The organism is Novosphingobium silvae, assembly GCF_009856825.1.
GTDB classification, from domain to species: Bacteria; Pseudomonadota; Alphaproteobacteria; order Sphingomonadales; family Sphingomonadaceae; genus Novosphingobium; species Novosphingobium silvae.
The window spans coordinates 281,618-326,049 of sequence record NZ_WVTD01000004.1; the positions used below are offsets into that span (position 1 = coordinate 281,618).

Here is a 44,432-nt window from a genome sequence, read left to right on the forward strand (position 1 = left end):
CCCAGGCTCCCGTTTCGCCGCGCCCCAAGCCTGCCGCGGGTGGCAGCACGTTGTTCGAGCGCATGACCAGCCTGTCGCGCCCCCGTCCGGGTGCGGCCGAGCCGACCGGCGAGGACGACGACGGCGATGCGGGATCGATCAGCATCCCGCGCTTCCTGGGTCGCCAGAACAACCAGTAAGCGGTTCCGGAAGGGGCGGCAGCAGCCCGCCACTTCGCGGAGGAATGCGGCGGGCTGCGCTTCGATGGCGCAGGCCCGCCGTTTTTGCACGTTCGCGCAGGGTTCATCGGCGCTGAGGCATGGACGCGGGGTGCAGGTAGCCAGGATTGACGAAGGACGTTGGGTGATGGATCGGGTTTCGCGGCTGTTGGCTGGTGCGGCGTTGGGCTGCGGGCTAGCATGGGCACCGGCGGCGGCTGCGCAGGGAGCGCCTGTGGTGTCGCGCCCGGTGGTCCAGCAGCTGCCAGGCGCGGACAGCAAGCGGCTGGCCTCCGCCCTTGCGACGCTGGGCCGCAATCCGCGCGACGTCGCTGCGCTCATCGAGGCGGGAGATGCCGCGCGTGGCATGCAGGACTTCGAGGCTGCGGCGGGCTTCTACCGGCGGGCAGACGAGATCAGCCCGGGCAATGCACGCGTCAAGGCAGGGCTCGGAAGTTCCTTTGCGCTCAGCGGCGATCCGGTCAGCGCCATTCCCCTGTTCGATGCGGCGGAGAAAGCCGGCGCCACGCCAGCCCTGATCTCGGCTGACCGGGGGCTTGCCTACGACCTGGTTGGCGACAATGCGGCGGCGCAGCGCCACTACGCGCTGGCTCTTGCAACGTCGACCGGCGCGGCAGGAGACGAGCTGCGTACCCGCCTTGCGGTCAGCCAGGCGATCAGCGGGCAGGGCGATGCGGCTTATGCCACGTTGCTGCCGCTGCTCAACAAGCAGGACAAGCCGGGATGGCGCACCCGGGCGTTCACCCTGGCGATTGCCGGCGATACCGGCGAGGCCGTGGACGTCGCCCAGAAGATCCTTCCCGCGCCGCTTGCCGAAAATATCGCACCGTACCTGCGCTACATGCCTCGGCTCACAAAGGCGCAGCAAGCCGCCGCTGCTAACCTGGGTCGTTTTCCGCGCGCATCCGAGGTCGGGCGCGACGATGCCCGGATCGCGGCCTACGCTCCCCCGCGCTCGAGTGCGGCTGGAAGCGGGCTCATCCCGAAGGGCGAGCCGCTTGGTGGCGGAACGAAGTTGGCCAATGCGCCGCCCAAGAAGCCGGCTCGCGCTGCAAGGGGAGCCGCGAGCCGCACCCGCGCGGGTAGTGCGCAGCCGTCGTCGACCGTCGCCGCACCGGCACGCGATCCATCTCTGGCAGTGGTCGATCCGGACCGGGTCGCCCCGCCTGAAGTGCGACCGGCTATCGAGCGGGACGGAGGAGAACTGCCTGCGGTCGGCCGGCGGATCGAGCTTCCTTCCGTGGCGCAGCCCGCCCATGTCGCAACGGCATCGCCTACTACAGCCGTGGCTGCTGCATCATCGGCAAGCGCTGCGCCTGCGGCTCCTGCTCCTGCATCGACGTCTGTGTCTGCGCGGTCGCCGGCTGCGGTGCAAGCGCCCACGCCCGGGTTCGACCTTGCACGGGTGACGGCCGGGCCGCCTTCCGCCGCTCCGGCGACAGGGGGAGCAGTAGCCGCGCAGCCGCCGGCCGGAGCTGCTGCTCCCGCCGTTGCCTCGCCGCCTTCGCAGCCGGTAGCAGCTCCCGCGCAGCGTTCGCTTGCCGACATCTTTGCCGATCTTGGCAGGCCGGCAGTCGAGGCGGCGCCGGTGTCGGGCGCCGTGGACATCCGCATGATAACTCCCGCGCCGCCTCCGCCCGTCGCACCCGTTGCGACGAAGGCCGAACCGCTCAAGGCCGCCGATGCGGAGCCGAGGAAGTCGACGGCCGTGGCAGAGACGAAGGCCAAAGACGCAAAGACGAAGGCTGCGGACGCCAAGGCTGCGGCAGAAGGCAAGGCCAAGGCCAAGGCAAAGAAGCCCACGCCTCCTGCGCATCCCAGTCGCATATGGGTGCAGATCGGCGTCGGCCGGGACAAGGATGCCATCGCGTTCGACTGGCGGCGCTACAACCGGGAGGCGCCTGCATTGTTCAAGGGACGTCAGCCTTTCGTCAGCGAGATGGGGCGCACCAACCGCGTTCTCGTGGGCCCCTTCGCGACGCAAAAGGCCGCGACCGCGTTCTTGGCCGATGCGAAGAAGCAGGGCTTTGGAGACGCGCTGCCATGGACGAGCCCTGCTGGTCAGGTGGTGGATGCGCTTTCCGGAAAGTAGCGAGGCGGCGGGCTGGGTGAAGGTGTGAGCCCCCCTCCAGGCGCCTTGTGTTAACGCGTGCTCGTTCTTATCCACACGCTGTAAACAGCCTTGTGCAGTTATGCGCAGGCGATCACAGTGCACCGGATTGTGCTATCCCGCCCGCAGGCAGCATCCATGCGAGGTATTCGCGGAGGGTTGATGTCACAGATTATGAGGACAGTGCAGGACGATATCGACCGCGACGATGACGAGGCCGCACCCGTCGAGATGCTCGCCTCGCTTTTCGAAGCGCGCGACTGGCCGTTCGAGTATTCCGGCGAGGACGAGATCTCGGCGGAAGTGAAGGGCGCCTGGGCAAGCTATCAGTTGCAGGCGATCTGGCGACCCGAGGATCGGGTGCTGCAGCTCCTCTGCCTGCCCGACATCCGCATCAACGATGCGAAACGCTCCGCCGTGCACGAGGCCCTGGCGCTGATCAACGAGCAGCTGTGGCTCGGCCATTTCGACGTCTGGTCGAACGGCGGTGTCGTGCTCTATCGGCACGGGCTTATGCTTGGTCCCGATGGCCTGCTGGGGCCGGGCCAGGCGCAGATGGTGGTGGAAGCCGCGATCGAGGAATGCGATCGTTTCTATCCGGTGTTCCAGTTCATCCTGTGGGGCGACAAGACGCCCGCCGAGGCGCTGACCGCCGCGATGGTCGATGCGGCCGGAGAGGCCTAAGGGACTTCGGCAGGACAAAAGGGTTCGAGCGCGGCAACGCCAAGCCCAACTTGGCCGACTTCCCGGTGGCGAGGTGCGGGTCGGTGGCTTCACGGGCGGGTCTTGGCAGGTCCGTGCCGGTCGCCTAAGTCGCGCGCGGCAAGCGCAAGGATCATGACATGGACCGGTTTCAGAGCATACTTCTCGTCGGCTGCGGCAATATGGCGGGAGCAATGCTCTCGGGTTGGCTTGCCGGTGGCATTCCCGCCTCGCGCTTCACCGTAGTCGACCCGCGCATCGAGACTGTGCCTGCGGGCGTGAAGCTGCTTCGCGAACTTCCAGCAGATGGCAGCTTCGATGCGGTCCTGCTCGGCGTGAAGCCGCAGGGGCTGGACGAAGTCGCGGCTGTCCTCGCGCCGCTCGTTGGTCCGCGCTCGGTCCTGTTTTCGATCCTTGCAGGCGTGGAGTTTTCCTCTCTTTCGGCCCGATTCCCCTCGGCGGGCGCGCTGGTGCGGGTCATGCCGAACCTTGCCGTGGCCATCGGCAAGTCGCCGGTTGCGCTGGACGCGCGCGGCCTTGACGAGATCGGCCGGGCTGCCGTCACGGCCTTGATGGAGCCGCTCGGCACGCCCGAGTGGCTGGCGGATGAGGGCCTGTTCGATGCCGTCACCGCGCTGACGGGCTGCGGTCCGGCTTTTGTCTACCGATTCATCGACTCCCTCGCCGCAGGCGCAGTGGATCTGGGGCTGGACGAGGGTCAGGCGCGGCGTCTCGCAGTGGCAATGGTCGAAGGTGCGGCGCAGCTCGCGGCCGCATCGGAGTTTTCTCCGGGCGAACTGGCTGACAAGGTGGCCAGTCCCGGCGGCTCCACCCGGGCGGGCATGAACGTTCTCGACGATGGGCATGCCCTTGGCGGCGTGGTTGCCCGGGCAATGGCCGCATCGCGAGACCGCAACGCTGAAATGGCAGTCGCAGCCCGCAAGGCCTGAGGCGCTGCCGAACGCATACACATTTTGTCACAAATCGGCGGTCCCGGTTTTCCTTGAAAGTTGGCCGGCGTAGGGCGATATTCGATGGGTGCGGAGGCCGCATTGTGCAGGCGCCCGCGAAAGGGAGTTAGAAATGGCGAATTGGAACGACCCCCAGCCCCGTACGGGCTTCGGTGCGTCTCCGAGCCTAGACGGACGCACCGCCGGCCGGACCACCTATGATGCGGGTCTGCGGCGGCACATGCTGTCGATCTACAACTACATGGCATCCGGCGTGCTGCTTTCGGGCATCGTCGCGTTCGTCTTCGCGAACTACGGCCTTGCGGCCGCCATGATCAACAGCCCCGTGAAGTGGCTGGTGATGCTGGCTCCGCTGGGCTTCGTCTTCGCGATCAGCGGCGGTGCGGCCCGGTTCAGCGAGACTACGCTGAAGGCGCTTTACTGGGCGTTTGCGGCTGTCATGGGCATGTCGCTCTCGACGATTTTCCTGATCTACACCAGCTCGTCGATCGCAACCACGTTCTTCGCGACCGCTGCTGCGTTCGCGGGTCTCAGCCTCTACGGCTACACCACGAAGAAGGACCTGTCGGGCTTCGGCACGTTCCTCATCATGGGTGTTGTCGGCATCCTCATCGCCTCGCTGGTGAACATCTTCGTCGGTTCGACGATGCTGCAGCTGGCGATCTCGATCCTTGGCGTGCTGATCTTCGCGGGCCTCACCGCCTATGACACGCAGATGCTCAAGAACCAGTACGCCCAGCTTCGCGGCACCGATTTCGTCGGCAAGGCCGTGGTGCTTGGTGCGCTCAGCCTCTACCTGGACTTCATCAACATGTTCCAGTTCCTGCTGAGCTTCCTGGGTCAGCGCGACTGACGGGTGCAGCGGATGATCGCTCGCGAACCCAGGTAAAGTTCGGTGCGCGTGAATTAATCCACAGTGCAGATTCGTGTGGCCATTATGCCCGGTGCGTTTCGTCGCACCGGGCATTTTCTTTATGGATGCGCGGCGTTAGAGGTTCTCGCGTTTCTATGGAGAAGACTGGGGTGAACTACGGGATGGAGACCAAGGCAAGCGAGCATGGCCTGCGCCGCCGCCTGCCCCGCGTGGCGGGTTCCCTTGTCGCTGTGACGCTGGCGGCCCTTGCGGGATGCGCCAAGCCGCCACCACCGCCGCCGCCGCCCCCGCCGCCCGTTGTAGTGATCCCGCCCATGCCTTCGCCTCCGATGGGAGCGCCGGCACAAATGACCATCCCGCCGGTCGCGGCAGATGGCACGCGGCATACCGTCAATTACGGTATCTCCACCTCGCAGGCGGTGTGGAATCTTCGGTCGGGCTACAACGTGGCCGCGCTCAACTGCATCGAGCCGGAGTACGCCCCGATCCTTGAAGGCTACAAGCGCTTCCTGGTGACCTATGACAAGTCGCTGGACGCGGCGTCGAAGGAAATCGATCGCAGCTTCCAGAGCCAGCACAGCGGCCGCGCCGCGATCGTGGCGCGCGAGACGTATCAGACGCAGGTCTACAACTTCTTTTCGCTTCCCCCCGTCGACGCCGGTTTCTGCCGCGCGGCTCTGGAGGTTAGCGCAGACCTTCTGACGGTGGAGCCGAGCCAGTTCGAGGCATGGTCCTACCAGGGTCTGGCAAAGCTTGAAGCGCCCTTCAAGGAGTTCTTCACCGCCTACGAACAGTATCGCGCCGATCTGGCTGCGTGGCAGGCACGCTATGGATCGGGCGGGTTGATCACCGTGCGGCCAAACGCGGAGCAGGTCATGGCGCAGCCTCCCGCTGCACCAGCGCTTCCGCAGGTCTCCAGCCAGTAGCCCGGGAAGGGGCGGATTCGTCCGTCCCCTGCATTTTTGCCCTTTCCGGCGAAGGCGCACTTCGCTAAGGGGGCGCACCCGAGCCCGCTTTGCGCGGCACGGGAATGATACTGGAACGGGGCCGTAGCTCAGCTGGGAGAGCGCGTCGTTCGCAATGACGAGGTCAGGGGTTCGATCCCCCTCGGCTCCACCAGTATCCCACAACCAAGGCATGTCCGGAATGCTCCGGGCATCACCCGGCCCGAGACACGGCCGGGTTTTTTGTTTATCTGCGACAGGTGGCGCGAAGGCGGCCAAGACCGGTCGTAACAGAAGCGCTGGAGCAGCGCCGGAAGCGATCAGGACCCATGCATTTTCTCGACCAAGCCAAGATTTATGTCCGCGGTGGCGCCGGTGGTCCCGGAGCGGTCAGCTTCCGGCGCGAAAAGTACGTGGAGTATGGCGGTCCCGACGGGGGGAACGGCGGCAAGGGCGGCGATGTCATCTTCGAAGCGGTGGCCGGTCTCAACACCCTGATCGACTTTCGCTACACCCAGCATTTCAAGGCTCCGCGCGGCGGGCACGGCATGGGCAAGAACCGCAATGGCGCTGCCGGCAAGGACCTTGTCATCAAGGTTCCGGTGGGCACGCAGATCATCGACGACGAGGACCGCGAGACCGTCCTGGCCGACCTCACCGAAGCAGGGCAGCGCGTCACCCTGATCGAGGGGGGCATGGGTGGCCGCGGAAATGCCAGCTACAAGACGAGCACCAATCGCGCCCCCCGACAGCACCAGCCGGGCCTGCCGGCGATCGAGCAATGGGTGTGGCTGCGGCTGAAGCTTCTTGCCGACGTGGGCCTCGTGGGCATGCCCAACGCGGGCAAGTCGACCTTCATCAACAAGCTGTCGAACACGAAGGCGAAGGTGGGCGACTATGCCTTCACCACGCTGCGCCCACAGCTGGGCGTGGTCACGCACAAGCATCGCGAGTTCGTGCTCGCCGACATTCCGGGCCTGATCGCGGGTGCGGCGGACGGCGCAGGGATCGGCGATCGTTTCCTGGGGCACATCGAACGCTGCCGCGTGCTGGTGCACCTCATCGATATTTCCAGCACCGATCCCGTCGAGGCGATGCAGGTAGTCGAGGAGGAACTCGAAGCCTATGGCGGCGGGCTCGAGGACAAGCCCCGCCTCGTGGCGCTCAACAAGATCGACCTCGTCGACGATGCGCTGGCTGCCGACTATGCCAGGCTGCTGCTGAAGGCTGGCGCGGACGAGGTATTCCCGATCTCCGGTGCGACCGGCAAGGGCATGTCGAAGCTTCTTGACGCGATCATCGACTACCTCCCTGCCGCGACCGTGACCGAGCGGCCCGAGGGTGAGCGCGAGGAAGCCGACGACAAGCCGTGGTCGCCGCTCTGAACCGATCGACAAAGCGTTTACCCCGGCGGGTGTAAGCAACGTCCCACACGTTCTCCAGCCGCGCCCGTTCGCGCAAGCTGGCGCTTTCTTCCCCCAGTCGATTACCCTAGAGGCTGGCGCTCCGATGCCCATTTCCCGACTCTCCGATCTCGCCGACGCCACGCTGTCGCCTCGCCTCGTCATCAAGGTGGGCTCCGCCCTCCTGGTGGGAGCCGGGGGCGTGCGGGGCGCGTGGGTGGCAGGGCTCGTTGCGGAAATTGCCGAGGCGAGAGCGCGCGGCCAGGACGTTATCGTGGTGTCCTCCGGAGCCATTGCGCTGGGCGCGGCAACCCTCGGGCTGGAGAAGGGTGGGCGCGGCAGCCTTGCAGACGCGCAGGCGAGCGCAGCGGTCGGGCAGATCGCGCTTTCGGGGCTCTGGGCGACACTGCTGGGCGACCATGGCCTCACTGCCGCGCAGATGCTGCTGACCCTGGAGGACTTGGAGGACCGCCGACGCTACCTCAACGTCACGGCCACCCTTACTCGCCTCCTGGATGCAGGAGCCGTCCCCGTCATCAACGAGAACGACTCGGTAGCCACCGAAGAGATCCGTTTCGGTGACAACGACAGGCTGGCAGCGCGGGTGGCACAGGCCGCGCAGGCAAGCGCCGTCGTGCTCCTGTCCGACATCGACGGCCTCTACGATCGCCATCCCAAGCTTGAAGGAGCGCGGATGATAGCGGTGGTGGAGGGCGTGACGCCTGCCGTCCAGGCGATGGCGAGCACCGAATCGAGTTCGGGGATGGGCTCGGGCGGCATGGTCTCGAAGCTGCAGGCGGCGGAGATCGCCGAGCTGGCGGGGATATGCCTCGTCATCGGCAATGGCCAGCACAACCGCCCGATTGAACGCATCATTGCGAACGGCGTGGGAACGCTCTTCAGGCCTCGCCGCAAGGCAGGTGCGCGCAAAGCCTGGCTCGGCGGTCGTCTCAGGCTCAAGGGTGAGATCATTGTCGATGAAGGCGCGGCTCAGGCGCTGCGTCGTGGCTCAAGCCTGCTGGCGAAAGGCGTTACCGCGGTGGGCGGCGTTTTCGGGCGCGGCGATCCCGTCGCCATTGTCGAAGCCGGAGGCAGCGTACTGGCGCATGGCCTCTCCGAGTACGATGCCGCCGAGTGCGCCGCAATCCTTGGCCTTCATTCGAGCGAGCAGGAGCAGGTACTGGGCTATGCTCCGCGCTCTGCCGTGATCCACCGCGACCAGATGGTGCTGAAGTGAACCGCGCGACGATGATGAGCGTCGAGCGCCCGATCATCGCGCTGACCGGCGCGACGGGCTTCGTCGGAGGCACCGTTCTCGACACGGCCCTGGCCACCGGATACGCCGTGCGGGCGCTGACCCGCCGCGCACAGCCGGAGCGTCCGGGCGTGGACTGGGTGGGCGGCGACCTTGCCGACAAGGCTGCGCTCTCCGAGCTTACGCGCGGAGCGGAAGCGGTAATCCATGTCGCCGGTGTGGTCAGTGCGCCCGATCCCTCGGGCTTCGAGGAAGGGAACGTCACCGGCACGCTCAACCTGATCGAGGCCATGGTGGCGGGCGGCGTGCAGCGGCTGGTCAACGTTTCTTCGCTCTCAGCGCGCGAACCGGAGCTTTCCGCTTACGGCGCTTCGAAAGCCAAGGCGGAAAAGTTCGTCATGGCAAGCCCGCTCGACTGGACGATCGTGCGGCCACCCGCGATCTACGGTCCCCGCGACAAGGAGATGCTGGAACTGTTCCGCGCCGCGCGCTGGGGCGTGATGCCGATGCCGCGCGAGGGCCGCGCCTCGATGATCCATGTCGAGGACCTGGCGCGGCTGCTGGTGGCGCTCGTGCCCGGGGATGGAAGAGTGGCGGGTGGCATCACCGGCCGGATCTTCGAGCCCGATGACGGCAAGCCGCAGGGCTGGGAACATTTCGAGACGGCGCTTGCCATTGGTTGGGCCATGGGGAAGCGCCCGCGCGTGATCGGCCTGTCCCGCGCGATGCTGGAGCGCATCGCGCGCGTCGACAAGTTTTTGCGCGGTCCTCGTGCAAAAATGACGCTCGACCGTGCCGCCTATTTCAGCCACCCGGACTGGGTGGTGTCGCCGGAGGCTGCAGTGCCGGCCCCCTTGTGGCGCCCGCGCATCGAAACGCGCCAGGGCCTCAAGGCGACGGCGCAGTGGTATCGCGAGCACAAGTGGCTCTGACGACGAGGACGTTACACGCATGAGGGGTCTGCTCGCGCGCCTGAACATCGATCCATACCTGCTGTTGCTGGTTGGAACGGTAGGGCTGGCATCGGTGCTTCCGGCGCGTGGGATATGGGCGGACATCGCAGGAGGGGTGGCCGATGCGGGCATTGCCCTGCTGTTCTTCCTTCACGGTGCCAAACTCTCCCGCGAGGCGATCCTCGATGGCGCACGGGCCTGGAAACTGCACCTGACCGTCGCGGCCACGACCTTCGTGCTGTTCCCGATCCTGGGTCTCGCCATCCGGGCGATCCCCGGTCTGGAACCTTCGCTGGCGACGGGAGTGCTGTTTCTGACGCTGCTGCCCTCCACCGTGCAGTCGTCCATCGCGTTCACGGCAATCGCGGGGGGCAACGTGGCGGCGGCGGTCTGCAGCGCCTCCTTCTCGAACCTCGCCGGGATTTTCATCACCCCGGTCCTGACCGCGCTGCTCATTACCGGTGACAGCGGCGGGTTCTCGGCTGATCCGATCATCGCCATCTCGGTGCAACTTCTGCTCCCGTTCGTGGCCGGCCACCTCCTGCGGCCATGGATCGGCGGGTTCGTGACGCGTAACAAGCAGGTGCTGAACTACGTGGATCGCGGCTCGATCCTGCTGGTTGTCTACACTGCTTTTGGGGCGGCGGTCATCGAAGGGCTGTGGCAGAAGGTGACTCTGGCCGAGTTGGGGCTGATCGCCGTGATCTCGCTGGTGCTGCTGGCGGTAGTGATGACGATCTCGACTGCCGTCGGCAAGGGGCTGGGCTTTTCGCGCCAGGACAGGATCGTGCTGCTTTTCTGCGGCTCGAAGAAGAGTTTGGCGACCGGGGTTCCGCTCGCGGGCGTGCTGTTTCCGGCCGCACAGGTCGGAGCGATCATCCTTCCCCTGATGTTCTTCCACCAGATCCAGTTGATGGTCTGCGCCGTCCTGGCGCGCCGCTTCGGCGCGGAAAACGAGAAAGCGGACGCACTGCCGGCCGCGTGATCCCACTTTGGGCTGGTCAAGCGGCGCAGGCTGGCCGGACAGGTCCTCGGGCATCGGCGCCCCTCGCAGCATGAGCAGGAGCAGCGAGCCAGGCACGACACTCGTGCCCGTTGTCACGAGGAACATGTCGAAGCTTCCGGTCCGCGCCAGCGTCACGCTGAGGAGAGCGGCGCCCGACGTGGCCGCAAGCGAGCAGACTTCGGTGAGCAGCCCCAGTACCGTCGAGTAGATCACCGGGCGCAAGTGCCGCGCCATCCTCCGCGCCCTAGGCGAAGCCGAGGCTGAAGATCGCGGTGGTCAGGATGCCTTGCTGAACACGATCCTGCCGCTCACCCCGGAGATTACCGGAGAGGAGCTTGGAGGGCTGGGCAACCACCTCTTGGTAAACGAAGGGGCATGAGCAAACTCCATCAGGTCCGCAGGGCTTCCGCCTGCATTCGCCCGCTTGCTGCAGGGTTCGCCCTCGCGGCAGGTCTCGTCCTCGCCTCGCAGTCGGCCTCGGCGGCTACGGTGACCGACACGATGGCCGTGACGGTTACCGTGCAGTCGGCGTGCGTCGTCTCTGCCAGCCCGCTCGCGTTCGGCACCTATAGCCCTGTTTCAGGCACGAACCTGGATGCGACGACGACGCTCAACGTCACCTGCACGCAGGGCACTGCGTACAACGTGGGCCTGAGCGCAGGGGGCGGCACGGGCGCGACGACGACCGTGCGCAAGCTGACCAGCAGCGGACGGACGCTGAACTACGCGCTGTATTCGGACTCGGGTCGCACCACGAACTGGGGCAATACCGTATCGACCGACACGGTTTCGGGTACGGCTGGACTGACTGCCACGGCGTACACGGTCTATGGGCGCATCCCTGCCAACCAGAACACGGCTGCCGGTGCCTACACCGACTCGGTTACGGTCACCGTCACCTACTGACATGATGGGGCGACGCGCGATCCGGATCGGGGCACTCCTGCTGCCGTTGGCGGCATTGGTGGGCCTCGTCGGTGCCGGGCCTGCCTGGGCGGGATCGCTCAGCGTCATGCCGGTACGCGTCGATGTCGCTCCGACCAGCCGGTTCTGCTCGCTCACTCTGGGGAACGACTCGGAGCGTCCGGTGACGGTGCAAGTCCGGGCCTTTGCATGGCAGAAGGACGATGCCGGTGCCGACCTGCTGGAGCCGGACGGCCGCTTTATCGTCAACCCCACGATCGCGACGATCGCGCCGGGTGCCACGCGGCTGGTCCGCTGCAGCCTGCCGGCGCGGACAGCGGTCGACGAGGCGGAGGAACAATGGCGCCTCATCATCGACCAACTGCCTGATTCCTCCCCCGTGGCACCGGGCACCGTGCAGACGCTGCTGCGTATCTCGCTCCCCGTCTTTCGCGCTGGAGAGAAGGCCGCGCCGCGGCTTTTTGTCACGCTCGACAAGGCCTCGCTGCGGCTCGCCAATTCCGGCACGCGACACGTCAAGGTTCTTGCCGTGACGCTGCACGGGGCAGATGGAGACGCTGTCGTCACCGACCGTTCGTTCTACCTTCTGGCAGGAGGCGCGCAGTCCGTGACGTTCGAGCGGCTGCCGCGCGGAGGCGCCACGGGCGTGCACGTGCGGGCGGAAGAGGGCGAGTTCGACGTTCCTCTCGCCTCCGTGCGGTGATGGGCACGCTCCATGCCGCTAGCTCACGCCCGCGTGGCGGCCGTGCTTGCGGCCGTGCTCGCCGTCCCTTCCGTCCTTGCGCCCGGGCTGGGACCGGCAAGGGCGCAGGAAGCGGCAGCGGTGGATGAAATGCCGGTCGGGGTCTCCGTCAACGGACGGATGTTGCCCGATCCGGGACTGCTGGTGCTGCGCCAGGGCCGCATGTTCGTGCGGCGAAGCGACTTCGAGGCATGGGGCCTGATGCTACAGGCAGCGCCCGGCGAACAGGTCCTGAACGGAGAGAGCTATGTTCCGCTCGATGACGTGAAGGGGCTTTCCGCCCGTCTCGATGATGATGGCGCCACCTTGCACGTCACCGCGGATGCGTCGCTGTTTCCGCGCCTGACGATGGAACCTGACCACCGGCGTGTTCCGGTCGCTGCTGCAATCCCGGCGCAGTTCCTTGCCTACGATCTGACGCTTTCACGCTGGAGCGGCGACACGCAGTTGAGCGGGTTGGTGGATACCGGCTTTTCCGGAGAGTGGGGCGTGGCGACTTCCAGCTTCCTTGTCGGTGGAAGCGGTTCCTCGCGCTTGAGCGCATCACGCCTGGAAACCAGTGTGCGCCGCGACTTTCCGGAGCGCCGGATGCGGTTGGTCGTCGGCGACGCGGTCGGTCGCGGGGCTCCCTGGAGCCGGCCGGTCCGGTACGGCGGGCTCTTTCTCGGAACGGACTTCTCGCTTGATCCCCAAGCCGTCAATTATCCACTGCCGATGATCTCCGGCAGCGCGATCACGCCTTCTACGATCGAGCTTCTGTCCGAATCCTCCCGCCGCTCGCTGGACGTCGGTCCGGGCGCCTTCGACCTTGCGTTGCAGCCGCGCCTGAACGGCGCCGGTCAGGTTACGATGAGCGTGCGCGACCTTGCAGGCAACGTGCGGCAGGTGACGCGCAGCTTCTATGCCAGCCCCAACCTGCTGCGCCCGGGTCTTTCAGAGTTCGCGTTCGAGGCGGGAGCGCTGCGGCGCGGCTTCGGGTACGACAGTTTCGACTATGGACCGGTCTTTGCCGCAGCGGGCCTGCGCCGGGGCATCTCCGGTTCGCTGACGCTGGAGGGTCGGGTGGAGATCAGCGGCGCCACCCGCATGGCGGGCCTCGGCGGGTCCGTCGTGCTCGCCTCGCTCGGCGAAGTGTCGGTGTCGGGCGCTGTCTCGCAAGGCCGCGCGGGCACCGGCACGCTGGTGCGGGCATCCGCGCAGAGGATCACTCCCGCCTACACGATCAGCGCCAGCTACGAGCGTGCCGACGCAGGGTTCCGGCAAGTGGGCGAGAGCCGCTTCAACGGCGGTGGACGCAGCGAGATGGTGGTCGCCGGCGGGCTTTCGCTGGGCGCCTGGGGCAGCATCAACGCGAGCTATGCACGATTGCGCCAGGGTGTGGGCGGAGACGCGCCGACGCGTTTCGATCTGGCCTCGGCCTATTATTCGACCAATCTTGCGGGCGCATACCTTTCGGCAGGCGTCCAGTACACGCGCCGCCTGCACGACCGCAGGGCCGGCGAATTCGACGGGGGCAACAGCCGCAGCCTCGGCCTTTTCGGATCGCTGACGATCCCGCTTGGTCCGCGACGCCATGTGAGTGCAATCGCCGAGCAGCGCCGCGCGGCAGTGACTTTCGACCAGAACCTGCCCGAGGGTACCGGGGTTGGGCTGCGTGCGCTGGCAGGCATCGACCACGGCGCCCCGTGGCTCGAAGGCGGAGTGGCGTATCGCAGCGGGATCGGCGACCTTCGGGTCGATGCGGCAAGTCGCCGTGGCCGGCAGGGCATACAGTTCAACGCGCGCGGCGGCGCGCTGCGGATCGATGGCGAACTCATGGCAACCCAGCACATCGACGAAGGCTTTGCGCTGGTCGATGTAGCGAGCGAAACGCCGGTCACGGTCATGGTCGAGAACCGTCCCCGTCCGCGCAAGGCCGGCGTGGGCAAGCCGGTCATCGTCACCGGCCTGCAGCCTTACGCCGAGAACCACATCGCCATCGACCCGTCCGAGGTATCGATCGAGGCGGGGCTCGACACGCAGGCCCAAGTCGTGGCGCCCGGCTGGCGGCAGGCGGTGCGCGTCGGCTTCGGCAGTGCGGAGCGGCTGGGCGCGCGCCTGCGGCTGGTCGATCCCCGCGGCAACCCCGTCCAGACCGGATCGACCTTCGCGTGGAACGGCGGGTCGGGGATCGTAGGCTACGACGGCGAAGTCTGGATCGAGGACTATGCGGGCGGCGGCATGGTCTTGCGGGTCACGGGTGCGAACGGCGCATGCCGCGTGGCCGTGCCGCAGCTTTCCGGCGAGGCGCGGTTGATGGCATCGGCCCCCGTCGTCTGCATTCCGGAAAGCGAATGGGCTCTCGCCCATGCCGGAGCGCGGCATCAGCCGCAGCTGGCCGATGCCGTAATCCCGCGTAAGGAGCCTCGTCCATGATCCGCGCCGCAACGATCCGCAGCGCGGCCGCGCTTCTCGCGCTTTCGGGAGGACTGCTTCCGCCGAGCCCTTCCGCAGCCGCCGGCTGCACCGTCTGTATCTGCTCGGTCTCCACCACTCCGCTCAGCTTCGGGACCTACAATCCTGGCAGCTCCAGCGCGAAGACGGCCACGGCCACGGTGACCGCGAACTGCATTTCGGTCACGCTGGCGATGAACACCACGGTCGATCTTAGCCTGAGTGCGGGGACGTCGGGGAATGCCGCCGCCCGGCAACTGGCCAGCGGCGGGTCCCGGCTCGATTACAACATCTACCAGGACAGCAGCCATACGACGGTATGGGGCAACGGCAGCAATGGTGGCCAGCTGATGACCATGGCGATCACAGACCTGCTGAGCTTTACCGCCAACAAGACGGCCTATGGCCGCATTCCCGCGCGCCGCTTCCCCAGGGCGGGCGCGTACAGCGATTCCATCGTAGTGACGTTCGCATTCTGAAACGCAGGCTATCGCGTCTCGGCCGGGCAAGCATGTTCAGAAGATCGGCCACGCCTTGTAGACGCTGAACAGGCTGGTCGAGATCAGGACGATCGACACCGCCACAAGCAGGGTGCGCGGCTTGATGCGCTTGGCGAAGAGCGCACCAAAAGGTGCCGCCACCACGCCGCCGATAATGAGGCCGACAGTCGCCAGCGTGAACGCGGAAAGGCCGATGGTCGCGATGAAAGCGGTCGAAATGGATGCGGTGAGGAGAAACTCGGCCGTGTTGACGGTGCCGATGGTCTTGGCCGGCTCGCCGCCCTGTACCAGCAGGTTCGACGTCACGACAGGTCCCCAGCCGCCGCCGCCCGCCGCGTCGAGGAAGCCGCCCGCGAGGGCCAGCGGGGCCGTGTACCGCGGATCCTGGAAGCTCGGCTTGCCCATCCGGGCCGCGCGAACGAGCAGATAGATGCCGATGCCGGTCAGATAGAGCATGACGAACGGCTTGGCGACCGAGGCGTCGATGCTCGAAAGGACATAGGCGCCGGTGACGCCGCCGATGATCCCGGCCGGCACCAGCCGCCAGAACAGGCCCCAGGTCACGTTGCGATGCCAGATGTGGCTGAGGCCGGAGGTACCGGTGGTGAACAGCTCGACCAGATGGACGCTTGCCGATGCGGCTGCAGGAGCCACGCCCACGACGCTTACCAGCAGGGTCTGCGTGATGACGCCGAACGCCATGCCGAGTGCGCCGTCGACGATCTGTGCGGCGAAGCCGATCGCGATGAAAGGCACGATGTCGGCCATGTGGGCCGGCAACGAATCGAGCATTCAATATCCTCCCGGGGCGGGGTTGGAACGGATCAGGACGGGGATCGTGCCAGATCCCGGCGCACGTACGAGCGCATGGCGGGTATCGGCTTGGCTCGCAAGGAAATTGAAAAGGAGAGAAGGCCCAAGCGATGCCCCACTCAGTTGCCGAAGCGACGCCTTTCAGTGACATCAACCTGCATCAGCTTGCCGTCGTGCACCGTCAACTGGATCACACCGAATCGTAGCCGCTGCAGCACTTCGATGACGTGCTGCACGCCATCGTTCAGCAGCGGATGCTCGGAGGTGGGTACATCGGCTGGTCGGGAAATCTTCATGCGCTGCTCCTATCGCATGGTCGGGCGCGTGCCCGGCAGGAATAACCCGCACCTTCTATTCTCAAGAGAATAGGTTGACAATGCCCTGGCTGTGTAGCTTTGCTTTCACCCTCGAAAGCCGGTGCTCAGGCCTGCACGTCGTCCGGCGCTTCGAGCCCTTCGGCAGCGGGCACCAGTTCGATCGGGTCTGACAGGCGCACGCCGTCAAGCAGGCCGGCGGTCACGTCCCGTACCTGTAGCATCAGTGCCCTTGTGCGGCAGTCCTTTTCCTCGACGCAGTTCTTGCAGGTCTCGTGCGCGAAGCGGCTCGCGCAGGGGACCAGCGCGAGCGAACCGCGCATGACCCGGATGAGATCACCGTAGGTGATGTCGATCGGGGGCACGCCAAGCCAATACCCGCCGTCTTTCCCGCGCTGAGAGGCGACGATGCCGAAGCGGGAGAGTTCCGAGAGTATGACGGTCAGGAACTTCGCCGGAATATTCTGCGTCTCGGCGATGTCCGTCAGGGGGATCGGACCCTGGCCGTACTTGTCTGCGAGGTGCTGCATGGCCCGAATCGCATATCGTGTTTTCTGCGAAAGCATTCGCGGCAATTCTCGCAAGGACAGATCAGGAGCCACTTGCTCCGGTTGGCGGCCTTGCGTCAACCCGTCGTCGCAGCATCACCCCCGCTTTACGAGCGACACAAGGGCATGTGCTACCCGGGCCCCTACTCGGCCTCATCGGGAGGCCAGTACCATCCATGCGTCTCGACCATGATCGAAGGCACCGGACTACCTCGCGCATCCTTCGATGGCCGGAAGCGGAACCGTTCGGTGATTAGGCGACAGGTCGTTGTGTCGAGGGTCGACCGTCCGCTCGAGACGAGAATGCGACAGTCGCTCACCCGGCCATCGACGCCGATGCGGTACTGCAGCTTGAGCTCGCCGCCTGCCTTTTGTTCGCGCAGATCCGGGGGCAGGTCCGAGAAGCGCAGGCGGCCCTTGATCTGGCGCGGGCGCGTGACAGCATCGCCATAGCCGTCCCCGTCGCCATCTCCACCGCCGCCATCGCCGTCACCAAAGCCGCCAGCGCCATTGCCGGTCCCGGGACGGTCTGACGCGCCGCTCTGGCTGGCGGAGCCGGTGCCGGCGCGAGGTGCGGTGAGGACCGGAGGGGGAACGATAAGCGGCGGCAAACGCGATGGCGGCGCGACGATTTGCGTAGCCTTGTTACGCAGGTTGGCAGGAGAGGGGCGCCCTTTTGCAGCGGTGGAATCCGCTTTTGCCGGTATCTCCCGCTGCGGAAGCTGCTCGGGGGGATCGCGAAGCGGCACGATCGCCGCGAGGGCTTCCCTGCGTTCCTGCGGGCTCATTCTTGCTGCCAGCCCCGCTACCAGCGCAGCGATCCCGCCTGCCACGATCAGCAGGGACGCAAGCGCCGAGAGCGCACGGGTTCGGGCAGGGGTGTGCACCTCTTATCGTCTCCTCGATCATGGAGAACTCCCGATGCGATACCCGGTTTCGTGCTCGGGGCCCGCGCACCGGTTCGCCCGGCAGTCACGCGGCGTGTCCGGGTGGGATAAGGCGCATTCCTCATCGAACATTTCCGTGAGTTGCGAGGGGCTGGAGGCGCCGTCGTCCGCCCGCGCGAAAGGAGAATTGGATGATGCGGAACCTTGCCGAACAATGTCCGTTTAATCGTACAACACGCACATCACGGAGACGGTACAATGACGCTTCTTCTCATCTTGCTGGTCGGCGGCATCCTGGGCTGGCTCGCATCCATCCTCATGCGTACCGACGCACAGCAGGGCATCTTCCTGAACATCGTCGTCGGCATCGTCGGCGCTCTCATCGCAGGCTTCATCATCACCCCGCTGATCGGCGGGGCGCCCATCACGAGCGGTTCGTTCGACATCCTGTCGCTCTTCGCTTCGTTCCTCGGCGCGGTCGTCCTTCTGGCGATCGTCAACCTCTTCCGACGCGGCTCGGTTCGCTAAGCTGCCCGGCCGGGGTCCGGTAACGGGCCCCGCGAGGCGGCTTACGCGTCCGCCTGACCTTCACGCGTGAACATTCGACAACAGGGAAAAGGACTTCTCGCCATGAAAGCCATCACGATGCCTCGCCTTGCCATGGTCGCCGTTGCCGCGGCTTCGCTGGGTCTTGCGGCATGTAACGACCCCGCCGATGACGCGACCGAACAGGCTGCGGATACGGTGGAAGCACAGTCGGACGCTGCAGCGGATGCGCTCGAAGAGCGTGCCGACATGACCAGCGGTACTCCGTCGGAAGCGCTGGAGAACCAGGCTGATGCCGTCGAAAAGGCTGGCGAGGCCAAGGCCGATTCCCTGGAGAACAAGGCCGACGAGGTTGAAGACCAGCACTGACGCCGCGCCCTCGGGTCGCGTCTGACTGGTCTGACTGACCGGCGCCCGCTCCCCTTGCAGGGTGTCCGGCGGTCGAGGGAGAGGATGGCGGCACCCCCGCCATCCTTTTTCGTTTGTGCGCAAGTCGTGCACGCGGGTGCACAAGGCACGAAATTTTGGCGAAAAGCGAAATGGGGCGCATGTACGCTTGAATTGTTTCGCCGTTCGACAGACATAGGCCCCCAAGTCTCAAGGGTGGCGGGACCTGCGCCGGCTTGCCCGCAAACAGCTTCGATCATTCAGCCTTCGATAACCTGAAACAGGAACCATGCCATGACCATTGCCCTGATGCCGCTGCCCTACGCGCACGACGCGCTTGAACCGCATGTCTCCGCCAAGACGCTGGAGATCCATCACGGCGCTCACCACAAGACCTACGTCGACAAGCTGAACGCCGCGATCGCTGGCACTGAAAACGAAGGCAAGTCCGTCGAGGAAATCGCCAAGTCCTCCTCCGGCCCGTTGTTCAACAACTCGGCACAGACCTGGAACCACGGCTTCTACTGGCACTCGCTGTCGCCGGAGAAGACCTCGCCCAGCGAGAGCCTGGCGACCGCCATCACCAACGATTTCGGTTCGATGGATGCGCTTCTCGAAGCGCTCTCGAACGAGGCTATCAACCACTTCTCGAACGGCTGGGCGTGGCTCGTCGTCGAAGCCGGCAAGCTCAAGGTGATCTCGACCCACGACGCTGACAGCGCGCTTGTGCGCGATGTCGTGCCTCTGCTGACCGTGGACGTCTGGGAGCACGCCTACTACATCGACCAGATGAACAAGCGCCCGGCGTACGTGAAGGCGGTTCTCGAGAACATCCTGAACTGGAAGTTTGCTTCGGACAACTTCGATCGCGGCACGGCCTGGGTCTACCCGGGCTGAGCCTGAGCGCTGCCAAGGCAAACAAGAAAGCCCCCGTCTCTCCTACAGGGGAGGCGGGGGCTTTCTGCATTTTTGCGTGATATCGAGCGCTAATTTGAAGCGGTTACCTTTGTCTTGGCAAAGTAAGACAGAAGCGCTCAGCCGGCCTTGCGGGCCTTTACCTCGACCGAGCCTTCGCCATCGAGGATGCGGGCAAGATCGGCGCGGGCACGCGCTACCCGGCTCTTCATGGTTCCGATGGGACAGCCTGCGATCTCCGCCGCTTCCTCGTAGCTGAAGCCCGAGGCTCCCACCAGCAGCACCGCTTCACGGCGTTCGGGTGCCAGTTTCTGCAGCGCGGATTCCATGTCGTCGAGGTGAAGCGGCCCTTCCTGGTCCGCTTCCATGACGAGCATGCGTTCTGCGGCGCCTTCGTCGAGGTCGGTCTGGCGACGCGATCGACGCAGTTCCGACAGGTAATGGTTGCGCAGGATCGCGAATGTCCACGCCCGCATGTTGGTTCCCGCCTGGTAACGTTCGCGCGCGGTCCAGGCCTTGATCGCGGCTTCCTGCACGAGATCGTCCGCAAAATCGGAGCGACCGGAAAGGCCGCGGGCGAACGCTCGGAGATGAGGAAGGACCGAGAGCAGTTCCTTGCGAAATCCCTCGTCGGCCGGGGAGGGCCTGACGCGATCAGGCATCGTCGCTGTCATCCAGCTTCTTCAGGAGATCCTTGAAGCTGTCCGGCAGCGGTTCTTCCACTACGGAGTTGTAGAGCTTCCTCAACCCCCCGGCCCAGCCGGGCTCACCATCCTTGCGGACTTCCGGCGGAAGGCCCGGCATCCGGCCGGGTTCACCACGTCCATTGGGCTGACTCAACACGAACTCCCTTTCACCCTGCACACTTGCTTCGAGACCGGATTACGGTCAAGCCCGGTGCGCTTTCTCGTCCGCGACATGGCTTGCTGCGGGCAGGCGCTTCTCGGGTTCCGTCCTGTCTGCAAGCCGAGCGGGACGTCGTTTGCTCATGGAACAATCGAGCCCGACCATGGTTCCCCTCAGCAGGATCTGTGGCATAGCATGCATCGGTGCCGTCGCACTTGATCGCACCAAATTGGGTCTGGAGTACAGGAAGTTGCTGGGTGATTGACCAGGCTCTGCTCGACAGGGTGCAGAAGCAGGCGTGGTTCCACAAGTACCCGCGCGGCTGGCCCTTCCTGCTGTTCCTCATCGCAAGCGTCACGACGGCGGTGTCCGTCATGGCGATCGAGCGGGCGGGCAAGCAGACGCGCGCCGTTGAACTCGACCGCAACCTCACCGAAATATCATCCGCCCTCCAGCGCCGGGTCACCGAGAACATCGCGCTCCTGCGTGCCGGAAGCGCGTTGTTTTCGACGCAGGGCGAAGTCACGTCCGAGCAGTTCACCGAGTTTGCGCAGGACCTTCAGGGCGACGGCACGCTCTACGGCTCGATGGGCATGGGATGGGCTCCGCTGCTGCCGGTGGCGCGGCTCGACCAGTTCGAGTTCGCCAAGCAGTCGGCGGGTGACTACTATTTCTATGTCATGCCCCGGCCCGGCCCCGGGCAGAAGCAGGTGGCGCCTGTCGTCTTCCTGCAACCCCAGTCGCTCCCCAATCAACGCGCGATAGGTTTCGACATGTTCTCCGACCCGGCACGCCGCAAGGCAATGATCCGGGCAGCGAAGAGGCGCGGCCCCGCAGCGACGGGAATGGTGCATCTCGTTCAGGACGACGACGCGCCAACCGCCGCCGGATTCCTGATCTACATGCCGGTGTTCGGGGATCGTGGTCGCGGGCGGGGCGTGAAGGGGTTCGTCTATAGCCCATTCCGCGCCCAGACATTCCTGTCCTCGGCAAGCGAACTCTACAGCAACGACAGCATCGACGTAGCGATCTATGACGAACGCGTCGGCCCGGACACCCTGCTGGCGGAGCAGCGCGGTGACAGCCTGACAGGACCTGCGCTTACCCGGAAGATCGACGTAGCGGGGCAGGTTTGGGTGGTCGAAGTCAGCGACCGGAAAGTCGGCATGCTTTCCCCGCTTTCGCGGATCACCCTGTTCTTCGGGGCTCTTGCCTCGCTCATGGTGATGGCCATCGGCCGTCTCATCACCAAGCGGGCGGCTGAAGACCGCATCGTGCTCGAATGGCTCACCAGCCAGGCGTCGATCCGCAATTCACTGACGCGCGAGCTCAATCACCGTGTGAAGAATACCTTGGCGAATGTCCTGTCGATCGCCGCGCTCACCCGTCGCCGCTCGACGAGCATCGATGACTTCACCGACAGCCTGACCGCGCGCATCCGTGCCCTTTCGGCAACCCACGACCTTCTTTCGCAATCGAACTGGGGGAATGCAGCGCTCGGAGACATCGTGCAGTCCGAACTGGCGCCCTACATGGAAGGGCACGAAAGCCACGTCACCATGTCGGGCCCCTCGATCAAGCTTGCGCCGAACGACGCGATGTCGTTGGGCCTGGCCATCCACGAACTGGCGACGAACGCGGCGAAGTATGGCGCGCTCAGCACGATCGAGGGGCGCATCTACGTCGAATGGACGTTGCTGTCCCCCGAGCTGGCGGAGATCCACTGGCGCGAGGAGGGTGGCCCGCCAGTGATCCCGCCCACCAAGCGCGGCTTCGGACGTGACCTGATCGAGAAAATCGTGGCGCACGAACTCAAGTCGGAAGTCGACCTCAGGTTCAACCCGGGCGGCGTCGAATGCCGTCTCAAGGTGCCGGTGCGCGCCTCTCGGGAATTTGTTCTGCGGAACGAAAGCCGGTAGCGTTCACGAAGACGAAGGCGGCGTCTCGAGAGGATTTTACGGTCCATCGTGGTGGAAAGGGCGTGACCGCACCCGGCCCCTGTATCCCCCACCAGCACTACGAAGCTCTCAGCGGTGTGAGAGCCGCACAAGCGAACGGCGCCGCCACGAACCTGCGTGGCGGCGCCGTTCTTTAGGCTCGTATCCAGCCTCAGCCGAGCGGCTTGCTCGAGTTGAAGAAGAGGGCCTGGCTGATCGCGGCGCGAACAGTGGCTTCCTGGAAGGGCTTGGTGACGAGGTAGGTCGGCTCCGGGCGCTCGCCGGTCAGCAGGCGTTCCGGATAGGCGGTGATGAAGATCACCGGTACGCTCCCGAACTTCTGCAGGTCCTCCACCGCGTCGATGCCCGAGCTCCCGTCGGCGAGCTGGATGTCGGCGAGCACAAGCCCTGCGGGATTTTTCTCGAAGATATCCAGAGCCTGCGCGTGAGTGGCGGCGGTACCGACCACGGTGTGGCCAAGGTCGCTCACGAGCCCTTCAAGCTGCATCGAGATCAGCGGCTCATCCTCGATGATGAGGACCTGGGTTGCGCTTTCGCCTTCGATCTCCGCAATAGCCTGCGCAACCAGCCCATCGACTTCCTCGACAGTGTAGCCAAGAATCTGCGCGGTCTCCTCGCGTGAGAACTCCTCGACGGTGGTCAGAAGCAAGGCCTGCCGGTGCGTCGGTGCGATCGTGGCGAGGCGTTCCTGCGCAGCCTGTTCGTGGCCGCCTGTGGAAGGGGCGCTGGCCTCCTCCACATGGCCGGTGGCCCAGATGCGGGTGAAGGCACCGTAGAGTGCCGCGCGGCTGCGTGCGATCGCCTCGCGCAGCGAACGGTCGGCGAGCGCGGCTTCCAGGGTGGCGCGGACATAGGCGTCACCCGAATGCTGCGAACCCGTGAGGGCGCGCGCATAGCGGCGCAGGTAGGGCAGCTGGATGGCGATCTGGTCAGAGACGGACATTCATGTTCCTCAGGCCTTTTTGGGATATCATTCCCGATTGCAAGACGATGGGCGCCCTTGCGCCAGCGGGCCGATGTCGTTTGTCTGACTCCGCATGGCAGATAGGGCAACCGGAAAATTTTTTGCGGTGGATCGCAATCCGGGGAACCAACGAAGGGCCGTCACGTTCCCACATTGTCACCACTGGCTCCCCCACCCCCCCCGCAAACCGGTGGTGACCCGATCCCGAGGCCTCTGTTCACAACTTGTGAGCGGAGGCCTCAAAGTTTTGGCATCGGGAATGTTCCCGAACGGTGCGTGCATCGGCATTCTGGTGCGATGTTCCGGATCGTAGCCGGGACGAAATGTCGCGGTGCGGGAACTTTCTTCGGCGCATTGACGTTTGGGTTCTTGACAGGTTTCAATGGAGGGTAACGCCATGTCGACGACGCTCGAAGCTAGCATCGACGCGAAAACAGAGGTCCTGGACCAGCCCAAGGTCGCGCTGAGTGACCGGGACTTCAAGCGCGCTCTCTCAGAGGTCGCGCCGCATCTGCGTGCCTTCGCTCGCGGCCTTTGCGGCTGCCGTGACCGCGCCGACGATCTTGCCCAGGAAGCCATGCTGCGCGCATGGGCCGCTCGCGAGCGCTACGCCGCCGGCACCAACTTCAAGGCATGGACGTTCACGATCCTTCGCAACCACTTCTATTCCGAAGCCCGCCGCGCTCGCTTTCATGGCGAGTATGACGAGCTTGCGGCCGAGCGGATCCTGCGTGCCGAAGCAAGCCAGGAAAGCGCGGTTGAACTCGCCGACGTCCTTCGCGCGCTCACGGCCATCCCGGAAAGCTATCGCGAAGCGCTGGTGCTGGTTGCTGCCGGCAATCTCTCCTATGAAGAGATCGCCGACATCTGCGGGATCGCGCTGGGAACGGTGAAGAGCCGCATCTGCCGGGCCCGTGCGATGCTTTCGAAGATCATCGAATCCGGCCAGCTTCCGGACTTCCGGCACAACTTCGTTCTCGGTGGCGAGGCTATCGATGCTTTCTTCGCCGAACTGGTGAAGGTTGCCAATGCCGACCAGGGTCGCCTGCTCGCCGCCGCCTGATCGCATCTACGTCCAGTACAAAGGAATTTCGTGCTTTGGGTGCGACGCTGCCGAGCGCCGGGAAGATCCTCATCGTCGAGGATGAATTTCTGGTGGCGCTACAACTCGAAGACATCCTCGCAGATGGCGGGCACGAGGTTGTCGGCATCGTACCTGATGCGCAAAGCCTCGGCAGCCTTGTGCAGGTGCCGGACGTTGCCCTTGTCGATCTGAACCTCCGCGACGGGTTGACCGGTCCCGCAATCGCGCGTGATCTTTCCGAGCGTTACGGGGCCCGCATCATCTACGTGACGGCGAACCCCGGGCAGATCGACGAGCCTGCGGCCACGGCCTTGGGCATCGTCCAGAAGCCGTTCACGCGGCAGACGATCCTTTCCGCGATTGCCTATGCACTCTGCGATGGTGCTTCCGGCGAGCGGCCGGCGGAACTGGAAGCGGTGCGCCAGCAGGTCGCCTCCCGCGTCGACGACTAGGCGCACGAAGCAGAGCGCTTCCCTGAAAAGAACCAGGCGCTCTTCGGACTGCCTGGCAAGGAACGGACGCTAGATGAACGAAACGCTCCTGCAATCCCTTCAATACTATGGCGCCGCTGCGGGAACCGTGGCGGCGCTTATCGTTTCACTGGACCTTGGTCGGCGCTGGACCGGCTTCGGCTTCGTGATTTTCGTCACGAGCTCCATCGCGCTGATGGCGTGGGGCTTCCTTGATGAGAAGGCGCAGGGGATCGGCCTGCAGAACGTCGCGCTTTTCGTGATCAATTGCGTTGGCGTGTGGCGATACCTTCTCTCCAAGCACCGGAAGCAAGTCACCTCATAGCGAAGGGGCGCGCCGGTGGAAGCCGGCGCGCCCTCTTCACGGCTGCTACCAACCGGCTGGATTATACAGGGCCGAGAGCATGTTCGCCTGACTCGTCGGCGCCGATCGGCGTTCCGGTCAGCAGCTTGAACGCTCCCTTGAGCCCAAGATCGGACGTCCAGACCTCGCCATCTTCGATATCGAAGCGCAGCATCAGCACGGACGGGTCGTCCTTGCCGCCGGGGAACCAGGCTTCCACGGCATTGTTCCACTGCTTCTCGCGGATGGACCTGTCGGTTTCCTCCACCAGCGTGCCCGAGATGCAGGCAAATACGTCATGTCCCTTGGTCATGACCTGACCCATGGCCTTGCCGCCTGGCGCGATGCGATTGTCGCGCTTGGCGAAGAACCAGATCGCATGATGGGCCTCCTTGTCGAGCTGGGCCGTCATCGGCTCGGCGTGGCCAGGGGCGCCGTCCAGCTTGATCATGATGAAGGGACTGGTCTGGAAAGCTTTCCAGAAAGTCTCGCGGATGTCCTTGTCCATGGCTCTTCTCCTGGGTTTAGGTTCGGGGGATCAACGCGCCTTGCTGCGCGACCGTTCCATGCAACGGCCAGCCCGTCGCTTTGGACGAGCCGGGCCGTTGCGCCGGATCATTCTCGCGCGTCGCCCGGTAGCTGCTTCTCGGCGATCTCCAGTTCCCTGGGCTTGCGCCTCTCGAACACTTCCGCGAGGCGCGCTTCCGCATCGTCCGAAAGGGTTTCGGCGGCAGAGGGGAACATCTCTTCCTCCTCCTCGTCGATATGGTGGAGGTAGCGGTGACGCATTTCCTTGAACTTCGCGAGCCACTCCGACGAGGTGATGTCCAGTTCGACGAGTTCGCCGAGATAGTCGTCGACTTCCTTGTGCTCGGAGACCGAGTGGCGCGCTTCGTCGCGCAGGTCGGGGCAGGCGAGCATGGTCGCGTAGAGTGATTCCTCTTCCGCTGCGGCATGGGCCTGCAGCTCCTTGCGCAGCTTGTCGAAAAGCGCGCTGCGCTGTTCGCCTTCGCCCGAAGTTTCGCCGATCTCTTCGAGCATCACCCGCTGCCTGTCGTGGTCGGCCTTGAGGTCCTGGAATATCCGTGCTTCTGCCATGGTGAACTCCTGCGCTGTCGTTTCTTTGCAGCAGGAACTGTCCGCGAAGCATCGGGTTTCCGCAGCGATCCGACAACTTCCCGCCACCTTGCGCGTTCAGGATAAGCAAGGGTCTGACGGGAAAGCCCAAACTGATGTCGCAACTCAAATTCGCCGACGATACCGTTCCGGGCATCACCCGGAAGCTCGTGCGCGGCAACAAGTGGGCCTACTTCGATGTCGGTGGCGAGCGGATCACCGAGCGTGACGAGATCGACCGGTTGAACCGGATCGCGCTCCCGCCTGCCTACGAGAAATGCTGGTACTCGCCCGATCCGGACGTCCACCTCCTCGCAACGGGATACGATGCGAGAGGGCGCAAGCAGTACCGCTATCACCCGAACTGGCGCGAAAGCCGCGAGGCCATGAAGTTCGATCTGTGCGCCCGCTTCGGGGAAGCGCTGCCCGCGCTGCGCAAGCGGGTGGCCAGCGACATAGCCGGGCGCAAGCTGGTGCGCGATCGTGCGATCGCCTCGGTCGTCGCCCTGCTCGATACCGGCGCGATCCGCGTGGGGAACGAATGCTACGCCAAGACCAACAAGAGCTTCGGCGCCACCACGCTGCGCAACCGCCATGCCAAGATCGAGCGGGGGACGCTGAGGCTGCGCTTCAAGGGCAAGTCGGGCAAGCAGCAGGAAATCGCCTGCGACGATCCCGCGCTGGTGCGATGCGTGCGCAAGATGCAGGACCTCCCCGGCCAGCACCTCTTCCAGTACCTCGATGATGAGGGCGATGCAGTTCCGGTCCACAGCCATGACGTGAACGAATACTTGGCCGAAACCATGGGGCAGGGCTTCACGGCCAAGCACTTCCGCACATGGACGGCGACGACGCTGGGCTTCTCGCTGCTGCATTCCCAGCCGGGATTGTCGCTGCGCACGTTGTTGGAGGAAGTGTCGCAGCGCCTTGGCAATACGCCCGCGATCGCTCGCAAGTCCTACGTCCACCCAGCGGTGATCGCAGCCGCGAAAGGAGATCCCGGCGCGCTCGGCATTCCCGACCGGCTGCCGCGCGCCACCCGCTGGATGAGCAGGGAAGAGCGAGGGCTGCTGCACTTCCTCGAGGCTTGAAGGACCGCCGCATGAACGCCCTGTTGGAAAGATCGGGCACTCGCTCTAAAGCGGCACCATGAGCCTTTCTCCCATCCTCGTCATCACCACCGGTGGCACCATCGACAAGCAGTATTTCGACGCGCTGAGCGAGTATCAGATCGTTGAAAGCGTGATCCCCCGGCTTCTCGAGACGGCGCGTGTGGCCCACCCTTTCCGCGTCGTCGAGTTGCTGCGCAAGGACAGCCTGGACTTCACCGACGAGGACCGCGCCCTCATCGCAGCGACCATCGCGGGCGCGCCGGAAAGCCATGTCGTGATCACGCATGGAACCGACACGATGACGGAAACCGCAGCCGCCATCGAACATATCGAGGGCAAGACCGTGGTGCTCTGCGGAGCGCTGGCGCCCGCCCGCTTCGCCGAGAGCGACGCCGCGTTCAATCTGGGCATGGCATTCGCCTGCTGCCAGTCCGCCCGCCCCGGCGTCTGGATCACCATGAGCGGTTCGGTGTTCGACGGCCTGAAGGTTCGCAAGGATCGCGAAGCCGGGAAGTTCGTCGCTCGTTAACTACTGCAATGGTTGCCGGAGCTGGTGTCTAGGGGGCCTTCCCTAGACGCTGCTTGGGTGATCGCTAACCCCAAGCCGGTACGCCTTTGCAGGGCAGGTGCCGTGTTCCGTGCTTACAGCGCACGTCGGCCCTCCCGGAAAGGTAGGGAACGTGACGCTGGGAGTGCAACTCGCGCCGGAAATCCAGGCTCCGCTGACCCATGCGCCGTTCGGGGCGCTGATCGTCGAGCACTCGGGCGTCATCACCTGGGCCAACTCGGTGTGCGCCACCCTTTTCGCCGAGCCCGATCCCGAAAGCCTGCGCCTTGGCCTGCTGTTCGTGTGGTTCTGCGACGAGGACGCAGAAACGCTGCGGCAGATGTTCGAGCTTTTCTTTGCCGCGCCGGTGGCGCAACGCGATCCTTGGACGCGCAAGTTCGTTCTCAACGCTGCGGACGGCTCCCGCCCGAATGTGGCGCTGACGCTTGCACCTGTCACGGGGCTGGAGGACGGAGACGGGGCCCAGCGTGCGGTCGTCTACCTGCGCAACATCACCCGCGAAGTCACCGCCGAGCGTCGGTTCGCCCAGATGTTCGATACGCTGCCGCTCGGTCTGGTAGTCGTCGATGGCAGAGGCCGTATCGCGCAGGCCAATCCTGCTCTCGCCTCGCAGTTCGGCTATCCGGTAGAGGATCTGATCGGGCGGAACCTCGATATCCTTCTGCCCGAGCGCTACCGGATCGCGCATGCCGGGCACGTGGCCGCCTATAGCGCAAGTCCGGCTTCGCGGATGATGGCGCCGAACGAAGAGATCACCGGCCTCCACAGCTCGGGCCGCGAGTTCCCCGTCGAGATCGGCCTCACGCGCTTCGAGAACCCCGGCCAGTCGCTGTGCATGGCGATCGTCAGCGACATCACCTTCCGCAAGCAGTCGCAAACCGCGCTGCAGCAGACCAACGCGCAGCTGGAAGAGTTCACTTATGTCGCCAGCCACGACCTGCGCTCGCCGCTGCGGGGGATCGCCGATCTGGTCAGCTGGATTCGCGAGGACCTTGCCGATGAACATGGCGAGGATGCCTTGCCTCAGGCCGTGCGGCACAACTTCGATCGTATCACGCAGCGGATCGAGCGGTGCGAGCAGATGATCGACGACCTGCTCAGCTATGCCCGGGCAGGCGTGCGCGACCCCCAGGTGCACCGCATCGATCCTCGCGAACTGGTGGAGGAAGCCATGGCCATGGTGGTCATCCCAGAGGGGTTCGAGGTGGAAGTCGATGTCGATGTCGCGGGCGGAACCCTGATGGCGCCGCGCGCGCCCTTGTCTACTTCGCTGCGCAACCTCATCGCCAATGCGGTCAAGCACCACGGCGGTACGACCGGCCGCATTCGCATCGCCATGCGAGAGGAGGGGCGCTTCTCGATCTTCTCGGTCGACGATGATGGGCAGGGCATCCCACCGGGCAACGAGGAGCGCATCTTCAAGCTCTTCCACCGCGCATCGCCGGGGACCGATGGCGACGGTGTCGGCCTCGCCTTCACCAGGCGCATGATCAATGCCCATGGCGGCATGGTGACCGCCAGGGGGCAGGGGGAGCTCGGGGGCGCGAGTTTCGAGGTGCATTGGCCGCGAATCCTCCTGAGGGAGAGTGACGATGATTGAAATGGCGCCCGCCAGGCGCAGCCGCGATACGGTGGACGGCTCGGTGCTGGATTGCACGGTGCTCCTCGTCGACGACGACGATGTCGCGATCGAGGGAGTGCTGCGCAGCTTTCGCAAGCACGAAGTGCCGTGCCGCACGATGACCGCCGGCGATGGCGGCGAGGCGCTCGAGATCCTGCGCGGCAAACATCCGACCAAGCAGCTCGACACTTCTGTAATCGTCCTGCTGGACCTTAACATGCCCGGGATGGACGGCTTCCAGTTCCTGGATGCGCTGCGTGCCGATCCGAAGTTGCGCCGCACCGTCGTCTTCGTGCTGTCCACTTCCGCGCGCGAGCAGGACCGGTGCCGCGCCTACGATGGGCATGTCGCGGGCTACATGGTCAAGTCGAGCGTCGGGCCGCAGTTTGCCAGGCTCGCCGAGTTCATCGGGAAATACGCCGTCACTCAGAAGCTACCCTGACCGGGCCATCGCCAGCAAGGACCCTCGCACTCATGGATCACCTGCATAACGGCACACAGAACATCCACGCTCTCATCGTCGACGATGACGATGTCGACCGCGAGCGCCTGATGCGGATGCTCCGCAGGGGACCACGGGAGATCAGCGTGGAGCAGGCGGGATCGCAGGCGGAGGCGCTGGACATGATCCGCCAGCCCGAGGCGCACTACGACATCGTGTTCCTCGACTTTGGCCTGACCGATGGCGATGGGCGAGACCTGCTGCCGACGATCCGCAACGAAATCGATCCGGACTGCCCGATCATCGCGGTGACCGGCAATGCCGATGAGCAGATCGCGGCGGATTCGATCAAGTCGGGGATGACCGAGTACCTGACCAAGCGCTCGCTCTCGCCCGAGCGGGTGGCGGCGTCGGTGGAGGAAGGCATGGCCTGGCGACAGTACCGGCAGGGGCTGCGCCGGCAGGAAGAGGAACTGACCCACCGGTCGCTTCACGACCCGCTGACCGACCTGCCGAACCGCACGCTTTTTTCGGACCGGCTGGGGCAGTCCTGTGCAAGGGCGCGGCGCAGCGGCGACCCGTTTGCCGTCGTCATGATCGACCTTGATCGCTTCAAGGAGATCAACGACAGCTTCGGCCACGCGGCGGGCGATGCGGTGCTTGTCACCATCGGTCGGCGCCTGCGCGAACACCTGCGCGAGGTGGATACGATCGCGCGGCTCGGCGGGGACGAGTTCGCGATCCTCCTGCAGAACATCGACGGCGACGATTCGGCCAACGCCGTCGCCAAGAAACTGACCGAGATGATCGAGCAGCCCATCGTTCATTCCGGGCGGATGCTCCACGTCGGCGCGTCCATCGGGATGGCGCTTTGCCCGCGGCTCGGCTTCTCGCCTGAAGGACTACTAGCCGCCGCCGACGAGGCGATGTACGAGGCCAAGCGCGGCACCGGCAAAGCCGTGATCGCGCGCGGCGAGGAGAATGCCGCCGCACGTTCGTTCGATCATGGCGGGCTGCTCTCCGACATCGAGCGGGCCATCGCCGATCGGGACTTCCGCTGGCACTGGCAACCCAAGGTGGACATGCGTGATGGCAAAGTGCTCGGTTTCGAGGCGCTGGTCCGCTGGACACATCCGAGCGATGGCCCGATACCGGCCGATGTGCTGATCGAGACGATCGAGCAGTCGCACTTGCTGGAAGCCTTCACCTACCTCAGCCTCGACGTCGTGCTGGAGCAGTTCGCGGCCTTGCAGCACTTGCTGGGAGAGGCGTCGATCTGCATCAACGTCTCCGCCCGAATGCTGGAGCGACCCGGCTTCGTGAGCCACGTCGTCGAAAGTACGGCCCGCCACCAGGTCGACCCCTCGCGCGTGATGCTTGAACTGACGGAGACGGCGCTCATCGCCAATCCGGCGCAGGCGCGGCGCGTGATCGAGCAGTTGCACGACCACCGGATATCTCTCGCCATCGACGACTTCGGCGCGGGCTTCACATCCTTCGGTTACCTGCGCGAATTCGCCGTGAGCGAGATCAAGATCGACCGCTCCTTCATCGCCCGTTTCACTGAAAGCCGTTTTGATCAGTCACTCGTCCACTCTCTCGTGGTGCTGTGCGAAAGCCTTGGCATCCCGCTCGTGGCGGAAGGGGTGGAGAACCCGGAAACGCAGGCGATGCTGGTCGCGATGGGCTGCATCTGCGGGCAGGGCTACGGCATCTGCCGCCCGATGCCCTATGCCGACGTGCGCGGCTGGCTCGATACCTGGAACGCCGAGCGCGAAGTTGCGCGCCTGAGCGCCTGAACGCCCCTCCATCAGCAAGACGGGCGCGGGAACCAGGTTAGGCTCCCGCGCCCGCGCCCGTCTTGCTGCATGCCGCTAGCGTACCTGGGCGATCAGCTGAACTGAATGCCGCCGTCGACCATGATCGACTGTCCGGTCATGTAGTCGCTATCGGGCGAAGCAAGGAAGGAAACGAGCTTGGCGACATCCTCGGGCACGGACACGCGGCCCATGAGGATGCTTTCGGAGTACTTCTTCAGTGCCTCCCCGCGCTGGAGACCTTCTTCTTCGGACAGCTTCTTGTCGATAAGGTCCCACATGTCGGTGCCGACGATACCCGGGCAGTAGGCGTTCACGGTGATGCCGTGTTTCGCCCATTCCATCGCCGCTGCCTGCGTGAGCCCGCGCACGCCCCACTTGGATGCAGAGTAGTGTGCTAGGAGCGCAAAAGGCCGGAATGCCACGATAGATGCGGCGCCGAGGATCTTGCCACCCTTGCCCTGCGCGATCATCTGCTTCGCTGCCGCCTGATAGCTCAGGAACGCGCCGCGAAGATTGACCGACAGCACCTGGTCCCACTCGTCCGCTTCCATCTCGAGAAGCGAAGTCACGCGCGCGATCCCCGCGTTGGCGACCATGACATTGAGCTCGCCGTGCTCGGCCACAGTGCTCTCAACCATCGCGGAGACCTCCGCCGGCTTGGACGCCTCGGCCAGGACCGTGGTGATCTTGCGGCCGGTGGAGCGCAGTTCCTCTGCCGTGGCTTCGAGGAGGTCGGCGTTGGCGGGAATGTCGTTGAGGGCAAGGTCGTGGCCGTCCTCGGCAAGCCGGGCGGCGATTGCCTTGCCGATGCCGCGGGCGGAACCAGTGACGAGGGCGACGGAAGATTCGACGGTTCGGGCCATGACGGCAACTCCTCTTCTTATGAACAGGAGCTTCACTTCAGGATCGGCGTTCTTCCATAAAAGAGATCAGTTTGATCGCTGTGATGCCTTTCGGAGATCGCATGAAGCTGCACCATGTCAGGCATTTCCTGGCCATAGCCGAACATGGAAGCCTGCACCGCGCCGCAGTTCACCTCGGAGCTGCCCAGTCCGCGCTCAGTCGCAGCCTTGCCGAACTGGAGGCAAGCCTCGGTACGGTCCTGGTGGAGCGCAGCCGCAACGGCTCGCTCCTCACCGCTGCAGGTCATCGCTTCGTCACCCGGGCGCGCGCCATCGAGGAGGAGATGCGCCGGGCGATGGAAGAGGCGCGCCAGCACGCCGGGATAAAGGCCGGCACGGTAACGGTTGGCATGTCCCCGACTGGGCAGATGCTCCTGCTGCCGCGCGTCCTGAACCGCTTCTACGAGGCCTGGCCCGATGTCACGCTTTCCATCCATGATGCCATGGCGGAGGACTGCGAGGCAGGGTTGGTGGAGGGAAGACTGGATTTCTTCGCAGGAGCCTGTCCGCACCGGCCACTCGACCCGCGCTTGCGGCACGGCCCGCTCTGCGGTGTCGAGCGGATCGTGCTCGCCCGTCCCGGCAGCCGCTGGCAGGGGGAAAGCACCCTTCGCAGCCTGGGCGGGGCGCCGTGGATAGCAGTCCGCGCCAACGGGCAGACACAGGCGGACCACGACGCGGTTTTCGAAGCGTTGGGGCTGGCTGTGCCGCGCCCTGTCGGCATCGCCAGTTCCATGCTGACCGTGTGGCTGCTCCTTAGGGCGGTGGATGCACTGGTCATCGTGCCACGCGCCTGGTGGGACGAGACACCCACCAGCGGCGTGTTCACCAAGATCGAGGTGGAGGAGCCGCTGGGCGCGGTCGATCTGTGCACGGTGCGGCGGGCAACGTTGCCGCTGACGCCCGCCGCTCAGTACTTCTACGATCTCATCACCGGTCTCCAGCCGCGAAGCTGAGCCGGCCGTGGGGTGGCGAACGGCCTCGTCGGCGCTATCCGGCGCGTGTCTTCAGCACGCGTCCGACCGCCGCCCGCACGTCCCGCTCACCATACGGCTTCGTGACGACGGGCACGTTGGCGAACTGGCCCGCCTGCAGCGAACGCTCGCCATAGCCGCTGGCGAAGATGAAAGGCACGCCGCGCTTTGCAAGCTCTTCGGCGACGGGCAGGCTGGTATCCCTGCCCAGGTTGACGTCGAGCATGGCGAAGCTCACCTGCGTGCGCTCGATGATCTCCATGGCGGTGTTGACCGACCCAGCGATGCGGCAATCCGAGAAGCCGAACCCGCGCAGCAGGTCTTCGGCCTCCATGCCGATGATGACGTTGTCCTCGACGACGAGGGCTGTGCCGCCCGCCAGAAGCGCCGCCACTTCGGTCGCTGCGGGAGGCTCTGCTGCCACTTCGCGCATCGGCACGCCCGGTGCCTCGAAGCTGGAGACGTGGTCCGCCGGGATGAGGAACAGCGCGTGCAGGCCCTCTCGCGGGTAGACGACAGAGGCGGAGCCGTTCAGTTCGTGCGGGATCGTGCGCTCGATGATGGTCGAGCCGAAGCCACGCCGGGTCGGTGTTTCGACCGGGGGACCGCCTTCCTCTCGCCAATCCAGCTCCAGCGAGCCGTCATCGCCCCGGCTGAGCGTGATCTGGATGGTGCCAGCCATATCCGAAAGCGCGCCATACTTGCACGAATTGGTCGTCAGTTCGTGGATGACGAGCGCCAGCGTGGTGAAGGCGCTCGGCGCCACGAGGGCATCGGGCCCATCGATCACCACGCGGTCGATACTGTGGCTGGCGTAAGCGGCCGTTTCAGTCCGGATGAGCTCGTAGAGTGAGGAGGGCGACCAGTCCGTGCGGGTCACCTGATCGTGCGCGCGGGCGAGCGCATGGATGCGGCTGCCGACGATCTCGGCGAACTCGTTGATCGAGCTTGCGCCATCCTTGCTCTGCGCCACCAGGCCGCGGATCAGGTTGAGGATGTTGCGGACGCGGTGGTTGAGCTCCGCGATCAGCATGTCCTGCTGGCGGCTCGCCTGCTCACGCTCGGAATGCGCCGCATCGGCAAGACGCAGCACCACCTCGAGCAAGGTGACGCGCAGCGATTCGGCCGCCGAGACTTCCTCGTCCGTCCAGGGGCGGGAGTGGCCCCGCCGTTCCTCGCGCCAGATCTCGAAGCTCTTGCGCGGAGTGAGGCGGATGCCATTGGGGCCCAGCTCCACCGGCTTCTCGGGATTGCCGGCCCACTTGACCTCCCGCACCTGCTCGGCACGGAAAAGGACGATGTAGTCGCGCGGAGACCGGCTGACGGGCAGGGCAAGGACCCCTGCCGCCTTGTCCGCCCACTCTGCCGCGGCCGGGTAGACCGTGCCGATAGCGTCCGTGGACCACACCGTGCTCGATCCGGCGGTGTTGAGGAACCGCGCAAGGCTGGCGAACTGCGCGCGATCGGGGGTCAGCCCATTGGCGACGAACCTGCCGTCTACCCAGCCGACCACGCCGTCGAAGGGGATGACATGGCCGATCGACTCGGTGAACTCGGAAAAGGCTTCCAGCAGGGCGCCGCCAGCAGCGACGCGGGCCATGATCTCGTCATGCAGCCGCATCGATTCCGCGCGCTTGGCGACAGAGAAGTCCGTTTCCTTCTGCTCGAGCAGGTAGGAGAAGAATTCGCCGAACAGTTCGGCCGCGGTGCGCACCGAGTACGAAAGGACGAGGGGCGAATAGTGGTGGCACGCGATCAGGCCCCACAGCTTGCCCCTGCGCATGATCGACACCGACATGGAGGCTTTGATGCCCATGTTGCGCAGGTACTCGATGTGGATCGGCGAAACGGCGCGCAGCCCGGACATCGAAAGATCGAGCGGGTCGCCGTTCGGCCCCACAGTCGGATGGATCGGCACGGTCGGATCGTCGACGTCGCTGATGATCCGCAGCATGTTGCGGGTGTATAGCCGGCGGGCCTGAGCGGGGATGTCGGAGGCGGGGAAATGCTGGCCCTTGAAGCTGTCCACCATGCCGTTCAGGCTCTCGGCGATGACCTCGCCCGCGCCGTCGCCCTCGAAGCGGTAGACCATCACCCGGTCGAATCCGGTGAGGCCGCGCAGTTGCCGCGCCGCGCTGGCGCACAGCTGCTCGATCGTCGGCGACTGGCGCAGCCGTTCGATCATCGGGCGCACGTATGTGACGAAGTCCCGTCGACGCCCGCTCTCGTGCGGCTCGATCTCGAGCACGAACGAGCGCCCGGAAACGTGGACGGCCACGTCATAGACACGGCCGTCGCCCACGAGGTCGATCTCGAAGATGCGCTCGACCGTGCTGGCGCTGCCCAGGATCTGCAGGCGGGTGCGGATGTCGTGAAGCGCGCTGCCGGTGATGAACTCGGTCGCCGAAAGGCCGACGAGATCCTGAGCGTGCCGGCCGAACAGCTCCGAGCAGTTCAGCGAGGCGTGGTTGATGATCCAGTCGCTCGAAAACGAAAGGAGCCAGCCGAAGCTCTGTATCCGGCCGATGATGTGGATAGGCTCAAGGTCGCAGGTGGTCAGATCGACGCGCGGGGTGTCATGTCCGTCAGCCATCCGAGGGATGTCCGGCGCTGAGAGCGAAGCCCTCGGCAAAGGTGTCGAACGCGGCCACCGCAGCACGGCGCGTGGCTTCGGTCCCGGCGGCATCGGCCGACTGGCTGCGCAGGTGCGGCACCAGCGCCTTCCATGCCTCGTGGCCGCGGCCGTCGGTCATGTAAGCGGAGCGGAAGCCCTCGGCTTCGCCCCAGTAGCCGCGCTGGCGGATCATCGCGAGCCCCAGGCGCGAGCCGCAGACGACGTAGCCGACGCCCGCCTCACCACCAGGAGCCAGGGTGGCGGCCGGCGTTTCGAGCGCGGGAAGCGCATCGGCGTCCACGTCCAGCGCCGCCAGGTCGGCTCGCAGCATGGCTGGGTAATCGGGGCAGGCGAGCTGGAGGTCTTCCTCGACGAAGCGACGGAAGGCGGGAAACAGGGGAGCGAGGCCAATCGCATGGGCGGCCAGGAAGCGGGCAAGATCCGCGCGGCGGGAAAGGTCCAGCGAACCGAAGGAGGCATCGAGGCTCTCGTGCGATGGCCCTGTCGCCTGCCGCAGAAGGCTGAGCAGGTCGGACTTCGGGGATGCTACTTCGGCTTGCATGGATATCCGCTTGAAAACCTTCTTCATGGATGGAAGCGAGCGGATCAGGCGCCCAGCCTGCGGAACACGCTCCCTCCAGGAATGTTCCTAAGTAACACAATTCGGCCTGCATAGCATCCCGCAATCGCTGCGTCTGTTCACTTATGACCGCAAGACGGTGGAACCACGCCGGCTTCCAGGGGTTCTCCTGCGGATGGTCCCGGGGGGCGGATCACGCGCGTCAAGGATGATAGATGAGCACCATCCCGCAAACCAGCCCGGTGTCGGCGGCGGCCATCGCCGGCAACGACCTGCTTTCCGCACTCAGGCAGCCCGACCTCGCGCTGCTGGAGGCCAAGCTCGGCGAATGCAGGTTGAAGGCGGGCGAGATCATCTACAACCCGGGGGACAGCGTCGAGTACTGCTACTTCCCCACCGAGGGAGCCATGAGCTCCTATTTCGTCGAGATGGACGACGGCATGGCGGTCGAGACGATCCTCGTGGGCCGGGAAGGCGCCCTTGGCGGTATCGTCAGCCACGGCTCGCTCCCTGCCTATGCGCGCGCCAACGTGCTGCACGAGGGGACGTTCCTGCGCATCTCCGCCCGCGATCTCGAGGCTGCGAAGGAGCAGTCGCCCGCGATCTCGCGCCTCTTCGCGCGTTATGCGGATTGCGTGATGGCTCAGGTGTTCCAGTCCATCGCCTGCAACGCGGTGCACACGATCGAGCAGCGCGCCGCCAAGTGGCTCTCCGCCGCCGTGGACCGGATCGGGCGCAACGACGTGACGATGACGCAGGAACAGCTTGCCTCCATGATGGGCATCGGCCGCAGCTACGCCAGCCGCGTGCTCCAGCGCTTTAAGCGTGAGGGGATGGTGCGCACCCGGCGCGGCGGGATCGAGGTGCTCGACCGTGGCAGCCTTAAGGATCGGGCCTGCGTGTGCAACGAGCAGGTGGAAGGCCACTTCCGCCGCGTGCTGGGCGAAGTCTATCCGCGCGAGGGTTGAACGCGATATGTCTGCAATATCGCTATAGCTCAAGTAAAGGGAAGTTCGCCTTTCCAGCGAAACGTGTTCGGAAGCGACGTAAAGCGCGGGAAGGACGAGCCGTTCTCGACGGCAGTCGAATTGCCGTCATTATTACGCCATCGATCTGCCATCAAACTTGCGTGTTGTTGTCATGAACCGCCCCTAGCAGTCGCCTCGCGACCATCAACAGGGGGCCGACCATGACCGATACGAATCCCGCCACCACCTATACGGACGGCGGCGTCAACACGAACGACTCCACGCAGCGCACGCTCGAGAGCATGGCAGCGGAGCGCTATTCGCGCCGCCAGGCGATGTTCCGCGGCGCCGGCGCGACCACGATGGCATTCATGGGCACCGGCCTGCTCGCAGCCTGCGGCGACGATGACGACAATGCGCCCGGCTACGGCGGCGTCACCGTCTCGGTCGGCGACAACGCCGCTACCAGCACCGGCCGCGTGGTCACGCTGACCGGTTCCGCCAGCGGCACGCTTGGCACCACCGCCCCCAGCTGGAACCAGACCGGCGGCCCCGCCGTCGCTCTCACCGGCACCGGCAACACCGTGAGCTTCATCGCGCCCGCCGTTTCGACCGTCACCGACCTGGTCTTCACCTACACCGCCGTCTCCGCCTATGGTGAGAGCGCCAGCGGCACGACCACGATCCGCGTCTCGCCCGCAGTGCTCGGGTTCAGCGCCGTGGCGCACAGCCTTGCCGACGTCGTCGTGGTGCCGGAAGGCTACTCCGTCACCGTCATGACCCGCCTGGGCGATCCGCTCGCCGCAGGCGTCGCCGCTTACAAGAACGACGGTACCGACACAGACTACGACAAGCGCATCGGCGATCATCACGACGCGCTCTCCTGGTTCGGTCTCTCGGCATCGGGCGGCGTCGACGCGGCCAACTCGACCCGCGGTCTCCTGGTCCAGAACCACGAGAACATCACGCAGAAGTACCTGCATGCAGCCGCTCCCTCGACCGGCGCGCGCAACGAGGCCGAAGTCATCAAGGAGATGAACTGCCACGGCGTCTCGGTCACCGAATACAACGATGCCGGCGGCCGTAAGTGGAGCTACAAGCAGGACTCCACCTTCAACCGTCGCATCACCCCGTTCACCGAGATGTCGTTCCACGGTCCGGCGGCCGGCTCGGCGATGCTGCGCACCCAGTACTCGCCCGATGGCACCAAGGGCCGGGGAACCATCAACAACTGCGCCAACGGCATGACCGGCTGGAACACCTACCTCACCTGCGAGGAGAACTACGCCGGCTACTTCCGCCGCGATGCCTCGGACGATGCGCTGCGCACCACGCGCGAACTGATGTCGCTGCGCCGCAACGGCGTCACCAGCCGCTCGGGCAGCTACTCGTGGTCGAGCGCCGCCACCACCAACACCGCGATCACCCGCTGGAACGCCACCATCAGCAGCGCTACCGCCACTTCGGCGGATGACTACCGCTACGAGATGAACCAGATGGGCTGGGTGGTCGAGATCGACCCGTACAATCCCGCATCGACCCCGCGCAAGCGCACTGCCCTCGGCCGCTTTGGCCACGAAGGCGCTTTCGTGCGGATCGCCGCCGACCAGAAGGTCGGCTTCTACATGGGCGACGATTCGGGCGGCGAGTACCTCTACAAGTTCGTCTCCAACGCCACCTGGGCCGCAGCGGACGCCAACGCCGCCGACCGCCTGGCCATCGGCGACAAGTACATGGACAACGGCACCCTCTATGTCGCCCGCTTCGATGCGGACGGTACCGGGCAGTGGCTGCCGCTGGTGTTCGGCCAGGTTCCTCCCCGCCCGGCGAGCGGCACCAATTATCCCGAACCCTACGTGTTCGCCGACCAGGCCGATATCTGCGTCAACACCCGCTTCGCGGCGGACGCGGTCGGCGCAACCCCGATGGACCGTCCGGAGTGGACGACCGGCAACCCGATGACCGGCGAGATCTATCTCACGCTCACCAACAACAGCGGCCGCACTCCGGCGACGACGAACGCGGCGAACCCGCGCGCGTACCAGAACAACCCCGGTACCGGCAGCCGCAACAACCCCAACGGCCACATCGTGCGTATCCGCGAGACGGGCGACAACACCGATGCCAAGACGTTCGCCTGGGACATCTACATGTTCGGCGTCGACTCCACCGACTACCCGAGCAATCCCAACGTCAACGTCTCGGGCCTCACCCCGGCCAACGACTTCTCGAGCCCGGACGGCGCGTTCTTCTCGCGCTCGAGCAACGTCGGCGGCCAGGTCAACCCGCTCCTGTGGATCGAGACCGACGACGGCGCGATGACCGATCGCACCAACTGCATGCTGCTGGCGGCGCTTCCGGGCCACGTCGGCGACGGCGGCGCGGTGACCATCGACAACGGCGGCGTCACCCAGAACTCGATCGTTGGCGCGAAGGCGACCGCAGCCAACCTGCGCCGCTTCCTGGTCGGTCCGGTGGACTGCGAAATCACCGGCATCGACACGACCCCCGATGGCCGCACGATGTTCGTCGGCATCCAGCACCCGGGCGACAGCGGCACGATCGCGGCTCCCGGTGGCCACTGGCCCTACACGCAGGATGGCAGCACGCCCGCGGAAACCACTCGCCCGCGCTCGGCGCTGGTGGCGATCACCAAGAACGATGGCGGCGTGATCGGTCTCTGATCGACTGACCACCTGCCAAGGTACAGAGGGGAGGGAGCGCCGCAGGGCGCTTCCTCCCTTCGTTTTTCATGAGGAATGCGCCCGGCTCATCGCCGGGGCGTTGCGCTTGGCCGGCTCTGGAAACGGGATGGCGCTTGTTTTAGTAGACATCGGTGTTGAATATAATTGCGCGGCCGCCGCGATGCTCCCGTGTTATCGGAGCGCGGCTGTCCGCGCGCGGGAGACGCTAGATGAACAAGCCGCCGTTTGACCAGCGCGAAGCGTTCGAGCCGCATCGCCTCACTGCGGCCGATATGGACGCAGAAGTCCTTTCCACTTACCCGACCGAAGCGTTCCTTTCGAAGGACTACCTCCAGGCCGAGAAGACGCTGCTCTGGCCAAGGGTCTGGCAAATGGTCGAGCGCGAGAGCGACCTGCCCGAGCCGGGAGACTGGCTGACCTACGATGTCGCGGACGAATCGATCATCGTGCTTCGCAAGGACGATGGCACGCTCAGGGCTTTCCACAATGTCTGTCCGCACCGGGGGCGGCAGCTCGTCTCGGTACCGAACATGCTGCCGGGAAAGGTCCACGACGTTCGCGGAAGCAACCGGCGCAGCTTCATCTGCGGTTTCCATGGCTGGACCTTCGATCTGGACGGCCAGAACACCTACATCCTCGATCCGCAGGACTGGCAAAACAAGCTCACGCCCGAGATGACATGCCTCTCGGAGGTCCAGGTCGACACCTGGGGCGGCTTCATCTACGTGAACATGGACCCGGACGCCGCGCCGCTGAAGGAGTGGATGGGCCGCGCGGGCGAGGTCCTGTCGCACTTCGAGCTGGAGAAGATGCACTACAAGTGGCGCCAGTGGGCCGTCTACGACTGCAACTGGAAGACCGCGATCGAAGCGTTCCTCGAACCCTACCACGTTGCCGGCACGCACACCCAGCTGCTTGCCTACGGGGACTACTATGCGCTTTCCAGGCAGTACGGACTGCATTCGGTCTCCAGCTACGACACGCGGGACGCCAAGTTCGAGATGAGCGAGAGCGCGGGCACCACCCGCGCCGGCAAGGGCGATGACCCGCGTGTCTCGACCTACGAGCTGATCCGCGAGAACTACGAGACGGTGAACTACTCCGCCTCCACCGAAACACTGGTGAGGGCCGCGAGCCGCCTCCAGACCGAGCTGCCCGAAACCGCGACGCCGCAGGAGTGCATCGCCCACTGGCTCAAGTCCGCCAGAGCAGACGATGCCGCGCGTGGCGTCGTGTGGCCGGACGTGCCGCCCGAGATCAAGAAGGAGAGCGGGCTCGCCTGGGGCCTGTTCCCGAACCAGAACATCCTCCACGGCGAGACTTTCGGGCTGTGCTACCGCGTGCGTCCCTATGGCGACGACCCGGACAAGTGCGTGTTCGAAAGCTACGCGCTTGAGCGGTTCCCGGAAGGGGAGGCGCCGCAGACCGAATGGACTTATGCCGAGCCTGTCGGCGAGCTGTGGGGTTCGGTGCTCGCGCAGGATTTCTCGAACATGCAGTTCGTGCAGAAAGGCATGAAGTCCAGCGGCTTTCGTGGCCCGCTGCCCAACCCGCACCAGGAGCAGAAGGTCATCAACCTGCACCGCAACCTTGCCGGGTTCATGCGCGGACGCGGCGCGCCGACCCGGCTGGACATCTGAACGCCGCGCTCAGGCGCCGCCGTAGCTTTCCAGTTCCTCGTCCGCCCACGCCTCGCGCTCGGCGGCGAGCTCGGCCTGGTAGGCGAGGTCGCGCTCGCGCATCTTCTCGATCTTGGCGTCGATGCGGTCGAGGATGACCTCGGAGGAGGGCTGGCGCGATTGGTAGTCGGCCAGCACCCGCTCGTAGAGCGCCGATCCCGGCTGCGGGTCGCGCGGATCGGGGGAATAGCGCGCGGCGCGGCGGCTGCGCAGCAGGAACAGCATGAGCGCGGTGTCGTGGCGCACGTAGGTGGTGACGACCTGCCCCAGGCTCACCACCGGGCGCTCCTCGCCCTGGATCGCGCGTTCGAGGGCACAGTCCTCCAGCCGCATCATGCCCCGGTCGACCGCCATGTCCCATGCGGCCGAGAACCCTTCCGCGCCCTTGCGGTGACGCAGTTTGTAAAGCGCCTCGAGGCTCGCCCCGATAGCCCGCGCCGCCTGTGTGACGATCCCGCTGGCGGCGAGAGCGGCGATGAACATCCGCTGCCGCTCGGGCGTGATCGAATTGCGGCGCGGCGCCGCATGGATATAAGGCGCGAAGCCGAGCAGCGGATCGTCCTCCTCCGGCGGCTCCTCGAAGAAGGCGGCGGACGACGTGCGCCGCCCCGGCCGCACCGACCGGCACCCGCACGCCCCCTGCATCGCGCCTCCGGACCCCAGTCCGGGCACCTCGCCTGCAGCGGAGGGGAAGGGAGGGGCGCCTGCTTCGGAAAATGGCACGCGGAGGCGCGGAGATGCGGAGAGGTCCACCGCAGGCAGGGTCTCGGCAGGCAGGATGTCGTGGCTGGGCGAAAGGCTGCGATCGGAACGCGACATAAGGCAGGTCACTCCGTGTTGGAATGGACGGTTCCCATGGCGGACCTGCCTATCAAGGTTCGGGGTGTGTAGGAAAATGGTTTGTGGGCTGACGGGGACGGTAGGCGCGGAGTGGCCGTTTGCCGACCGGCAGGTCTCGGATGGAATAAGAGTCATGCCGCCGTTCGCCTTTCGAATAGCAATTGACGCTTGTGCTGGACCTAATTTTCAGTTCGCCGAACAGCTAAGGCATGGCCGCTTTGTTGGCCTATTATGCCCAAGGTACACCCGGCGCTGCTGGGGACAGCGTCGCGGTAGGCACAAAGTCGACGGTTGGCATTGTCACAAGTTCAATTGAGAGGTTGCGGCGTCTTTGCTTCAACGCATGCATCCGGTTGGCGGCCTTTCGACCTTCATCGCTGCTAGCGCCGACAAAATGGCGATAGGTTCCTAAAGCGATCAAGATTTGATCTATTACTTCAGCGCGCTCTTTGTCCGATCTTGCCGATTTAAGATCAGCGTAGGATCGGCGGAGGCGCTGATGTAGTGCGGTAGGTGCTAAAACTCTCTTTCCAGCAATTGGAACACCCGTGATTACAACGGGACGCGCTGCCTCAAGGAACTCGATCTTATGGGTGTTAAAGCCACCGGAACGGATTTCAGAACGAACAGCGGCTAAAAACTCGCCAGTTATTCCTTGGCCGGATATTGTAAGATCGTCGACGTAAAGTGACATTTCAAATCCGGCTTCCCTCACCAGCTGATACACGCGGTCGAACATAGGGCGGTGGATTAACGACGTAAGGACGGGGCTTATTGGTGACCCGAATGGCATTTTGCGGTCGATAGCCACGAGCTTCGCGAAAAGCCCTGCAACATCCTCTCTCATCCCTACGGTGTAATGGGCCCAGCGCCAGATGTCCTCTACAGTTGTCTGGGGATAGAACTGGCTAATATCTACCTTCAGCACCTGAGCGCTTGAAGCATGAAGAAATGCGTTGTCGCGCTGTCCACGGCCCTTTCTTGGACTATATAGGTACGGCGGTTGCTTGATCTTGTTGAGATGCCCCTTCAACCTTTCGTGAACGGCGCGTAGCTTCCCCCTAGGGATAGCCAGTTTGCGAAGCTTTCCCTTGATATTTTCGTCACGGCGGTGAACATAATTTTCATGGTCGCGAACCAGCGCTTCAAGTCGGTCTTTGGTCGTACCGAGCAGAACCGCAAGGTCTCGTTGCGTAAGCTTTTTTGTCCACGGAGAATCCGCTAACTCGTAACGTTCGTAACGAGGGCGCTTAGCAGCCCGCTGCCGAAGTCGATTTTTCGGGACGGCGCTCAGCCCGGCCCCGCAGACATGATGATCAGCAGCACGCCGGCTTCGGCTGCGACTTGGCCGACGAGGGCGAAGATCAGCGCGTTTTCGGTC

The 44,432-nt window shown here is 65.1% G+C and carries 44 protein-coding genes and 1 tRNA gene (1 of these 45 cut by a window edge); 31 read left to right on the plus strand and 14 right to left on the minus strand.

The window, feature by feature from the left end; translation table 11 throughout:
• From ftsZ to GR702_RS07955, 15 genes are all read left to right on the plus strand, one after another.
• Positions 1-179 carry the 3' end of a cell division protein FtsZ gene (gene ftsZ, locus GR702_RS07885; RefSeq protein WP_160985417.1) on the plus strand. 1,387 nt of this gene lie to the left of the window's left edge, so the window shows 179 of its 1,566 coding nt (coding positions 1,388-1,566); its start codon lies off the left edge, out of view; the stop codon is at positions 177-179.
• A gap of 166 nt (positions 180-345) precedes the next feature.
• Entirely contained in the window at positions 346-2,310 is a 1,965-nt protein-coding gene (locus tag GR702_RS07890) for an SPOR domain-containing protein (RefSeq protein WP_160985418.1), read from the plus strand.
• Between the two features lie 180 nt (positions 2,311-2,490).
• On the plus strand, positions 2,491-3,012 hold the full coding sequence (locus GR702_RS07895; RefSeq protein ID WP_160985419.1) for a type III secretion system chaperone family protein: 522 nt from the start codon (positions 2,491-2,493) through the stop codon (positions 3,010-3,012).
• Positions 3,013-3,170: 158 nt separating this feature from the next.
• The gene (locus tag GR702_RS07900) at positions 3,171-3,980 is read left to right on the plus strand and encodes a pyrroline-5-carboxylate reductase family protein (RefSeq protein ID WP_160985420.1); all 810 of its coding nucleotides are present in this window, start codon (positions 3,171-3,173) and stop codon (positions 3,978-3,980) included.
• A 133-nt stretch (positions 3,981-4,113) separates the two neighbouring features.
• Positions 4,114-4,854 (plus strand): Bax inhibitor-1/YccA family protein, encoded by a 741-nt coding sequence (locus GR702_RS07905; protein ID WP_160985421.1) that lies wholly within the window; start codon positions 4,114-4,116, stop codon positions 4,852-4,854.
• 170 nt (positions 4,855-5,024) lie between these two features.
• Complete coding sequence (locus tag GR702_RS07910; protein ID WP_160985422.1) at positions 5,025-5,801, plus strand: hypothetical protein; 777 nt, start codon at positions 5,025-5,027, stop codon at positions 5,799-5,801.
• A gap of 117 nt (positions 5,802-5,918) precedes the next feature.
• Positions 5,919-5,994 (plus strand) — tRNA-Ala (locus tag GR702_RS07915).
• Between the two features lie 154 nt (positions 5,995-6,148).
• A complete protein-coding gene (obgE, locus tag GR702_RS07920; RefSeq protein WP_160985423.1) occupies positions 6,149-7,204 on the plus strand; it encodes a GTPase ObgE in 1,056 nt (351 codons plus the stop codon).
• Positions 7,205-7,328: 124 nt separating this feature from the next.
• Complete coding sequence (gene proB, locus GR702_RS07925; RefSeq protein WP_160985424.1) at positions 7,329-8,459, plus strand: glutamate 5-kinase; 1,131 nt, start codon at positions 7,329-7,331, stop codon at positions 8,457-8,459.
• Between the two features lie 11 nt (positions 8,460-8,470).
• On the plus strand, positions 8,471-9,409 hold the full coding sequence (locus GR702_RS07930; RefSeq protein ID WP_160985482.1) for an NAD-dependent epimerase/dehydratase family protein: 939 nt from the start codon (positions 8,471-8,473) through the stop codon (positions 9,407-9,409).
• A gap of 19 nt (positions 9,410-9,428) precedes the next feature.
• A complete protein-coding gene (locus tag GR702_RS07935; RefSeq protein ID WP_202408121.1) occupies positions 9,429-10,415 on the plus strand; it encodes a bile acid:sodium symporter family protein in 987 nt (328 codons plus the stop codon).
• 396 nt (positions 10,416-10,811) lie between these two features.
• Positions 10,812-11,342 (plus strand): Csu type fimbrial protein, encoded by a 531-nt coding sequence (locus tag GR702_RS07940; RefSeq protein ID WP_160985425.1) that lies wholly within the window; start codon positions 10,812-10,814, stop codon positions 11,340-11,342.
• A gap of 1 nt (position 11,343) precedes the next feature.
• Positions 11,344-12,063, plus strand: coding sequence for a fimbrial biogenesis chaperone (locus tag GR702_RS07945; protein ID WP_160985426.1), 720 nt, complete (start codon positions 11,344-11,346; stop codon positions 12,061-12,063).
• Between the two features lie 12 nt (positions 12,064-12,075).
• Complete coding sequence (locus GR702_RS07950) at positions 12,076-14,517, plus strand: fimbria/pilus outer membrane usher protein (protein WP_160985427.1); 2,442 nt, start codon at positions 12,076-12,078, stop codon at positions 14,515-14,517.
• Complete coding sequence (locus tag GR702_RS07955) at positions 14,514-15,014, plus strand: Csu type fimbrial protein (RefSeq protein ID WP_160985428.1); 501 nt, start codon at positions 14,514-14,516, stop codon at positions 15,012-15,014. The genes GR702_RS07950 and GR702_RS07955 overlap by 4 nt, the downstream gene beginning before the upstream one ends.
• 36 nt (positions 15,015-15,050) lie before the next feature.
• Here the strand turns inward: GR702_RS07955 and GR702_RS07960 are convergent, their stop codons facing one another.
• From GR702_RS07960 to GR702_RS07975, 4 genes are all read right to left on the minus strand, one after another.
• Complete coding sequence (locus GR702_RS07960) at positions 15,051-15,827, minus strand: sulfite exporter TauE/SafE family protein (protein WP_160985429.1); 777 nt, start codon at positions 15,825-15,827, stop codon at positions 15,051-15,053.
• A 140-nt stretch (positions 15,828-15,967) separates the two neighbouring features.
• Positions 15,968-16,144 (minus strand): YezD family protein, encoded by a 177-nt coding sequence (locus GR702_RS07965; RefSeq protein WP_160985430.1) that lies wholly within the window; start codon positions 16,142-16,144, stop codon positions 15,968-15,970.
• Positions 16,145-16,269: 125 nt separating this feature from the next.
• On the minus strand, positions 16,270-16,728 hold the full coding sequence (locus GR702_RS07970; RefSeq protein ID WP_160985431.1) for an RrF2 family transcriptional regulator: 459 nt from the start codon (positions 16,726-16,728) through the stop codon (positions 16,270-16,272).
• 125 nt (positions 16,729-16,853) lie between these two features.
• Entirely contained in the window at positions 16,854-17,597 is a 744-nt protein-coding gene (locus tag GR702_RS07975) for an energy transducer TonB (RefSeq protein WP_160985432.1), read from the minus strand.
• A gap of 258 nt (positions 17,598-17,855) precedes the next feature.
• Between GR702_RS07975 and GR702_RS07980 the strand changes: the two genes are divergently transcribed.
• The 3 genes from GR702_RS07980 to GR702_RS07990 all read left to right on the plus strand — a co-directional run bounded on the left by GR702_RS07980 (position 17,856) and on the right by GR702_RS07990 (position 19,427).
• A complete protein-coding gene (locus tag GR702_RS07980) occupies positions 17,856-18,125 on the plus strand; it encodes a GlsB/YeaQ/YmgE family stress response membrane protein (protein WP_160985433.1) in 270 nt (89 codons plus the stop codon).
• 102 nt (positions 18,126-18,227) lie between these two features.
• Positions 18,228-18,512, plus strand: a complete 285-nt coding sequence (locus tag GR702_RS07985; RefSeq protein WP_160985434.1) for a hypothetical protein — start codon at positions 18,228-18,230, stop codon at positions 18,510-18,512.
• A gap of 312 nt (positions 18,513-18,824) precedes the next feature.
• Positions 18,825-19,427 (plus strand): superoxide dismutase, encoded by a 603-nt coding sequence (locus tag GR702_RS07990; protein WP_160985435.1) that lies wholly within the window; start codon positions 18,825-18,827, stop codon positions 19,425-19,427.
• 137 nt (positions 19,428-19,564) lie between these two features.
• On the opposite strand, the gene GR702_RS07995 is transcribed toward GR702_RS07990, so the two are convergent.
• Positions 19,565-20,107, minus strand: coding sequence for a sigma-70 family RNA polymerase sigma factor (locus GR702_RS07995; RefSeq protein WP_160985436.1), 543 nt, complete (start codon positions 20,105-20,107; stop codon positions 19,565-19,567).
• Positions 20,100-20,285: a NepR family anti-sigma factor gene (locus GR702_RS08000; RefSeq protein WP_237449604.1), complete on the minus strand. Its 186-nt coding sequence runs from the start codon at positions 20,283-20,285 to the stop codon at positions 20,100-20,102. Before GR702_RS08000 ends, GR702_RS07995 begins: the two co-directional genes overlap by 8 nt.
• A gap of 263 nt (positions 20,286-20,548) precedes the next feature.
• Between GR702_RS08000 and GR702_RS08005 the strand changes: the two genes are divergently transcribed.
• Positions 20,549-22,210, plus strand: a complete 1,662-nt coding sequence (locus GR702_RS08005; protein ID WP_160985437.1) for a CHASE domain-containing protein — start codon at positions 20,549-20,551, stop codon at positions 22,208-22,210.
• Positions 22,211-22,400: 190 nt separating this feature from the next.
• On the opposite strand, the gene GR702_RS08010 is transcribed toward GR702_RS08005, so the two are convergent.
• Positions 22,401-23,192, minus strand: coding sequence for a response regulator (locus GR702_RS08010; RefSeq protein ID WP_160985438.1), 792 nt, complete (start codon positions 23,190-23,192; stop codon positions 22,401-22,403).
• Positions 23,193-23,610: 418 nt separating this feature from the next.
• On the opposite strand from GR702_RS08010, the gene GR702_RS08015 reads away from it, so the two are divergent.
• The 3 genes from GR702_RS08015 to GR702_RS08025 all read left to right on the plus strand — a co-directional run bounded on the left by GR702_RS08015 (position 23,611) and on the right by GR702_RS08025 (position 25,092).
• Positions 23,611-24,276: a sigma-70 family RNA polymerase sigma factor gene (locus tag GR702_RS08015; protein WP_202408123.1), complete on the plus strand. Its 666-nt coding sequence runs from the start codon at positions 23,611-23,613 to the stop codon at positions 24,274-24,276.
• A gap of 35 nt (positions 24,277-24,311) precedes the next feature.
• A complete protein-coding gene (locus tag GR702_RS08020; RefSeq protein ID WP_160985439.1) occupies positions 24,312-24,749 on the plus strand; it encodes a response regulator in 438 nt (145 codons plus the stop codon).
• A gap of 73 nt (positions 24,750-24,822) precedes the next feature.
• Positions 24,823-25,092: a hypothetical protein gene (locus GR702_RS08025; RefSeq protein ID WP_160985440.1), complete on the plus strand. Its 270-nt coding sequence runs from the start codon at positions 24,823-24,825 to the stop codon at positions 25,090-25,092.
• Between the two features lie 61 nt (positions 25,093-25,153).
• Here the strand turns inward: GR702_RS08025 and GR702_RS08030 are convergent, their stop codons facing one another.
• Positions 25,154-25,618 carry a pyridoxamine 5'-phosphate oxidase family protein gene (locus GR702_RS08030; RefSeq protein ID WP_160985441.1) on the minus strand — a complete coding sequence of 155 codons (465 nt, stop codon included), beginning with the start codon at positions 25,616-25,618 and terminating at the stop codon, positions 25,154-25,156.
• A gap of 107 nt (positions 25,619-25,725) precedes the next feature.
• Positions 25,726-26,208, minus strand: coding sequence for a hemerythrin domain-containing protein (locus tag GR702_RS08035; protein ID WP_160985442.1), 483 nt, complete (start codon positions 26,206-26,208; stop codon positions 25,726-25,728).
• A gap of 134 nt (positions 26,209-26,342) precedes the next feature.
• Here GR702_RS08035 and GR702_RS08040 point away from each other — a divergent pair, with 134 nt between their 5' ends.
• The 5 genes from GR702_RS08040 to GR702_RS08060 all read left to right on the plus strand — a co-directional run bounded on the left by GR702_RS08040 (position 26,343) and on the right by GR702_RS08060 (position 31,768).
• Positions 26,343-27,317 (plus strand): DNA topoisomerase IB, encoded by a 975-nt coding sequence (locus tag GR702_RS08040; protein WP_202408124.1) that lies wholly within the window; start codon positions 26,343-26,345, stop codon positions 27,315-27,317.
• 58 nt (positions 27,318-27,375) lie between these two features.
• A complete protein-coding gene (locus tag GR702_RS08045) occupies positions 27,376-27,867 on the plus strand; it encodes an asparaginase domain-containing protein (protein WP_160985443.1) in 492 nt (163 codons plus the stop codon).
• A gap of 151 nt (positions 27,868-28,018) precedes the next feature.
• Positions 28,019-29,506: a sensor histidine kinase gene (locus tag GR702_RS08050; protein WP_337192550.1), complete on the plus strand. Its 1,488-nt coding sequence runs from the start codon at positions 28,019-28,021 to the stop codon at positions 29,504-29,506.
• Entirely contained in the window at positions 29,499-29,969 is a 471-nt protein-coding gene (locus GR702_RS08055) for a response regulator (RefSeq protein ID WP_202408125.1), read from the plus strand. The genes GR702_RS08050 and GR702_RS08055 overlap by 8 nt, the downstream gene beginning before the upstream one ends.
• Before the next feature lie 32 nt (positions 29,970-30,001).
• Positions 30,002-31,768, plus strand: a complete 1,767-nt coding sequence (locus tag GR702_RS08060) for a GGDEF domain-containing response regulator (RefSeq protein WP_160985444.1) — start codon at positions 30,002-30,004, stop codon at positions 31,766-31,768.
• Between the two features lie 92 nt (positions 31,769-31,860).
• Here the strand turns inward: GR702_RS08060 and GR702_RS08065 are convergent, their stop codons facing one another.
• The gene (locus GR702_RS08065; RefSeq protein ID WP_160985445.1) at positions 31,861-32,652 is read right to left on the minus strand and encodes an SDR family oxidoreductase; all 792 of its coding nucleotides are present in this window, start codon (positions 32,650-32,652) and stop codon (positions 31,861-31,863) included.
• Between the two features lie 101 nt (positions 32,653-32,753).
• Between GR702_RS08065 and GR702_RS08070 the strand changes: the two genes are divergently transcribed.
• Positions 32,754-33,647, plus strand: coding sequence for a LysR family transcriptional regulator (locus tag GR702_RS08070; protein WP_160985446.1), 894 nt, complete (start codon positions 32,754-32,756; stop codon positions 33,645-33,647).
• A gap of 34 nt (positions 33,648-33,681) precedes the next feature.
• Here the strand turns inward: GR702_RS08070 and GR702_RS08075 are convergent, their stop codons facing one another.
• Positions 33,682-36,258: an HWE histidine kinase domain-containing protein gene (locus tag GR702_RS08075; protein ID WP_160985447.1), complete on the minus strand. Its 2,577-nt coding sequence runs from the start codon at positions 36,256-36,258 to the stop codon at positions 33,682-33,684.
• Entirely contained in the window at positions 36,251-36,841 is a 591-nt protein-coding gene (locus GR702_RS08080; protein ID WP_160985448.1) for a biliverdin-producing heme oxygenase, read from the minus strand. The genes GR702_RS08075 and GR702_RS08080 overlap by 8 nt, the downstream gene beginning before the upstream one ends.
• Before the next feature lie 233 nt (positions 36,842-37,074).
• Between GR702_RS08080 and GR702_RS08085 the strand changes: the two genes are divergently transcribed.
• The 3 genes from GR702_RS08085 to GR702_RS08095 all read left to right on the plus strand — a co-directional run bounded on the left by GR702_RS08085 (position 37,075) and on the right by GR702_RS08095 (position 42,172).
• Positions 37,075-37,827, plus strand: a complete 753-nt coding sequence (locus GR702_RS08085) for a Crp/Fnr family transcriptional regulator (protein WP_160985449.1) — start codon at positions 37,075-37,077, stop codon at positions 37,825-37,827.
• A 221-nt stretch (positions 37,828-38,048) separates the two neighbouring features.
• Entirely contained in the window at positions 38,049-40,511 is a 2,463-nt protein-coding gene (locus GR702_RS08090; protein WP_160985450.1) for a PhoX family protein, read from the plus strand.
• 230 nt (positions 40,512-40,741) lie between these two features.
• Positions 40,742-42,172 carry an aromatic ring-hydroxylating oxygenase subunit alpha gene (locus GR702_RS08095; RefSeq protein WP_160985451.1) on the plus strand — a complete coding sequence of 477 codons (1,431 nt, stop codon included), beginning with the start codon at positions 40,742-40,744 and terminating at the stop codon, positions 42,170-42,172.
• 9 nt (positions 42,173-42,181) lie between these two features.
• On the opposite strand, the gene GR702_RS22290 is transcribed toward GR702_RS08095, so the two are convergent.
• Positions 42,182-43,030, minus strand: a complete 849-nt coding sequence (locus tag GR702_RS22290) for a hypothetical protein (protein WP_237449605.1) — start codon at positions 43,028-43,030, stop codon at positions 42,182-42,184.
• Positions 43,031-43,280: 250 nt separating this feature from the next.
• The gene (locus tag GR702_RS08105; RefSeq protein ID WP_337192552.1) at positions 43,281-44,345 is read right to left on the minus strand and encodes a reverse transcriptase family protein; all 1,065 of its coding nucleotides are present in this window, start codon (positions 44,343-44,345) and stop codon (positions 43,281-43,283) included.
• Positions 44,346-44,432 lie beyond the last annotated feature (87 nt).

Excerpts from the sequence above, each read along its gene's own strand:
- GR702_RS07890 (WP_160985418.1), top strand. The coding sequence starts at position 346 with ATGGATCGGGTTTCGCGGCTGTTGGCTGGTGCGGCGTTGGGCTGCGGG.
- GR702_RS07895 (WP_160985419.1), top strand. The coding sequence starts at position 2,491 with ATGTCACAGATTATGAGGACAGTGCAGGACGATATCGACCGCGACGAT.
- GR702_RS07900 (WP_160985420.1), top strand. The coding sequence starts at position 3,171 with ATGGACCGGTTTCAGAGCATACTTCTCGTCGGCTGCGGCAATATGGCG.
- GR702_RS07905 (WP_160985421.1), top strand. The coding sequence starts at position 4,114 with ATGGCGAATTGGAACGACCCCCAGCCCCGTACGGGCTTCGGTGCGTCT.
- obgE (WP_160985423.1), top strand. The coding sequence starts at position 6,149 with ATGCATTTTCTCGACCAAGCCAAGATTTATGTCCGCGGTGGCGCCGGT.
- proB (WP_160985424.1), top strand. The coding sequence starts at position 7,329 with ATGCCCATTTCCCGACTCTCCGATCTCGCCGACGCCACGCTGTCGCCT.
- GR702_RS07930 (WP_160985482.1), top strand. The coding sequence starts at position 8,471 with ATGATGAGCGTCGAGCGCCCGATCATCGCGCTGACCGGCGCGACGGGC.
- GR702_RS07935 (WP_202408121.1), top strand. The coding sequence starts at position 9,429 with ATGAGGGGTCTGCTCGCGCGCCTGAACATCGATCCATACCTGCTGTTG.
- GR702_RS07940 (WP_160985425.1), top strand. The coding sequence starts at position 10,812 with ATGAGCAAACTCCATCAGGTCCGCAGGGCTTCCGCCTGCATTCGCCCG.
- GR702_RS07945 (WP_160985426.1), top strand. The coding sequence starts at position 11,344 with ATGATGGGGCGACGCGCGATCCGGATCGGGGCACTCCTGCTGCCGTTG.
- GR702_RS07950 (WP_160985427.1), top strand. The coding sequence starts at position 12,076 with ATGCCGCTAGCTCACGCCCGCGTGGCGGCCGTGCTTGCGGCCGTGCTC.
- GR702_RS07955 (WP_160985428.1), top strand. The coding sequence starts at position 14,514 with ATGATCCGCGCCGCAACGATCCGCAGCGCGGCCGCGCTTCTCGCGCTT.
- GR702_RS07960 (WP_160985429.1), bottom strand. The coding sequence starts at position 15,827 with ATGCTCGATTCGTTGCCGGCCCACATGGCCGACATCGTGCCTTTCATC.
- GR702_RS07965 (WP_160985430.1), bottom strand. The coding sequence starts at position 16,144 with ATGAAGATTTCCCGACCAGCCGATGTACCCACCTCCGAGCATCCGCTG.
- GR702_RS07970 (WP_160985431.1), bottom strand. The coding sequence starts at position 16,728 with ATGCTTTCGCAGAAAACACGATATGCGATTCGGGCCATGCAGCACCTC.
- GR702_RS07980 (WP_160985433.1), top strand. The coding sequence starts at position 17,856 with ATGACGCTTCTTCTCATCTTGCTGGTCGGCGGCATCCTGGGCTGGCTC.
- GR702_RS07985 (WP_160985434.1), top strand. The coding sequence starts at position 18,228 with ATGAAAGCCATCACGATGCCTCGCCTTGCCATGGTCGCCGTTGCCGCG.
- GR702_RS07990 (WP_160985435.1), top strand. The coding sequence starts at position 18,825 with ATGACCATTGCCCTGATGCCGCTGCCCTACGCGCACGACGCGCTTGAA.
- GR702_RS07995 (WP_160985436.1), bottom strand. The coding sequence starts at position 20,107 with ATGCCTGATCGCGTCAGGCCCTCCCCGGCCGACGAGGGATTTCGCAAG.
- GR702_RS08010 (WP_160985438.1), bottom strand. The coding sequence starts at position 23,192 with ATGTCCGTCTCTGACCAGATCGCCATCCAGCTGCCCTACCTGCGCCGC.
- GR702_RS08015 (WP_202408123.1), top strand. The coding sequence starts at position 23,611 with ATGTCGACGACGCTCGAAGCTAGCATCGACGCGAAAACAGAGGTCCTG.
- GR702_RS08025 (WP_160985440.1), top strand. The coding sequence starts at position 24,823 with ATGAACGAAACGCTCCTGCAATCCCTTCAATACTATGGCGCCGCTGCG.
- GR702_RS08030 (WP_160985441.1), bottom strand. The coding sequence starts at position 25,618 with ATGGACAAGGACATCCGCGAGACTTTCTGGAAAGCTTTCCAGACCAGT.
- GR702_RS08035 (WP_160985442.1), bottom strand. The coding sequence starts at position 26,208 with ATGGCAGAAGCACGGATATTCCAGGACCTCAAGGCCGACCACGACAGG.
- GR702_RS08040 (WP_202408124.1), top strand. The coding sequence starts at position 26,343 with ATGTCGCAACTCAAATTCGCCGACGATACCGTTCCGGGCATCACCCGG.
- GR702_RS08045 (WP_160985443.1), top strand. The coding sequence starts at position 27,376 with ATGAGCCTTTCTCCCATCCTCGTCATCACCACCGGTGGCACCATCGAC.
- GR702_RS08055 (WP_202408125.1), top strand. The coding sequence starts at position 29,499 with ATGATTGAAATGGCGCCCGCCAGGCGCAGCCGCGATACGGTGGACGGC.
- GR702_RS08060 (WP_160985444.1), top strand. The coding sequence starts at position 30,002 with ATGGATCACCTGCATAACGGCACACAGAACATCCACGCTCTCATCGTC.
- GR702_RS08065 (WP_160985445.1), bottom strand. The coding sequence starts at position 32,652 with ATGGCCCGAACCGTCGAATCTTCCGTCGCCCTCGTCACTGGTTCCGCC.
- GR702_RS08070 (WP_160985446.1), top strand. The coding sequence starts at position 32,754 with ATGAAGCTGCACCATGTCAGGCATTTCCTGGCCATAGCCGAACATGGA.
- GR702_RS08075 (WP_160985447.1), bottom strand. The coding sequence starts at position 36,258 with ATGGCTGACGGACATGACACCCCGCGCGTCGATCTGACCACCTGCGAC.
- GR702_RS08080 (WP_160985448.1), bottom strand. The coding sequence starts at position 36,841 with ATGCAAGCCGAAGTAGCATCCCCGAAGTCCGACCTGCTCAGCCTTCTG.
- GR702_RS08085 (WP_160985449.1), top strand. The coding sequence starts at position 37,075 with ATGAGCACCATCCCGCAAACCAGCCCGGTGTCGGCGGCGGCCATCGCC.
- GR702_RS08090 (WP_160985450.1), top strand. The coding sequence starts at position 38,049 with ATGACCGATACGAATCCCGCCACCACCTATACGGACGGCGGCGTCAAC.
- GR702_RS08095 (WP_160985451.1), top strand. The coding sequence starts at position 40,742 with ATGAACAAGCCGCCGTTTGACCAGCGCGAAGCGTTCGAGCCGCATCGC.
- GR702_RS22290 (WP_237449605.1), bottom strand. The coding sequence starts at position 43,030 with ATGTCGCGTTCCGATCGCAGCCTTTCGCCCAGCCACGACATCCTGCCT.